The organism is Micromonospora sp. NPDC005254, assembly GCF_042872525.1.
GTDB lineage: Bacteria > Actinomycetota > Actinomycetes > Mycobacteriales > Micromonosporaceae > Micromonospora.
In genome coordinates this window covers 226,961-272,653 of record NZ_JBIAKM010000008.1, presented here as the reverse complement: position 1 = coordinate 272,653, position 45,693 = coordinate 226,961, and the positions used below count along the sequence as shown (strand labels likewise).

The following is a 45,693-nucleotide window of genomic DNA, read 5'->3' as shown; positions in this document are numbered from 1 at the left end:
TTCGCGTTCGATGTTGTTCGGGTAGAGCCACAGGGTGCCGTCGGTCTTGCGGGCCACCAGGTCGGTGTAACCGTCGCCGGTCACGTCCGCGCCGACCAGCGTGTCGAAGCCGCTCCAGCCCTGGCCGATCTGCCGCGCCGACGAGCTGCTGTACGGAGTGCCGTTGTCGCGTTCGATGTTGTTCGGGTAGAGCCACAGGGTGCCGTCGGTCTTGCGGGCCACCAGGTCGGTGTAACCGTCGCCGGTCACGTCCGCGCCGACGATCCGGTCGAACCCGCCCCAACCGCTGCCGATCTGCCGCGACGCGCCGCTGCTGTACGGGGCGCCGTCGTCACGAACGATGTTGTTGGAGTACAACAACATCGTTCCGTCTGACTTGACGGAGATCAGGTCGGTGAAGCCGTCACCGGTGACGTCGGCGTTGATGATCCGGTCCGCGCTGCTCCAGCCGCTGCCGATCTGCCGGGACGAGCCGCTGCTGTACGGGACGCCGTTGTCGCGCTCGATGTTGTTCGAGTACAGCCACAGAGTGCCGTCAGTCTTGCGGGCCACCAGATCGTGATAGCCGTCGCCGGTCACGTCGGCGACCCCTGGGTCCTTCACCGGAGCCTGGCCGCCGGTGGTGATGTTGTTGTAGCGGCGGGCGACGTAGTTGCTGGCCGGGTGCGAGTCGATGAGACCGTCCCCGCCGCCGCTGAGCGTCTCGGTGTCGATCTTCACCGGGGTCGATCCGAAGGCGTAGTACTCGAACGTGCCCGTCGACTGGTTGATCCAGCGCTTGAAGAGGATGACGTGCTGGCTCGCCGAGTTCAGGATGTCGCCCGGCTGGAGGTCGCTCTTACTGATCTGCTTCGACACCGTGTACATGTTGTAGGTCGTCTTCGACGTCGAGAGGTGCCAGGCCATCGAGACGAACCCGGAGCAGTCGGTGCGGTAGTTCTTGCCGTTCTCGTCGCGGTAGTAGCCGCCCTGGCTGTAGGGGATGCTGCCGCGATTGTCGTACCAGTACTTGGCGCGGCTGAGCACCTCGGTCGGACTGATCGACCCACCCACGCTGGAGTCGGCGAAGGCTGCCTCGGGACTGCTCGCCAGCACCGTGGCGACGCCCCCGGAGAGGCCGGCGCCGGCGGCGAGTGCCACGCCGAGCGCCATTGTGGTCAGGCGACGAATCGCATTTCGTTGCATGGTGTTCCTTTCTGATTAATTCCGATTTCAAGGCAGGTTTGTCCGTCCGCCGAACGGTATCCGTCGGCGGAGGCGGGAAAATTGAACAGGTGATGCCGTGGTCAGACGATTCGCCACGGGCCGAGCAGTGGGCTGCTGGCGATTGTGCGGTCGACGACGCGGCGCAACGTCACGGCGGCTGCCGTCGGATCGTCGGTGTCCACGAAGGCCAGGATGTCGGCGCTGTCCGGGCCGGCGCGGACTCGAAGGTGTTCGATACCGCTCCCGGCCGTGGCGTTCACGTGGATCAGATTTCGCAGCGTCGCCGGGTCGATGGCGGCCGTCGAGGTGAGCGGGGCGATACGGATGTGCGTCACGATCATCAGGACCACTCCGACGGGTCGACCGGGGGCGGCGAGCCCCAGCCAAATCCCTGGCCTCCGAACTGGCCGGTCGAGGCGTCCTGTGCGGGACCACCCCAGCCGAACCCCTCCGCGAGCGCCGCCATCGCACCCGGTTCCGAGTTCAGGATGATCGCGAGGGCGAGGGCGAGGCCGAGTGTGAGAATGGCGATCGAGGTACGGTAATTGGCATTGATAAAAGTGGTTATGCTCATTGACGTCTCTCCTGTGCTTGGAATGTCGATTCCGGAGGCTCCGTGGTCGTTGTCGCCGCCGTGAGAGAAGCATCGCGGGCCCACGGTGCCCTGTCACCAGGTTCGGCCTGGCGTGACCCCGCCCGGCGGGACCACGCCAGGTGCGGAACGGGTCCACGAGAACGCTCGATACGCGGCAGAATGTCGATTGGTTCTACCGGGGGAGGGGTCATGTTCGACCTGCTGGGACTGTCCGCGCAGCATGAGGCGGTCTATCGCGCCATGCTGCAGTGTCCCGACCTGAACGTCGCCGGCCTGTCCGATCACCTCGGCGTCTCGCCGGGGGAGGTGACGGCGGCACTGGACGTGTTGGCCGACCTCGCACTCGTTCGGCTCGACTCCCTGGGCGATCACGCCCGGCCGGTGCGACCGCAGGCCGGGTTGATGGCGCTCCTGACCAAGGTGGAGGCCGAGGTCGCGGTCCGGCAGCGGCAGGTCGAGGCGACCAAGGCCGCCATCGCCGCCATCGCGACCGCCCACGACGACTACCACCAGGTGGCGGAGGGGCGGTTGCTCGCAGGGGTCGACAGCGTCCGGGACCGGCTTGCCGAGTTGGCCGACACCGCCCGCGCCGAGTGTCTCTCCTTTAGCAGCGGCGGCGCACAGAGCCCGGACACGCTCGAGGCGGAGGCGCCGCTCGACCAGCAGGCTCTGCAGCGGGGTGTCCAGATCCGCAACGTCTATCAGGACAGCTTCCGCAACGACCCCGGCACCCTCGCGCACGCCCGCTGGCTGGCCGGCCTCGGTGGGCAGTCACGCACGACGCCGACGCTGCCGATGCGCATGGTCATCGTCGATCGGGAGGTCGCACTCGTGCCCATCGACCCGGCCAATCCCCGGCAGGGTGCACTGGAACTGCGCAGCCGCGGGATTGTTGCCGGGCTTATCGCGCTCTTCGAGCAGGTGTGGCACGCCGCGACTCCGTTCGGCGAACAGGCGGCGGCCGACGAGCAGGGTCTCACCCGGCAGGAACGCGAGCTGCTGCGGCTGCTCGCCGCGGGGCACACCGACGAGTCGGCGGCCCGCAAGCTCGCAATCTCCCTGCGCAGTGTGCAGCGCATGATGACGTCCCTGACCGAGCGGTTGGGCGCCGCCAGCCGATTCCAGGCCGGCGTGCAGGCGGCCAGCAACGGTTGGGTGTGAGGGGGCGGTACGGCACGGTCGTCGGCTCGGCCGGTAGCGAGATCGGTGACAAAAACCGCCACCGCCGGCGGTCGGTGAGGTGATACCTACCGGAAACGGCGTTGCGTGATCCGCGTAACAGGTCCTCTGCAGACTCACGTGAGTCGATCTTGTAGGGGAGGCGTTCATGAGCGATCAGACGCAGTCGACGGTGAGTCGGCGTGGGTTCCTGCGCGCGGTCGGGATCAGCGGCGGTGCCGGTGCGATGCTCGCCACGATGGGAGCCATGGGTCTCGCGCCCAGCGCCGACGCGTCGGTGACCCCGGCGTTCCGGGCGCCCGAGCCGTCCGACTTCACCCTGACCGGCCGGCCGGGGGCCAGTGTCGTCGTGCTCGGCGGTGGCATCGCGGGGCTCACCACCGCGTACGAGCTGGGCAAGGCGGGCTACCACTGCACGGTCCTGGAGGCGCGGCACCGCGTCGGCGGGCGGAACCTGACCATCCGTGGTGGCGACGTCGAGACCGACCTCGACGGGCACACCCAGCGGGCCGGCTTCTCCGACGGCGTCTACTTCAACGCCGGGCCGGGCCGGATCGCACAGTGGATGGTCACCATGGACTACTGCCGGGAACTCGGCGTACCCATCGAGGTGTTCACCAACCAGAACGCCGACGCCTGGATCTACAACGAGTCCGCCGGGATGACCGAGCCGATCCGGTATCGCACCGCCAAGGCCGACGTGTACGGCTACGTCTCGGAACTGCTCGCCAAGGCCACCGACCAGGGCGCGCTGGACGCGCGGCTCACCACCGAGGACCGGGACCGGCTGCTGTCGTTCCTGCAGGGCTTCGGTGCGATCGGTGGGCGTGCCAACGACTGGGCGTACGCCGGGACCAACCGCCGCGGCTTCTCCGCGTACCCCGGCGCCGGCAACGACGTGGGGACGCTGCTCGGCGCGCCGCCAGCGCTCTCCGGCGTCTTCGCCAGCAACGTGGGCCGGTACTTCTCCTTCGAATTCGGCTACGACCAGGCGATGCTGATGTTCCAGCCGGTGGGCGGCATGGACCAGATCCCGCGTGCCCTCGCCAAGGCAGTGGGCGGGCACCGGATCCGACTCAACGCCGAGGTGACCGGAGTGACCGACCGGGGCGGCCGGGTCGAGGTGACCTATCGGCAGGGCGGCCGGGAGTCGCAGATCGCCGCCGACTACTGCGTGGCGGCGCTGCCGCCGCACCTGATGGCCCGGGTGCCCCACAACCTCGGCGCCGGGGTGACCGCCGCCCTGGCCGACTTCCCGGTCACCGCCGCCGGCAAGATCGGCCTGGAGTACCGCAGCCGCTGGTGGGAGACCGACCAGCGGATCTACGGCGGCATCACGGAGACCGACCTGGACCTGTCGCACATCTGGTACCCGTCCTACGGCTTCCACGGCAAGCGTGGCCTGGTCGTCGGCTACTACAACACCGGGGCGAACGCCAGGGCGTACAGCGGGCTCACCCCCGAGCAGCGCCGGGAGCGCGCGGTCAGCCAGGGGGTGAAGATCCACGGCGACAAGTACCGCAGCGAGCTGGTCACCTCGTACTCCCACGCCTGGGACCGGACCCGCTACATCGAGGGCGCCTGGACCTCGCCCCGCTACGGCACCGCCGGATACAACCTGCTGCTCCAGCCGGCCGGGCGGGTCTACTTCGCCGGGGACTGGCTGAGCCACGAGGTGGCCTGGCAGCACGGGGCGTTCGTGGCGGCCCGTTCGGCGGTGTCGTCCCTGCACCAGCGGGTCATGGCCGGCTGACCGACGGGCCCTCGCGAAGATCCGCACCGCGAAGATCCGCGCGGGCGCGGCGAGGCGGCCCGGCGGGCGGGGCAGCCCGGCGGGGGCGTCGGGGTTCGGGGTGGGTGCGCGAGGATGGGGTCACCCCGTCCTCAAGGAGCGCCGATGGCCACCGACCTGACCGTGCCGCGTACCGGCGCCCGGCTCGACGTCGCGCCGATCCAGCGGCGCACCATGCGGCTGCTCTTCACCACCCAGATCATCGGCGGCGTCGGTGTGACCATCGGCATCTCCGTCGGCGCGCTGCTCGCCGCCCGCATCGCCGGCACCGCGGTGGCGGGCGTCGCGCAGAGCGCCGGGGTGGTCGGTGCGGCGCTGCTCGCCGTCCCGGTCACCCGGATCATGGCGCGGCACGGCCGTCGTCCCGGCCTGGTGCTGGCGTACACCGTGGGCGCCGTCGGCGGCGTCCTGGTGGTGGTGGCGGCGGCCACCCGTTCGGTGCCCCTGCTCTTCCTCGGCATGCTGCTCTTCGGCGGTGGCACCGCCGCGAACCTGCAGGCCCGCTACACGGCGGTGGACCTCGCCGAGCCGACCCGTCGAGGGCGTCAGCTCTCGCTGATCGTCTGGGCCACCACCATCGGGGCGGTGGCCGCGCCGAACTTCGCCGCCCTGGCCGACCGGGTCACCACCGGCTGGGGGCTGCCGCCGCTGGCCGGCCCGTTCGCGTTCAGCGCGACGGCATTCGTGCTGGCTTCCGTCGTACTCCTCGGGTTGCTCCGCCCCGACCCGTTGCTCACCGCGCGGCGGCTCGCGGCGGCCGACGCGCCACCGACCGCCGCCGGGCCGCCCGCCGACGCCACGCCGGCGGCCGGTGGGGCCGGGCCGGCCACCGCGCCGGTCCGTGCGCGCGCGCCGCGCACCGCCGGAATGCGGCTGGCCTGGTCGGTGGTACGCGGACAGCCAGCCGCCCGGCTCGGCATCACCGCCGTGGCGATCGGTCACCTGGTGATGGTGGCGGTGATGGCGATGACCCCGGTCCGGCTCGGTGAGTCGCACGCCGACGCCGACGTGCTGCGGCTGGTCGGGATCGTGTTGAGCCTGCACATCGCCGGCATGTACGCGTTCGCCCCGGTGGTCGGCTGGCTCACCGACCGGCTCGGCCGGCGGGCGGTGATCCTCGGCGGGGTCGGGCTGCTGCTGGCCGCCTGCGCGGTCGCCGGCACCGCCGGGCACCACACGCCCCGGCTCTCGATCGGTCTGGTCCTGCTCGGGCTGGGTTGGTCGGGGACGATGGTGGCCGGCTCGACGCTGCTCTCCGAGTCGGTGTCGGCCGGTGTGCGGCCCAGCGTCCAGGGGTTCTCCGACCTGATCATGGGGTTGGCGGGGGCCAGCGCCGCGGTGCTCAGCGGGTTTGTCATGCAGCTCGCCGGTTATCCGGTGCTCACCCTGCTCGCGGCGGTCGCGACCGTGCCCCTGGTGGCGCTAGCGTTGCGCCCGGTGCCGACGGGGGCACCGGGCGAGGAGGGTTGATCACGTGCGGCTGACCGACTTCTGGGCGCGGTTGGAGGAGGCGTTCGGGCCGGGCTACGCGGCCAGCATCGCCCGCGACCAGGTGCTGTCCCAGCTCGATGGGCGGACCATCGAGCAGGCGCTGTCGTCGGGGGAGCAGACGCACGTGGTGTGGCGGGCGGTCTGCGCCGCGTACCCCGACCGCGTACCCGCTCGACTACGCTGAGCAGCCTTTTCGCCGGTTCCGCGTGTCGCTTGTCGAGTCGTACACCTGTTCGGCTATTGTCCACAGCGGGGTGCTCGTCCACAGCTCGCGGCCCGTCGGCTGGTTTTCTGTCGGACCCAGCGCCTAGCGTGTCCGCGTGACGCGAAGCTCAGCAAAGACGCCGGCGAAGGCAGGGGTGGCAACCATGGCAGCAGGGCCTGACCGGGAGAAGGCACTCGACCTTGCTCTCGCTCAGATTGACAAGCAATTCGGCAAGGGCTCGGTGATGCGGCTGGGTGACCGGCCGGTCGTCCAGACCGCGATCATTCCGACCGGCTCCATCGCGCTCGACGTGGCCCTCGGCATTGGCGGCCTGCCCCGTGGCCGGGTGGTCGAGATCTACGGTCCCGAGTCCAGCGGTAAGACCACGGTGGCACTGCACGCGGTGGCCAACGCCCAGCGCAACGGCGGCATCGCCGCCTTCATCGACGCCGAGCACGCGCTCGACCCGGAGTACGCGAAGGCCCTCGGCGTCGACACCGACGCGATGCTGGTCTCCCAGCCGGACACCGGCGAGCAGGCGCTGGAAATCGCGGACATGCTGATCCGCTCTGGCGCTCTGGACATCATCGTGATCGACTCGGTGGCGGCCCTGGTGCCGCGCGCCGAGATCGAGGGCGAGATGGGCGACAGCCACGTGGGCCTCCAGGCCCGGCTGATGAGCCAGGCACTACGGAAGATCACCGGTGTGCTCAGCAACACCGGCACCACGGCGATCTTCATCAACCAGCTGCGCGAAAAGATCGGCGTGATGTTCGGCAGCCCGGAGACCACCACCGGTGGTCGGGCGCTGAAGTTCTACGCCTCGGTCCGGCTCGACGTGCGACGCATCGAGAGCCTCAAGGACGGCACCGACGTGGTCGGTAACCGCACCCGGGTCAAGGTCGTGAAGAACAAGGTGGCCGCGCCGTTCAAGCAGGCCGAGTTCGACATCATGTACGGCAAGGGCATCTCGCGTGAGGGCTCGCTGATCGACGTCGGCGTGGAGCAGGCGATCATCCGCAAGTCCGGCGCGTGGTACACGTACGACGGCGACCAGCTCGGCCAGGGCAAGGAGAAGGCCCGGGAGTTCCTGAAGGAAAACCCGGACGTGGCCGCCGAGATCGAGAAGAAGATCCTGGAGAAGCTCGGCGTCGGGGTTGGCGCGGGCGACGCCGCCGGTGGCCCCGAGTTGCCGCCGGTCGACTTCTGACCGGTCGCTGACCAGTGGCAGGACGACGCGCCCGTACGGGGCGGGGCTGGGATGCCAGCCCACCCCGTACGGGCGACGCCAGCGATCCGCCGCGTCCCCGTCGGGGGCGCCGGGCCGAGTCGTCGGCGGATGAACCGGCGCCTACGCCGCGCGACGAGTCGGAGGTGGCTCGCGAGATCTGCCTGCGCCAGCTCGCCGTCCGGCCCCGCACCCGGGCCGAGCTGGCCGACGCGTTGGCCAAGCGGGGCATCTCCGAGCAGGTCTCGGCCGAGGTGCTCGACCGCTACGACGAGGTCGGCATCATCGACGACGCGGCGTTCGCCCGCGCCTGGGTGTCCAGCCGGCACACCGGTCGTGGCCTGGCCCGCCGGGCGCTCGCCAACGAGCTGCGCCGCAAGGGCGTCGACGGCGAGGTGGCCACCGAGGCGCTGGGCGAGCTGGACGAGGAGACCGAGGCGGCAACCGCCCGCGCTCTGGTGGAGCGCAAACTGCGTACCGCCCGGGGCGAGCCCGACGCGGTCTTCCGCCGGCTGGTCGGGATGTTGGCCCGCAAGGGCTATCCGCCCGGCGTGGCCATCCGCGCGGTGAAGGACGCGCTCGCCGCGCAGAGCGCCGAGGCGGCCGAGTTCGCCGAGCAGATCGACGCCGACGCGCTCGCCGACGCCGAGGGCGATCTGGAGCGCGACAGCCGCCCGCTCGACTGAGTGGCGCGATGGGTGCGGTGGGGGTGACCCGATGTTGAAAGCGTGTCTGAACGGCCAGCGCAGTCGTGCCGCCCACCCGGCCGTGCCGGTGACCCCGACGGAGTTGGCGGCCGACGCGGCCCGCTGTGCCGCGCTGGGCGTCGCGGCCGTGCACATCCATCCCAGGGACGCGGCCGGCGTCGAGTCACTGCGCCCGGCGGTGATCGCCGACGCGCTGACCGCCATCCGTGCGGCCCGGCCGGGGCTGCCGGTGGGGGTGAGCACCGGAGCCTGGATCGAACCGGATCCGGCCGCCCGGGTGGCAGCCGTCCGATCCTGGCCGGTGCTGCCCGACTTCGCCTCGGTCAACGCGCACGAGCCCGGCGCCGAGGCGGTCGCCGCCGCGCTGCATGAGCGTGGCGTGCTCGTCGAGGTGGGGCTCTGGACACTCGACGCCGTGAAGGCGTACCGGTCCTGGCGGGTGCCGGTCGGACGGATCCTCGTCGAGTGCATGGCGCAGGAGCCGGCGGTCGCGTTGGCCGATGCGGCGCGGATCCTCGCCGCGCTGCCGCCGCCAGCGCGGATGCCCAGCGTGCCACCGCGGTCGACGGGGATGCCCGCCGTGCCACCGCCGTCAGCGGGGATGCCGGGCGGGTCGCCGCCGGAGGACGCGGTGGCTCCGCCCGTGTTGCTGCACGCCGAGGGTCCGGCCACCTGGGCGGTGCTCGCCGAGGCGGTCAGCCGTGGGCTGCACACCCGGATCGGGCTGGAGGACACGCTCCTGTTGCCCGATGGCGTACCGGCACCGGGCAACGCCGCGTTGGTCACCGCCGCGCTGGCGGCCGGCGCCGGCTGAGCCGCCGATCCGCCGAAGTCGGCCGAGCCCTTGGTGCCGGCTGACCGCCCTGGCGTCGGCTGAGCCGCTGCGGATGATCGTGCTCGATCCAGGATGTGGGGGCATCACCGCGCCGGTGAGGGCACTACATCCAGGATCGAGCACGATCTTGAGGCGCTTCGCGTCGAGACCGGGTCGGTCGGGCGAGATTCGCGACTCGGCAGGGTCACCGGTATCACTAAGTCGGCGTCGCGCAGGGTGCCGCCACCGCTGAACAGGCACGACATCCGAATCGAGGGCGTCGGCTCGCCGCCTTTGTCCTTCCGTGTCCGACACGACATCAGCTTTGGGTGACGCTACAACTTCGCTCCGTTCGGGGGGTTTGATCATGAGTCCTTGACCAGACCGCCCTTGGCGACCTAGCCTCGCCATACAGGCTCACATTGCCCGACCAGCGCAGGCTAAGCGCACAACATAGATCTCGTAACAGAACAGCATCACTTTGGCCGACTCCGCGGCCTTTGGCGGCAGTTCCGGACTGGCCGGTCCGGCACTCCGCGACAACTGCACCCGGTCGCCGACGATGCCCGAGGGCACCGCCGGCGGAGAGAGCTATCCACGGCCAGCCGCTCCGGTCGGGCGTCCACAGCCGCAGGAGTGTGCCTCGGGCACAGTCGCTGCGGTCTCGACGTTCAGGGGAGGCGGCCATGGCGGGGCGGCGGCACAGGTTCACCGGTAGACCCAGCGGGGTCCCGGCATGAACGCCCTCGACGTCGTGCTTCTCGCGGCCGTCCTGATCCTCGCGGTGGTCGTGGTCGGGGCGGTGTTGGTCGGCATCCGGACGCTGCGTCGGATGGGCACGGCGCCGGCCCCGGAGGATCCCGCCTTCATCGCGGAGAAGGACCGTCAGGAGCAGTCCCTGGCCGCCCTGCGCAACGCCGCCGACCAGGCGAACAGCACGATCGACGTGGCCAAGTCCGCGGCCTCCGCGGCTCGGGCCGAGGCGGCGGCGGCGAAGGCCGAGGCGAAGGCGGCCCGGGCCGAGGCCCGGCGGGTGCTCGACGACGCCCGCGCCGAGGCGGACACCGTGCTGGAACGGGCGCACAAGCAGGCCGAGGCGGACGCCGACCAGCTGCGCACGGCAGCCCGCCGCAGCGGCGAGCGGGAGGTCGCGGTGCTCGCCGCCACGACCCGGGAGCAGGCCGCGGAGGTGGAGCGCCGGGCGGCCCGGATGGACGAGCGGGAGCGGCTGCACACCGAGGAGGTGGAACGGTTCGCCGAGCGGGAGCGGCAGCTCACCGCGGCGAGCGCCGCCCTCGCGGCCCGGGAGTCCGCGCTCGCCCAGCGCGAGACCGAGCTGGCCGAGGCCGAGGAGCTGCGCCGCCGGGAACTGGAGCGGGTGGCCGGTCTCACCGCCGAGTCGGCCCGGCTGGAGCTGATCGACGCGATCGAGACGTCTGCCAAGCGCGAGGCGGCGCTGCTGGTGCGCGACATCGAGTCCGACGCGCGCAACACCGCCGAGCAGCGGGCCCGACACATCGTGGTGGACGCGATCCAGCGGGTGGCCAGCGAGCAGACCGCCGAGAGCGTGGTCAGCGTCCTGCATCTGCCGGGCGACGAGATGAAGGGCCGCATCATCGGCCGGGAGGGGCGCAACATCCGCGCCTTCGAGTCGGTGACCGGGGTCAACCTGATCATCGATGACACCCCGGAGGCGGTGCTGCTCTCCTGCTTCGACCCGGTCCGCCGGGAGGTCGGCCGGCTCACGCTGGAGAAGCTGGTGCTGGACGGGCGGATCCACCCACACCGGATCGAGGAGGTCTACGACCTGGCCCGGCAGGAGGTGGAGCAGCTCTGCCTCCGCGCCGCCGAGGACGCCCTGGTCGAGGTCGGCATCACCGAGATCCACCCGGAGCTGGTGACCCTGCTGGGCCGGCTGCGCTACCGCACCTCGTACGGGCAGAACGTGCTCAAGCACCTGGTCGAGACCGCGCACATCGCCGGCATCATGGCCGCCGAGCTGCGGCTGGACGTGCCCACCATCAAACGGTCGGCGTTCCTGCACGACATCGGCAAGGCGCTCACCCACGAGGTCGAGGGCAGCCACGCCATCATCGGCGCCGACCTGGCCCGCAAGTACGGCGAGCACGAGGACGTGGTGCACGCCATCGAGGCGCACCACAACGAGGTGCCGCCGCAGACCATCGAGGCCGTGCTCACCCAGGCCTCCGACGCCTGTTCCGGCGGTCGACCGGGCGCGCGTCGGGAGAGCCTGGAGGCGTACGTCAAGCGCCTGGAGCGGATCGAGGAGATCGCGGCCGGGAAGCTCGGCGTGGACAAGGTCTTCGCCATGCAGGCCGGCCGGGAGATCCGGGTGATGGTCAAGCCCGACGACGTGGACGACATCGGGGCGGCCGTGCTGGCCCGCGACGTGGCCAAGCAGATCGAGGAGGAGCTGACCTACCCGGGTCAGATCCGGGTCACCGTGGTCCGCGAGTCCCGGGTCACCGAGATCGCCCGCTAGTCCAAACAGCAGAAGGGCCAGCCCGGACGCCGGGCTGGCCCTTCTGCTTTCGAGCTGAGCGTCAGGAGCCTCCGCCGGCACCCTCGGCCTGAGACATGAGCGCCGCGGGAGGCGGGTTCTGCGCCGGGGTGCCCGCGGTCTTGCGGCCCCGGGAGAGCCGGCGTTGGACGTACTGGGCCACCTTCGACAGCGAGTAGTTCACCACGATGAAGAGCACGGCGATCACGACGTACACCTGGATCGGGTTGCCCAGCACGCCGATGATCTGCTTGCCGATGTTCAGGGTTTCCTCGTAACTGATGATGAACCCCAACGAGGTGTCCTTGAGTACCACAACCAGCTGGCTGATGAGTGCCGGCAGCATGATCCGGAAGGCCTGCGGCAGCAGGATCATCCGGGTGGTCTGCGTCGGGGACAGCCCGATGGCTGCGGCGGCCTCGGCCTGACCGCTCGGCAGCCCCTCCATGCCGGACCGGAGAATTTCGCCGATCACCACGGAGTTGTAGATCGTGAGGCCGATGACCAGGTACCAGAGGTTGTCAAGGTAGAGGCCGAACTCGGGGAAGCCGCGGGCCACGAAGAAGATGGTGAGCACGACGGGTAGGCCGCGGAAAACCTCGACGCAGACACGGGTTACCGCCGACAGCAGCGTGCTCAGCCCGCGCAGCAGGTACGCAATTGGAGTTGCCATGCCGGCGTAACGGAGCCGGGTCAGGCTCTTGAGCTGGATCCGGAGTACGGCGAGCAGAGTGCCCACTATCAGTGAGGTCACGATGGCCAGTGCCGCTGCGATCAGCGTGTTCTTGAAACCGAGGCCGATCCGATGCCACACCTGGGAGAAGTTCTCGTTGGAGGGGTCGACCAGCGGCCCCCACAACTCCATCGACAGCTGGCCCTTCTCGTCCAACGGCCGGTAGATCAGGAAGTAGGCCCCGACGAGCAGGACCAGGCCGGCGAAGATGCTGCTGACCAGCGTGATCCGCCGCTGCCGAGGCCCGGGGATGTCGTAGAGGACGCTGGTCTGCTGACTCATCGGGCCACCGCCTGTCGCTTCTCGATCCGGTCCAGCAGGGCGCCGAGTGGCACAGTCATGATCAGGTAGCCGACCGAGACGCCGATGGCGACCGGGATGAACGCGTAGCCCTCGGCCCCGGTGAGCTGGTCAGCCGTGGCGGAAAGGTCGCCGACCACTCCAAAGAAACCGGCCAGCGCGGAGTTTTTGATCATCGCGATGATCACCGAGCCGAGCGGCACCACCGACGCCTGCCAGGACTGCGGCAGTACCACGTGGCGCAGGTTCTGGCCGAAGGTCAGACCCAGCGACCGCGCGGCTTCTGCCTGGCCGGCGGGCACCGCGTTCACGCCGGACCGCAACGCCTCGCAGACGAACGCGGCGGTGTAGAGCACGAGGGCGATCAGCGCGAACCGGAAATACGGCAGGTCGGTGCCGAGCCGGCTGAACAGCGAGTCGAGCACCGGGATGCGGAGGAAGTCCGCGTTGGAGCCGAGCGCTGGCAGACCGAAGGCGGCGAAGAACATCACCACGGTCAGCGGCATGTTACGGAAGACGTTCACGTACGTGGTGCCGAGCGCGCGCAGCGGCGGCACCGGGGAGATGCGGAGCACCGCGAGGATCCCGCCCAGGATGAGGGCGCCAATCGCGGCGAGTACGCAGATCTGGAGGGTGAGCCAGAAACCACCCGCAAAGACGTCGAACTTGTCGATGAGCACGTTCACGGGTCGGTGTTCCTCCCCACCCTCCAGATCGAAGGATCAGATCAGTAGCGGTTGATGGTGGGCGCCGAGCCCAGTTCCGCGCCGAACTTGCCAGCGGTGTCGTCCCAGGCCTTCTTCCAGCTGCCGTCGGCGACCGCCTTGTCCAGGGTGTCGTTGATGAAGCTGCGGAAGTCGGCATCTTCCTTCTTCACCCCGATGCCGTACGGCTCCTTGGTGAAGTTGTCGCCGGCCAACTTGAAGGAGGCCTCGTCCTTGGCGATGTAGCCGAGCAGGATCACATTGTCCGTGGTCACGGCGTCGACCTGGCCGCCCTTGAGGGCGTCACGGCACTTGTCGTAGGTGTCGAAGAGCACCAGCTGGGTGCCCACGTCCTTGACGTACTTCTTGATCGTCTCGGCCGGGGTGGAGCCGGTCACCGAGCAGACCTTCTTGGTGCCGTCCTTGAACGAGTCCGGCCCGGTGATGGTGGTGTCGTCCTTCTTGACCAGGATGTTCTGGCCAGCCTCGTAGTACGGGCCTGCGAAGGCGATCCGCTCCTTGCGCTTGTCGTTGATCGTGTACGTCGCGGCGACGAAGTCGACGTTGCCGTTGACGATCACGTCCTCGCGGACCTTCGAGGGGGCCTCAACCCACTCGATCTTGTCCTCGGGGATGCCGAGCTCCTTGACGATGATCTTGGCGATCTCGACGTCGAAGCCCTCCGGCTTGCCGGACAGGCCCTTCAGACCGAAGCCGGGCTGGTCGAACTTGGTGCCAACCTTGATCTTCTGGGCCTTGTTCAGCTTCTCCATGGTGCTGCCGGCGGCGAAGGACTTGCTGCCAGCACCGGTGTCCCCGCCGTCGTCGCCACCACAAGCGGTGAGGCCGAGCGCCAGAGCGGCGACCGCGGCGACTGCCGCAACGCGCTTGATACGCATACTCTTCTCCTTCTTCAACGGAGCCCACCGAGTACGGCGCGCTCCACTACGGACGCCTAGTGCGTGAGGATCTTGGAGAGGAAGTCTCGGGCCCGCTCGCTGCGCGGGTTCGCGAAGAACTCCGCTGGCGGGGCATCCTCGACCAGTTGCCCGTCGGCCATGAAGATGACCCGGTTGGCGGCGTGCCGGGCGAAGCCCATCTCGTGGGTGACCACGACCATCGTCATGCCGTCACTGGCCAGCGAGGTCATCACGTCCAGCACCTCACCGACCATCTCCGGGTCCAGGGCGCTGGTCGGCTCGTCGAAGAGCATCGCCTTGGGCTGCATGGCCAGGGCGCGGGCGATCGCTGCCCGCTGCTGCTGACCGCCGGAGAGCTGGGCCGGGAACTTGTCCGCCTGGTTGGCGATGCCGACCCGGTCGAGCAGGGCCAGGCCGCGTTCGCGGGCAGCGGCCGGCTTCTCCTTGCGGACCTTGATCGGGCCGAGGGTGACGTTCTCCAGGATGGTCTTGTGGGCGAAGAGGTTGAAGGACTGGAAGACCATGCCCACCTCGCTGCGCAGCTTGGCGAGGGGCTTGCCCTCGGCCGGCAGCGGCTGGCCGTCGAAGGTGATGGTGCCGGAGTTGATCGGTTCCAGTCGGTTGATGGCGCGGCACAGCGTCGACTTGCCGGAGCCGGACGGGCCGATCACCACGACCACCTCGCCCCGACCCACCGACAGCGAGACGTCGTCCAGCACGTGCAGCGGCCCGAACCACTTGTTGACCGCGTCCAGCACGATGAGCGGTTCGCCCGTCGTCACGTCGTCCACCGTCCCTGTCGTCTCCCGGATCGGGGTCGGTTGACCCCCGGTTGGGCAACTGTAGGCGGCGTGATGTGGCGGAACGCAACTCAGTTGGTCACGGAGCGGTAACACCGGTCCCGATCGTTGTCGGGGGTCCGATTTTGGTCACCACCGGGCCGCAACGGTGGCGTCGAGACCGGCTTGTCGAGATCATGGGGGGATGACGGAACCGGTACGGCTGACCCGTTACGCGCGCGGCGGTGGCTGCGCCTGCAAGATTCCGCCGGGCGAGCTGGAGGTCATGGTGGCCGGTCTCGGCCCGGCCACCGGCACCGCCGAGCTGCTGGTCGGCCTGGACCACGGCGACGACGCCGCGGTGGTCCGCCTGGACGAGCGGACGGGCCTGGTCAGCACCGCGGACTTCTTCACCCCGGTCGTCGACGACGCGTACGACTGGGGGCGCATCGCCGCGGCCAACGCGTTGTCCGACGTGTACGCGATGGGTGGCATCCCGCTGGTGGCGCTCAACCTGCTCTGCTGGCCGCGCGACGTGCTGCCGCTCGAGTTGGCGCGCGAGGTGCTGCGCGGCGGTCAGGACGTGGCCCGGGAGGCGGGTTGTCACCTGGCCGGTGGGCACAGCGTGGACGACGACGGCCCGAAGTACGGCCTCGCGGTCACCGGCACCGTGCGCCCGGAGGAACTGATCACTCTGGACGCCGGCCGGGCCGGGGTGCCGCTGTCGCTGACCAAGCCGCTCGGGGTGGGCGTGCTCAACACCCGGCACAAGGCGACCGGTGAGAGCTTCCCGGAGGCGGTCGCCTCGATGAGCGCCCTCAACCGGGACGCTGCGCGGGCGGCGGTAGCCGCCGGTATCCGGTGCGGCACCGACGTGACCGGCTTCGGCCTGCTCGGGCACGCCTCGAAGCTGGCCCGTGCCAGCCGGCTCACGGTGGCCATCGACACCGCCCGGGTGCCGTACCTGGCCGGCGCGCGGGAGGCGCTGCGCGACGGGTACGTCAGCGGCGGCAGCCGTCGCAACCTGGAGTGGGTCACGCCCTGGACGGATTTCGGCGCGGCGGACGAGGGTGAGCGGTTGCTGCTGGCCGACGCGCAGACCTCCGGCGGTCTGCTGGTCGCCGGTGAGCTGCCGGGCGCGCCAGTGGTGGGCGAGCTGCTGCCCCGCGGGGCGCACCTGGTCGTCCTGCGCTGACGGACAGCGCGGCGAGGCCCGGACGCAGTGTCGGGACACGCGGTCCCGGTGGTGCGGATGGCGCACGATAGCCGATAAACTGTCACCTTCCCGCTACTCCGAGCAATGCCGCTCAGGGAAATTTTGCCCGGAATGGTCACAGACCGGTAACTTGCCCCCGGCTGGGGTCAAATGCCCCCCACCATCGTCAGTAAGGCCCGATCCGGAGGCCGGTGGGACGAACGCAGCGAGGAGGCGGAATGACCGAGCTGTGGAACTGGAGAATCGATCGGGTACGACCCGTGGAGGTCTACCCGGCGCTGGCCGAGGCGCTCGGTCGGGTGGTGATGCCGCTGGCAGTGGCGGACCCGGCCCGGTTGCCGGCGTACGCGGTGGTGTGTGACGTCTGGCAGGCGCCGGGCGAGTTCTCGACGGTGGTCGACTGCTACGGGGTGCCCGACCGGCTCTCCGAGCACGCCAGCATCGCCGCGCTGGCCCGACTGCTGGGCCGCAACTGCCTGCTGCGCGACGACACGCTCGACGCTGGCCGGCACCTGCTCGTCGCACCGGACGGGACGGTCCGCCCGGTGCACTTCGACGTCCGGGACACCGACGACGGCGAGGTGCTCAGCCGAAAGCGGCTGTGCACGCTGGGTGACCCGGGCTGCCGGGGCTGGTCGCAGTGTCACCGCTCGCGCTGGGCTCCCGACACCGTCGCGCCGGTGCTCGCCGCGGCCTGACCCGGTGCCCAGCCGGCCGGGCCGAGCCGGGGCCGGTGCCCGTGCCGGTGCGCCGAAGAGGCCGGTGCGCCGAAGAGGTCAGCCGCGCCCGGTGGCGGCGGTGGCCGGCCGGTCGGCGGCGCCCGACCCGCCACCCCGCACGACCAGCTGGTCGAGCAGGGTGCGGGTGGCCTCCGTCACGGCGGCCACCGCGGCCTCGAACGCGGCGGCGTTGTGCGCGGCGGGCGCCCGGAAGCCCGAGATCTTCCGGACGTACTGCAACGCCGCCGCCTCGATGTCCGCGTCGGTCACCTGCGGGGTGAACGGCTCCCGCAACGTCTTGATGCTTCGGCACATGTCGGGTGCTCCTCGGTTCGGGGTGATCCGGCCGACCCGGATACGCTGTCCTGGTCATGACTACCGCAGCGGCGGGCAGCCCGCGCACCTACCAGGTGCGCACCTATGGCTGCCAGATGAACGTGCACGACTCCGAGCGCATCTCCGGCCTGCTCGAACAGGCCGGCTACGTGCGCGCGCCCCAGGCCGACGACACCCCGGACATCGTCGTCTTCAACACCTGCGCGGTGCGGGAGAACGCGGACAACCGTCTCTACGGCAACCTCGGTCATCTGCGCCCCGTGAAGGACAAGCACCCGGGGATGCAGATCGCCGTCGGTGGTTGCCTGGCGCAGAAGGACCGCGGCGAGATCGTCCGCAGGGCGCCCTGGGTGGACGTGGTCTTCGGCACGCACAACATCGGTGCCCTGCCGGTGCTGCTGGAACGTGCCCGGCACAACGCCGCCGCCGAGGTGGAGATCCTGGAGTCGCTGGACGTCTTTCCGTCCACGCTGCCGACCCGCCGCGAGTCCACGTACGCCGGCTGGGTCTCGATCTCGGTGGGCTGCAACAACACCTGCACGTTCTGCATCGTGCCCGCTCTGCGCGGCAAGGAGAAGGACCGCCGTCCCGGCGACATCCTCTCCGAGGTGCGCGCCCTGGTCGACGAGGGCGTGCTGGAGGTGACCCTGCTCGGGCAGAACGTCAACTCCTACGGCGTCGAGTTCGGTGACCGGTACGCGTTCGGCAAGCTGCTGCGCGCCTGCGGCGAGATCGACGGGTTGGAGCGGGTCCGGTTCACGAGCCCACACCCGAAGGACTTCACCGACGACGTGATCGCCGCGATGGCCGAGACGCCGAACGTCTGCCACTCGCTGCACATGCCGTTGCAGTCCGGCTCCGACGACGTGCTGAAGGCGATGCGCCGCTCGTACCGCTCCGAGCGTTACCTGGGGATCATCGAGAAGGTCCGTGCGGCGATGCCGGACGCGGCGATCACCACCGACATCATCGTCGGCTTCCCCGGCGAGACGGAGGCCGACTTCCAGCGCACGCTGGACGTGGTGCGCGAGGCCCGGTTCTCCTCGGCCTTCACCTTCCAGTACTCGAAGCGCCCCGGCACTCCCGCCGCGACCATGGACGGCCAGTTGCCCAAGCAGGTCGTGCAGGAGCGCTACGAGCGGCTGGTCGCGGCCGTCGAGGAGATCTCCTGGGCGGAGAACAAGCGACTGGTGGGGGAGCCCGTCGAGGTGCTGGTCGCGGTCGGCGAGGGCCGCAAGGACGAGCGGACCGGGCGGCTCTCCGGCCGGGCCCGCGACGGCCGGCTCGTCCACTTCGACGCCGGCAGTTTCGCCGGGTCGATCCGGCCCGGCGACATCGTGCACACCACAGTCACGTACGCCGCGCCGCATCACCTCAACGCCGACGGAGCGCCGCTGTCGCACCGGCGCACGCGGGCCGGCGACGCCGCCGAGGCGGGGCGCTCCCCGCGTACCCCCGGGGTGTTGTTGGGCCTGCCCACGATCGGCGCACCGGCGGTCGCGCCCGCGCCCACCGGCGGCTGCGCCGCGCACTGACCCCGGCCGGGGCCCGCCGGCACGGCGGACCCCGACCGGCCCACGGTCAGACCGTGATCCGACCGGCGCCGGCGCCAGCCGTCACGATGGACTTGACGGTGCTCGCCGTGTCCAGTTGGTACGAGTACGGGATGCTGGCGACGCTGCCGCCGGTCTGCCCGGCCGGCGAGTTGACGAAGTAGTTGTTGCGGGCGACCAGGCGGCCCGGCCCGGAGTCGGCCTCGCCGAGGTGGTACGTGTCCGGGACGTTCTCGAAGTAGTTGCCCTCGACGAGCACCCCGGCGTTCTCGGTGGAGGCCACGCCGTAGCCGGTGTTGGCCCGGTAGTAGTTGTTGTAGACGTGCACCGGGTTGCCGAAGCGCACCCGCGGGTTGCGCTGCTTGCTGCCGTCGAACCAGTTGTGGTGGTAGGTCACCCGCAGGTGGCCGGTGTCCTGCGCGCCGTTGTCGTCGCTGTGGCCGAGCAGCATGGTCTTGTCGTGGTTGAAGACCCGGTTCCACGACACCGTGACGAAGTCCGACCCGCGCTTGATGTCGACAGCGCCGTCGTACCCGTTGCTGAAGGTGTTGTGGTCGATCCAGATGTTGGTGGCCGACTCCTGCACGTTGATCGCGTCGTCGTTCCAGTCCCGGAAGGTCAGGTTCCGGATGATGACGTTGCGGTCACCGCTGACGTTGAGTCCGCAGCCGACGATTGTCGCGCCGGAGTTGCCGAGGATGGTCTTGTTGGACCGGACGCGCAGCATCCCCGAGCAGGAGATGGTCCCGGAGACGCGGATCACGGCGGAGCCCGTGGCGTTCAGGGCGCTGGTCAGCGCCGAGGCGTTGGTGACGGTGGTGGCCGGTGCGCCGCCACCGCCGGTGGTGCCGCCGTTCTGGGTGGCCCAGCCGACCAGGCCCGTCTGCGGCGGGACGCTCGGTGGAGGATCGCTGGGGATCGGCGGGGTGGTCGGCGTGCCCGGTGTGGTCGGCGTGCCCGGAGTGGTCGGGGTGGTGGTGCTGCCGCCGGTGCAGGCGACGTTGTTCAGGGTGAAGCTGGTCGGGGCCGGGTTGCTGGAGTTGTTCCAGCTCGCGTTGAAGCCGAACGAGGCGCTGCCGTTGGTGGCCAGGTTGCCGTTGTAGTCGACGTTGGTGGCGGAAACCTGAGCGCCGCTCTGTGTGACGGTGGCGCCCCACGCCTGGCTGACCTGCTGGCCGGCCCCGTACGACCAGCGCAGCGTCCACCCGGAGACCGGGTCGCCGAGGTTGGTGACCGTGACGTTGCCGGTGAACCCGCCCGGCCACTGGCTGGCGACCGAGTAGGCGACCTGGCAGCCGGCGGCCGCCTGGGCCGAGACGGCGGTCAGGAGCCCGCCGGTGACCAGGGCCGCGGTGGCGGCGGCGGTGGTGGCGAGCAGCGTCATCCGACGCTGTGATGTGCGCATGCTGCTTCCTCTCGATGAGGCGGACGGACCGTCGCGACGCCCATGCCCGTGGGCGACGAGGTAGGCCGGGACCCATGGCTCCCGGGCCCGCCGGTGCAGTTCGGTGAAAGCGGCTCCCGCGCTCACGCCGGCCACTGCGGAGGCAAGCGCTTTCCCGATGAGAACATAGAAGCACCTGGATGTAAATGCCCGGGGTGGCCGGCGCCCACGACGTGGGCACCGGCCACCCCGGCGACTCAGCAGCCGGCGCCGTTGAGCTTCACGGTTGCCGGGGCGCTGGCCGCGCCGTTGGCGGTGAAGCCCACGGTGACCGAGGCCCCCGCCGCCAGGGACGGCGCGTGACTGGGCGCGGCGGCGGTGACCGTCGTGCCCGACTGGGTGACGGTGGCGTTCCAGCCACTGCCCAGCGTCACGCCGGACGGCCAACTCCAGGTCACCGACCACGGGTTGACCGCGGCCGTACCGGTGTTCTTCACGGTCAGCTCACCCTGGAAGCCGCCCTGCCAGGCGTTTACCTGCCGGTAGGTGGCCGTGCAGGCGCCCGGGGGCGGGGTCGTCGGCCCGCCGGTCGGTCCACCTGTCGGCCCGCCGGTGGGTCCGCCACCGGACGGCGCTATCAGGTACGGCTGGAGGATCGCCTGCTTGGTGGTGTTGATGTTCGTCCAGTCGTCCAGCGCGATGCCCCCGGTGTCACCCGAGTTGGGGTTCCACGACCAGTAGGTGAAGGACATCCCGGTCACCCCGGTGCCGGTGTACGCCATCAACTTCTCCAGCCACACCCGGTCCTTCGGGTCGGCGAGGGTGCTGCCGAACTCACCCATCATGATCGGGGCGATGTTCTGCTTGTAGAGGTAACCGAAGTACTTGTCCCAGATGGCCGGCATGTTCGCCGGATAGTCGGGGGCGTCGAACCAGGTCTGCCGGTAGACCGACGTGGCGTACTCGTGCGGCGAGTAGACCAGCCGGTTGGCCACGTTCAGCCGTACCGGGAACTGGCCGGCCTTCGACAGGTTGCCGCCCCACCAGCCGCAGTCCTCGTCGTTGCTCGGGTCGTTGTCCCACACGTTGGAGAGGCCACCACTGGGGCAGCTCACCCCCTCCACGAAGATCAACCAGTTGGGCTGGACACCGAGGATGGCGTTGCCGGCCCGCTCGGCGGCGAGCCGCCAGTCCCGCGCGGTGTCGCCGCAGCCCCAGCACGCGCCGGTGGCCGCCGGGTTGGTCCCCTCGGCGTGCGGCTCGTTGTGCAGGTCCGCGCCGATCACGGTGGGATTGCCCGCGTACCGCTGGGCGAGCATCTTCCAGTCGTTGATCCAGGTCGCCTCGGAGACCGTCGACGTGTACCAGAGCGGCGACTGCCCGGCCGACGTCGGCCGGTGCCGGTCCAGGATGATCCGCATCCCCTTGCTGCCGGCGTAGTTGATCACCTTGTCCAGGATCTGCAACGGCGAGAGCCCGATCAGGTCCGGGTTGACGAAGTCGTTGATCCCGGTGGCGGTCGCGCCCGGCTTCAGCGCGTCGTTCGAGTACGGCACCCGCAACGTGTTGTAGCCCAGCCGGGCCATCGTGTCGAGCTGCCCCCGCCACGGATTGCTCGACCAGAGCCCGTGGAAGGTCTTGTTGTCGGTCTCCATGCCGAACCAGTTGATGCCGGTCAACCGGACCGTGGCGCCGGTGCTGTCCACGATCTGGCTGCCGTTCGTGTGCAGATAGCCGGTGCCGGTGCCCGCGGCGGAGGCCGGGGCGGTGCTGACGGCGGTGGCGATGAACACGCCGGCCGCGACGGTGGCGAGCGCGGTCAGCGCACCGCCGAGAGCTTTGGGACGGACCATTCGAGCTCCACTTCAAAGGCCCGGCGTCGGCCATGGGCCGCGCGGGCGAGCTGCCGTCGGCACGTCACGGCCCCTTGGGGGTACGCGGACAGTGCGCGACGGTCCATGTCACGCGGACGGGGACACTCGCGGAAGCTCACCGGCCGATCCTCGACAGCGGAGCCCCGCCGTCGTCGCCCTCGTCCCGGTGGCCCTACCTGGCTCCGTCGCCCATTCTCATCAGCCCGCCTCAATGCGTCAACTGCACGGCCCCGCGGCCCCGCCCGTGCCGTGCGGCGTTCCCGGACACGCGAGAGCCCCCGGTCCCTTGCGGGGACCGGGGGCTTTCGGACAGCGTCAGCTCAGCCGGCCTGCTCGGCGAGCTGGAGGAACTGCCGCTTGGAGGCGAGGGCCTGCTCGGCCTCGGAGATCCGGCGGGCGTCCCCGGCGCTCTGCGCCCGGGCCAGCCGCTCCTCGGCCTCCGCCACCTGGGCCCGCATCTGGGCGAGCAGCGGATTGTCCTCCTTGGTGGTGCGGCGCCACGCCGAGTCCATCACGTCGCGGACCTTGTCGTCGATGACCCGCAACCGGCGCTCCAGCCCGGCGGCCGCCTCGCGGGGCACCCGGCCAGCCTCGTGCCACTGGGCCTGGATCTCCCGCAGCTTGGCCTGGGCGCCCTTCGGGTCAGCGTCGATGTCCAGGGCCTCGGCCTCGGCCAGCAGGGCCTGCTTACGCTCCAGGTTGCCGCGCTGCTCGTTGTCCCGTGCGGAGAAGACCTCGCTGCGCCGGCTGAAGAAGGCGTCCTGCGCGGCCCGGAACCGTTCCCAGAGCTTCTGCTCGGCCTCCTTGGAGGCACGCGGGGCGGCCTTCCACTGCGTCATCAGCTCCTTGAGCTGGTTGGCCGTGGCCGCCCACTCGGTGGAGTCCTTGATCTTCTCGGCCTCGGCGACCAGCTCTTCCTTGACGGTCTGCGCCTGCTTGCGCGTCGCGTCCAGCGAGGCGAAGTGGGCGCCCCGACGCCGGGTGAACCCGTCCCGTGCGGCGGCGAACCGCTTCCACAGCTCACCGTCGGCCTTCTTGTCGACCCCGCGAATGGTCTTCCACTCGTCGAGGATGTCCTTGAGCCGGTCACCGGCCGTCTTCCAGCCGGTGGACTCGGCGGCGAGCTTCTCGGCCTCCTCGACCAGCGCGGTCTTGCGGGCCAGGGCTTCGACGCGTGCGGCGTCCCGGGCGGCCCGGGCCTCCCCGGCCTTCTCCTCGGCAAGGGTCGCCAGCTTGTCCAGCCGAGCGGCCAGGGCGTCGATGTCGCCGACCACGTGGGCCTCGGGCAGCGTGGTGCGGATCCGCCGAATCGTGCTCAACGAATGCCCGGCGTCCGCCGCGCCCGAGTTGAGCCGCGCTTCGGTCAGGTCCACCTCGGTGACCAGGTCGGCGAAGCGGCGTGCGAAGTGCGCGAGACCCTCCTCCGGTGCTCCCGCCTGCCAGGATCCGACCACCCGCTCGCCCTCGGAGGTCTTGACGTAAACGGTGCCGTCCGCGTCCACCCGTCCGAAGGCAGTCCAGTCGCTCATGTGCCCATCCTCGTTCTCCCGGCGTCGAGGGAGCCGTCCCCCGTCGCCGCCACGGCGCAGCCAAGTTACTTCCGGCATTGTCACAGGTCCGACCCGGTCCCCGTCGAGCGCCTATCGCCGACCGTGACCATACGGTGTCCTAGAGCCTGATTGACCGGATCGGCGCGGAGACGCACCGGGCATTCCCGCTACGGTGAACGGGTGCCACTGGTCGCCGCCGCTGTCTGCCCGCATCCGCCCCTGCTCGTGCCCGAGGTTGCCGGTGCCGCCGCCAGCGAACTGGACGACCTGCGGGCGGCCTGTGACCTCGCCGTACGCCGACTGCTGGCCGCCGATCCGGACGCGGTGGTGCTGCTCGGCGTCGGCCCGTCGACCGGCCCGATCCGGCCCCCGGCCACCGGTTCCCTGCAGCCCTGGGGCGTCGACCTGGACGTGCCCCTGATCCCCGGTCAGCCGGACCGGGGCGCGGTGCTGCCGTTGAGCCTGACGGTCGGCGCGTGGCTGCTGGCCCGGCACGCCGTGCGTCCCGCCGTGGCCGCCGCGGCGGTGACCGCCGTGCAGGTGACCGCCGACGCCGGGCCGGTGGAGGTGGCCGCGCTCGCCGAGCAGGTCGCCGCGGCGGGCGAGCGGGTGGCACTGCTGGTGCTCGGCGACGGGTCGGCCTGCCGGGGGGAGAAGGCCCCCGGGTACGACGACCAGCGCGCCCTGCCGTACGACAAGCGGGTCGCCGCGGCCCTGTCCGAGGCGGACCTGGACGCCCTGCGCGACCTGGATGCGGGTCTGTCGGGGCAGTTGAAGGTCGCCGGCCGGGCGTCGTGGCAGGTGCTCGCCGAGGCGGCCCGGTCGAGCGGCGCGGGGTGGCGCGGCGAGCTGCTGCACGACTCGGCCCCCTACGGCGTGGCCTACTTCGTGGCGTCCTGGGAGCGGGCGTGACCGGCGGCGCAGCGGTCCCGGTCGGCACGGTCGTGGCGGTGGTCGGCCCGACGGCGGCGGGCAAGTCGGCGTTGAGCATCGCGCTCGCGCACGCGCTGGACGGGGAGGTGGTCAACGCCGACTCGATGCAGCTCTACCGGGGCATGGACATCGGCACCGCCAAGTTGACCCCCGCCGAGCGGGAAGGGGTGCCGCACCACCTGCTCGACATCTGGGAGGTCACCGAGCCGGCCAGCGTCGCGGAGTACCAGCGGCTGGCCCGCGCGGCCGTGGACGACATCCTGTCCCGGGGACGGGTGCCGCTGCTGGTGGGTGGCTCGGGGCTGTACGTGCGGGCGGTGCTGGAGCGCTTCGAGTTCCCCGGCACCGACGCGGCGCTGCGCGAGCGGCTGGAACGGGAGTTGGCCGAGGTCGGCCCGGCTCCGCTGTACGCGCGGCTGCGCGCCGCCGACCCGGTGGCCGCCGAGGGCATCCTGCCCGGCAACGGCCGGCGGATCGTGCGGGCCCTCGAGGTGATCGAGCTGACCGGCGCGCCGTTCGCCGCGTCACTGCCGCAGCCGACCCCGTACTACCCGTCGGTGCAGCTCGGCGTCGACCTGGACACCGGGCTGCTGGACGAGCGGATCGCGCTGCGGGTGGACCGGATGTGGGCCGACGGTCTGGTGCCCGAGACCCGTGAGCTGGTGGGTCGAGGGCTGGCAGAGGGACGAACGGCCAGCCGGGCGCTCGGCTACCAGCAGGTCCTGCGCCTGCTCGACGGTGAGCTGACCGAGGCGCAGGCGCACGACGAGACCGTCCGGGCCACCCGGCGCTTCGTCCGGCGGCAGCGGTCCTGGTTCCGGCGCGACCCGCGGATCCAGTGGCTGGACTCGGCGACGCCGGACCTGATCGGGGCCGCGCTGCGTCTGGTGCCGGCCGCTGCGCGATGATGGGGGCGTGGAGTTCACCAAGGGCCACGGCACCGGCAACGACTTCGTCCTCCTGCCCGACCCGGACGGTCAGCTCGACCTGACCCCGGAGCTGGTCGCGGCGCTCTGCGACCGGCGGCGGGGCATCGGCGCGGACGGCGTGCTGCGGGTCGTCCGGGCGGCCAAGCATCCGGACGGCGCCGGGCTGGCCGGCGAGGCCGAGTGGTTCATGGACTACTGGAACGCCGACGGTTCGTTCGCCGAGATGTGCGGCAACGGCGCGCGGGTCTTCGTGCGCTACCTGCTCGACAACGATCTGGCCACGCCGGCCGGCGCGGCGTTGCCGGTGGCCACCCGGGCCGGCGTCGTGCGCGCGCTGGTCGAGGGCGACGCCGTGTCCGTCGAGATGCGCCGCCCCCAGGTGTACGGCTCCTCGACCGCCACCCTGGGCGGGCTGACCCTGCCCGGCACGGCTGTGGACATCGGCAACCCGCACCTGGTCTGTGTCCTGCCGGCGGGCGTGGAGTTGGCCGCGCTGGATCTCACCGTCGCGCCCGGGTTCGACCCTGAGGTCTTCCCGGCCGGCGTCAACGTGGAGTTCATCGTGGCGGGCGACCCGGTCGACGGCACCGACGGGCACTCCCTGATGCGGGTGTACGAGCGTGGCAGCGCCGAGACCCTGTCCTGCGGCACCGGTGCCTGCGCGGTGGGCGCGGTGGCCCTGCGCGACGCCGGCCGCGACACCGGTGTGGTCGCCGTCGACGTCCCCGGCGGCCGCCTGACGGTGACGGTCACCGAGAACTCCTGCTGGCTGTCCGGCCCCGCCGTCCTGGTGGCAACGGGCGAGATCAGCCTTTCCGCGCTGACCAACCCAACCCACCCCCTCCTCTGACCCACCGCGCCCACATCGCGGGCGCGCCGCGTCGATCATGAAGTTATTGCCAGCCTGCTCGGCGTGTCATGGCAATAACTTCATGATCGACGGAGGGGCGGGGTCGGGTGCCCGGCGGTTCGTGCGTTACGGGGTGGCGCTGGCGTTGGCCGCGATCTCGGGGAGGTCGGTGGGGCCCGGGTCGGCTGCCGGGAGAGGGCTGGGGTTGTTCGCGGCGGCCCGGACGGCGGCCGCGACCGCCGGGGCGACCCGCGAGTCGAAGACGCTCGGCACGATCACCGTCGGGTTGATCTTCTCCTCACCGACGACGTCGGCGATGGCCCGGGCGGCCGCGATCGCCATCTCCTCGGTGAACTCCTCGGCGTGCGCGTCAAGCATCCCGCGGAACACGCCGGGGAAGGCGAGCACGTTGTTGATCTGGTTGGGCTGGTCCGAGCGGCCGGTGGCGACCACCGCGGCGTACTTGCGCGCCTCCCGGGGGTCGACCTCCGGGTCCGGGTTGGCCAGCGCGAAGACGATGGCGTCCTTCGCCATGCCGGCGATGTCGTCGCCGGTGAGCAGGTTCGGCGCGCTGACCCCGATGAACACGTCGGCGCCCCGGATCGCGCCGGGCAGGTCGCCCGCGTAGTTCTCCTTGTTGGTGTTCTCCGCCAGCCACTGCCAGGCCGGGTTGAGGTCGGTCAGCCCGCGGTGCAGGGCGCCCTGGCGGTCGTACGCGATGATGTCGCCGACGCCCTGGCGCAGCAGCAGCTTCATGATCGCGGTGCCCGCCGCGCCGGCGCCGGAGACGACGACCCGGACGTCCGCGAGCTGCTTGCCCACGACGCGCAGCGCGTTGGTCAGCGCGGCCAGCACGCAGATCGCGGTGCCGTGCTGATCGTCGTGAAAGACCGGGATGTCCAGCGCCTCGCGCAGCCGGGCCTCGATCTCGAAGCAGCGCGGCGCGGCGATGTCCTCCAGGTTGATCCCGCCGTACGCGGGCGCGATCGCCTTGACGATCTGCACGATCTCGTCGGTGTCCTGCGTGTCCAGCACGACCGGCCAGGCGTCCACCCCGCCGAAGCGCTTGAACAGCGCGGCCTTGCCCTCCATCACCGGCAGCGACGCGGCCGGGCCCAGGTTGCCCAGCCCGAGCACCGCGGAGCCGTCGCTGACCACCGCCACCGTGTTGCGCTTGATCGTCAGCCGTCGGGCGTCCGCCGGGTTCTCGGCGATCGCCATGCAGACCCGGGCCACCCCCGGGGTGTACGCCCGGGACAGCTCGTCACGGTTGCGCAGCGCGACCTTGGAGGTCACCTCGATCTTGCCGCCGAGGTGCAGGAGGAAGGTGCGGTCCGACACCTTGCGCACGTCCACGCCGTCGAGCGCGGTCAGCGCCTCGACCACCTGGTCGGCGTGACCGGCGTCGGCGGTGTCGCAGGTCAGGTCGACGATCACGTTGGTCGGGTCCGAGTCCACCACGTCCAGCGCCGTGACGATCGCTCCGGCCTCGCCGACGGAGGTGGTGAGCCGGCCGATCGAGGACGCGTCCGCGGTCACGGCGATCCGGATGGTGATCGAGAATCCGGCGCTCGGCAGTCGGGTGATGGCCACGGGGTCCCTCCGTCACGGCTGTGCGGCCGGTCGGCCGCCGCCCCCGCATTTCTACCGGGTTGTCGAGGTCGACCGGTATTCGCCCCCACTTTTGGCGACCTCCAGCACGGGCATATAGCAGGTGCGTTCGGCGTTGTGCCATGTCAGGATTACGTTCTACTCATCATTTCGGACAGGAGAACCGCTTGCGAGACCAGGAGAGCTTCGTCCCCGTCGAGGACGAGTTCGACGACGTCACCACTGGCGAGATGGAGCTGTCGGAGCGACAGTCCCTGCGACGCGTTCCGGGCCTGTCAACCGAGCTCACCGACGTCACCGAGGTGGAATACCGCCAGCTGCGACTGGAGCGGGTCGTCCTGGTGGGCGTCTGGACCGAGGGCACGGTCACCGACGCGGAGAATTCCCTGACCGAGCTGGCCGCGCTGGCCGAGACCGCCGGCTCGCAGGTGCTCGAAGGGCTGATCCAGCGTCGTACCCGACCCGACCCGGCCACGTACATCGGTCGCGGCAAGGTCGACGATCTTGGCGCGGTGGTGCTGTCCACCGGCGCCGACACGGTCATCTGTGACGGTGAGCTGTCGCCGTCGCAGCTGCGCAACCTGGAGCAGCGCACCAAGGTCAAGGTTGTCGACCGGACGGCGCTGATCCTCGACATCTTCGCCCAGCACGCCAAGAGCAAGGAAGGTAAGGCGCAGGTCGAGCTGGCCCAGCTGCAATACCTGCTGCCCCGACTGCGCGGTTGGGGTGAGACGCTCTCCCGCCAGACCGGTGGTAGCGGTCGCGGCGGCGGCGCGGGCGGCGGTGTGGGTGTGCGTGGTCCCGGTGAGACCAAGCTGGAGACCGACCGTCGGCGCATCCGTCACCGCATCTCCCGGCTGCGTCGCGAGATCAAGAGCATGCGCACGGTACGCGTCACCAAGCGCGCCCGTCGCACCCGCAACTCCGTGCCCGCCGTGGCCATCGCCGGCTACACCAACGCCGGCAAGTCCAGCCTGCTCAACCGACTGACCGGCGCGGGCGTGCTGGTGGAGAACGCGCTCTTCGCGACGCTCGACCCGACCACCCGCAAGGCCACCACCTCGGACGGGCGGCTCTACACGCTCTCCGACACGGTGGGCTTCGTCCGGCACCTGCCGCACCAGATCGTCGAGGCGTTCCGCTCGACGCTGGAGGAGGTCGCGGAGGCGGACCTGGTGGTGCACGTCGTCGACGGCACCCACCCGGATCCGGAGGAGCAGGTCCGGGCGGTGCACGAGGTGCTCGCCGAGGTGGGCGCGGACCGGCTGCCCGAGCTGCTGGTGGTCAACAAGACCGACGCGGCCGACGAGGACGCGCTGCTGCGGCTCAAGCGACTCTGGCCCGAGGCGATCTTCGTCTCGGCGTACTCGGGGCGGGGGATCGACGCCCTGCGGGCGGCGATCGAGGAGCGGCTGCCGCAACCCGCCGTGGAGGTCCGGGCCGTGCTGCCGTACGACCGGGGTGACCTGGTGTCCCGGGTGCACCGCACGGGCGAGGTGCTCAGTACGTCGCACCTACCGGAGGGCACCCTGCTGCACGTTCGGGTCAGCGCGGCGCTCGCCGCCGAGCTGGCGCCGTTCGACGTGCAGCGCGAGGGCCAGGCGGTCGGCAGCCGGCCCTGAGCGGCCCCGGCGTCATCCACCGGAAACGCGCGGCATGCGACACTGGCCGAATGCGCCGCGTTGTTTCCTCGGTCACGGTTGCCCTCGGCCTGCTCGGGGCAACCGTGGCGCTGGCCGGAGTCGCCGTAGCCGCTCCCGCTCCCGGATCATCCCAGCCGCCCGGCGCCACCCCTGGCAAGAAGCGCTGCTCGGTCACCGACGAGCGGCTGCGGGAGCTGTCCGGGCTGGTAGCGACCAAGACCGGCTACATCGTCATCAACGACGGCACCGAGGTTGAGGCGCGCAAACGGATCTTCTTCCTCGACAGCAAGTGCAAGGTCGTCAAGGAGCCGGTCCGCTACTCGGGTCAGGGGCCGTTCGACACCGAGGACCTCGCCGTGTCGCCGAAGGGCGACACCCTGTGGATCGGTGACATCGGCGACAACACCACCAACAAGGAGCGGCGGTCGCGGATCGCGGTCTGGACCATGCCGATCACCGGTACGAAGCAGCCCGTGCTGCACCGGCTCTCCTACCCCGAGAACAAGCCGCACGACGCCGAGGCGTTGCTGGTGGGGGCCGACGGCCTTCCGCTGATCATCACCAAGGTGTCGAGCGGCAACGCGGAGATCTACACCCCGACGGCGAAGCTGAAGAACGGCGACACCGCGCCGGTGCCGATGAAGAAGGTCGGCGAGATCAAGCTGCCGAAGACCACCACGGAGAACCCGCTCAGCGTCTACGGGCGGCTCGCGGTCACCGGGGCCGCCCGATCGCCGGACGGCAGCCGCGTCGTCGTCCGGACGTACGCGGACGCCTTCGAGTACGACGTGACCGACGGCAACATCGTCGGGGCGCTCACCACCGGCAAGCCGCGGGTGACGCCACTGGCCGACCCGTTCGGTGAGGCGATCTCCTACACCCCGGACGGGAAGACCTTCGTCACCGTCTCCGACGGCGGGCAGCTCACCGCGGACGAGCCCGTCGACATTCTGAGCTACACGCCGTCCAACAGCGTGGCCGCGCCCGTTGCCGCTCCCGGGGGTGCCAACCCGGCCGCCGAGAAGTCCTGGATCGACGGGCTCAGTCTCGATGACATCACCTACCTCGTGGGCGCGGTCGGCGTGCTCGGTCTGCTGCTCGTCGGCGCCGGCATCGTCGGCATCCTGCGGGCCCGCCGCCGGCCACCGGCGGCCGACGATTCGGACTCGACGGATGACCGGGACGACCGGCGCGGCGCAGGGCGGGACGAGGGCGCCCCGCCCGGCGGTGGCCGTCCCGGCACCGGCGTGTACGGCGGGGCGGCGGCCGATGGCGGCGTCTACGGCGGTGGTTCCGGCCGGGGCGGTCCCGCTCCTGCTGGCGGTGCCGTGTACGGCGGCGGCGGTGCGCGCCCAGCCGGTGAGGGGGGTGGCGGCGGTTACGGCCCCGCCCGCCCCGGCGGTGGTGGCGGCGGTGCTCCGGTCGGGGGCGGTGTCTACGGTGGCGGCCGTGCCGGCGGCCCCGGAGGTCCACCCGGCGGTGCCGGTGGCCGACCGGGCGGCGGGGTGTACGGCGGCGGTGGTGGTCAGCCCGGCGGCGGTCGGGCGGAGCCGCCACGGCGCGGTGGGCAGGAGCCGGACTACCGGGGCCAGCGGCCCGGCCGTCGGCGGGACGGCGACGTGCCCGGCGACCCGTACGGGCAGTATCCCGGGGGCGGCCGTGGCCAGCGGGGCGACCGCTACTGACACGGTCAGCGCATCGGTCCGGCCGCGCGGGTGAGCGCGGTGGGGCCACTCACCCGCGCGCCGGCCGGTCAGATCCGGCGGAGCACCGCCACAACCCGGCCCATGATGGTGGCGTCGTCGCCGGGGATCGGGTCGAAGGCGGGGTTCTGCGGCATCAGCCAGACGTGCCCGTCGCGTCGCCGGTAGGTCTTGACGGTGGCCTCGCCGTCGAGCATGGCGGCCACGATCTCGCCCGAGTCGGCCGTCGGCTGCTGCCGGACGACCACCCAGTCGCCGTCGCAGATCGCCGCGTCGAGCATCGAGTCACCCTTGACCTGGAGCATGAACACCTCGCCCTCGCCGACCAGCTCGCGGGGCAGGGGGAAGATGTCCTCCACTGCCTGCTCGGCGAGGATCGGCCCACCGGCGGCGATGCGGCCGAGCATCGGCACGTACGCCGGGGTGGGCCGTTGGGCGCGGGACAACTCGTCGTCGATGGCCTCGCTGGGGGCACGGACGTCCACCGCTCGGGGCCGGTTGGGGTCGCGGCGGAGGAAGCCCTTCTTCTCCAGCTCCTTGAGCTGGTAGGCGACGCTCGACGGGGACACCAGGCCGACCGCCTCGCCGATCTCCCGGACGCTCGGCGGGTAGCCGTGCCGCTCGACCCAGGTGCGGATGAACTCCAGGATGCGGCGCTGGCGGGCGGTCAGGTCGACCGTCGCGGGGTCGGGGAAGGCGCTGACCACCGGGGTGACCGGGCGCACGGCGGGCTGACCCGTCCGGCTGCGCGCGGCGCTGCGGCGTCGGGTGGCCGGCGGGCCCGCCTCGGTGATCTGCTGCGGGCTCTTCGGCCGGCTGGCCCGGTCTTCGGTCACGTCCGTCCTCCCTGGTCGGCGCTGGGTGCCTCGTCGGCTCGTGGTGCGTGCGGTGGTGCCATGTTGTTCATGACCGTATAGGTGAGATCGGTCATTTTCAAACATCTGTACGACCTCTCACCGGCGTGTCGGGGTGAAAAACCGCTCCGGTCGTACGGATGTTCTGATAAATGGTACGTCGAGTAGCACGGATGTTCGATCGGTGGCTGTTTTCCGGGGCGTTCCGGCCGTGCGGCCGGTAACCAGGGCGGGTTCCCGGCGTTGGTTCTGCGGTGAGGTGGCAGATGCGGATGACCGGATGGTCCGTGACGCGCCGGACACGCCGGTCGACTTGACCCGGGTTCACCAGCGACATACGGTCAACCCCTAGATGTAGTAGTGACACGGGCGTAAGTTGCCTACAGGTTGGGTTCGACTACCGACCGCACTCCCGTAACGTTGATCACGGCGGGCGTCACCCGAGGGTGGTGCCGCCGTGGCGAGCCGTGTCCGGGAGTGCCCGGAGTGTCCGCGGTTGATCATGATTTTGGAGGTTGGGCGATGCGGTGTCCGTACTGCCGGCACGCCGACTCCCGCGTGGTCGACTCGCGGGAGGCCGACGACGGCCAGCTCATCCGGCGGCGGCGCTCCTGCCCGGAGTGCGGCAAGCGGTTCACCACCGTCGAGGAGGCGGTCCTCGCGGTGGTCAAGCGCAGCGGGGTGACCGAGCCGTTCAGTCGTACGAAGATCATCGGCGGGGTGCGCAAGGCGTGCCAGGGCCGGCCGGTGGACGACGACTCACTCGCGCTGCTGGCGCAGCGCGTGGAGGAGACCGTCCGGGCCAAGGGGGCCGCCGAGATCCCCAGTCACGAGGTGGGCCTGGCGATCCTGGGCCCGCTGCGCGACCTGGACGAGATCGCCTACCTGCGGTTCGCCAGCGTCTACCGCTCCTTCGACTCGCTCGCCGACTTTGAGCGCGAGATCGAGACGTTGCGGGCCGTGGCGCGAGCCCGGGAGCAGGGCCGGGCCGACGCGGTTGAGGCCGCCGGCCGTACCAGTTGACTTCACTGTTTTTCGAAAGATCAGGACGCGCGGTGGGTGACCGCGCAGACGAGGGGGGCGACGGCGTGACAACGAGCCGTTCACGGAACAAGGCAGGCGCGGGGCTGAAGATCGAGCGGGTGTGGACGACGGAGGGGGTCCACCCGTACGACGAGGTGTCCTGGGAGCGCCGCGACGTCGTGATGACGAACTGGCGGGACGGCTCGATCAACTTCGAGCAGCGTGGGGTTGAGTTCCCGGAGTCGTGGAGCGTCAACGCGGCGAACATCGTGACCACCAAGTACTTCCGGGGCGCGGTGGGGACCCCGGAGCGGGAGTGGTCGCTCAAGCAGCTGATCGACCGGGTGGTCACCACCTACCGCACCGCCGGCGAGGAGTACGGCTACTTCGCCAGCCCGGCGGACGCCGAGGTCTTCGCCCACGAGCTGACCTGGATGCTGCTGAACCAGGTGTTCAGCTTCAACTCGCCGGTCTGGTTCAACGTCGGCACGCCGTCGCCGCAGCAGGTCAGCGCCTGCTTCATCCTCTCCGTCGACGACTCGATGGACTCCATCCTCGACTGGTACAAGGAGGAGGGGCGGATCTTCCAGGGCGGCTCGGGGGCCGGGGTCAACCTCTCCCGGATCCGTTCCTCCAAGGAACTGCTCTCCTCCGGCGGCACCGCCTCCGGCCCGGTCAGCTTCATGCGCGGCGCGGACGCCTCCGCCGGCACCATCAAGTCCGGTGGCGCCACCCGGCGCGCGGCCAAGATGGTCATCCTCGACGTGGACCACCCGGACATCGAGGAGTTCGTGGCGACCAAGGCGCGCGAGGAGGACAAGATCCGCGCGCTGCGCGACGCCGGGTTCGACATGGACCTCGGCGGCTCCGACATCGTCAGCGTGCAGTACCAGAACGCCAACAACTCGGTCCGCGTCTCGGACGAGTTCATGACCGCCGTGCAGAACGGCGGCGGCTTTGACCTGCGCGGTCGCCTGGACGGCTCGGTGATCGACACCGTGGACGCCAAGAAGTTGTTCCGCACCATCTCCCAGGCCGCCTGGGAGTGCGCCGACCCCGGCCTGCAGTACGACGACACGATCAACGACTGGCACACCTGCCCGGAGACCGGGCGGATCACCGCGTCGAACCCGTGCTCGGAGTACCTGCACCTGGACAACTCCTCGTGCAACCTCGCCTCGCTCAACCTCATGAAGTTCCTCCGGGCCGACGGCGGCTTCGAGGTGGAGAAGTTCGTCAAGTCCGTCGAGTTCGTCATCACCGCGATGGACATCTCGATCTGCTTCGCCGACTTCCCGACCGAGAAGATCGGTGAGACCACCCGCGCCTACCGGCAGCTCGGCATCGGCTACGCCAACCTGGGCGCCCTGTTGATGGCCACCGGCCTGCCGTACGACTCGGACCAGGGCCGCTCGGTCGCCGCGTCGATCACGTCGCTGATGACCGGCACCGCCTACCGCCGCTCCGCCGAGCTGGCCGGCGTCGTCGGCCCGTACGACGGCTACGCCCGCAACGCCGAGCCGCACAAGCGGGTCATGCGCAAGCACGCCGCGGCCAACGACGAGATCAAGCCGACCAGCCCGGTGGCCACCGCGATCGTCCGTGAGGCGACCAAGCAGTGGACCCAGGGCAACAAGATCGGTGACAAGTTCGGCTGGCGCAACGCGCAGGCCAGCGTCCTCGCCCCGACCGGCACGATCGGCTTCATGATGGACTGCGACACGACCGGCGTGGAGCCGGACCTGGCGCTGGTCAAGTTCAAGAAGCTGGTCGGCGGCGGCTCGATGCAGATCGTCAACCAGACGGTGCCGCGCGCCCTGCGCAGCCTCGGCTACCCCGAGGAGCAGGTCGAGGCGATCATCGAGCACATCGCCGACCACGGCCACGTGGTGGACGCCCCGGGCCTCAAGCCGGAGCACTACGCGGTGTTCGACTGCGCGATGGGCGAGCGGTCGATCGCCCCGATGGGCCACGTGCGGATGATGGCGGCGATCCAGCCGTTCGTCTCCGGCGCCATCTCCAAGACGGTCAACATGCCGGAGGCGGCCACCGTCGAGGACGTCGAGAAGATCTACTTCGAGGGCTGGAAGCTCGGCCTCAAGGCGCTGGCGATCTACCGGGACAACTGCAAGGTCGGCCAGCCGCTCTCGGTGGCCAAGTCCAAGAAGGCCACCACGCCGGCCGCCGTCGAGACCGCAGCCGCCGCGCCGGCCGCGGTGGAGAAGGTCATCGAGTACCGGCCGGTGCGTAAGCGCCTGCCGAAGAAGCGCACGTCCGAGACGGTCAGCTTCTCCGTCGGTGGCGCCGAGGGCTACCTCACCGCGTCGTCCTACCCGGACGACGGCCTCGGCGAGGTCTTCCTCAAGATGTCCAAGCAGGGCTCCACCCTGGCCGGCGTGATGGACGCCTTCTCGGTGGCCATCAGCATCGGCCTGCAGTACGGCGTGCCGCTGGAGACGTTCGTCAGCAAGTTCACCAACATGCGCTTCGAGCCGGCCGGCATGACCGACGACCCGGACGTGCGGATGGCGGCCTCGGTGATGGACTACATCTTCCGTCGCCTGGCACTGGACTTCCTGCCCTACGAGCGCCGCGCCGAGCTGGGCATCTTCACCGCCAGCGAGCGGGCCGCCCAGCTGCGGGCCGAGGCCGACGCGGAGGCCGCCGCCGTCACCGGCGCGGAACTCACCGCGATGGCGTCGTCGGCACCGGTCGAGGCCCCGGCCAGGACCGAGGCCGTCGCTCAGCCGGCCCAGGAGATGGCCGACGTGGCCGTCGCCAAGCCGGCCCCGAGCGTGGGTTCCAGCACCGAACTGCTGGAGGCCGTGATCGGCAAGGCCGCCGACGCGCCGCTCTGCTTCACCTGCGGTACGAAGATGCGCCCCGCCGGTAGCTGCTACGTCTGCGAGGGCTGCGGCTCCACCAGCGGCTGCAGCTGACGTACGCGTAACGCGGCGCTGCCCCGACTTCCTCACCGGAGGTCGGGGCAGCGCCGTTTCTAGGTACTCCCAGGCAGGTGCACTCACTAAATCTCGTCAACCACCGGCTATCTTGCGTCAGATCAGGCGAACGCAAAGGCCGGAGTTAGGTCCAGGTGGTAGTCCGAGAAATGTATCCATTCCGACGTTGCGTCGTAAGTCCGCAAGCAGCTCGGTCGGGTCGACAACACTCCCGATCTTGGCTTCGGATTCGCGTCGATGGTTCATGACGGACTTTGCGCGATACACTCGAACCTTCGTTCCTGCACTTAATGCTTGGATGCAAACAGCTCTCATGTAAAACCGAACAAACTCCCCTTGCGCCAAGGTTTCAGCAGCATTGACGGGGACTTTCTTCTCGTACGGTTTGCCGTTTCGGTGAGAGATTTCTAGATCGACAAGCAAACCCTCGCCGCGTATGCAGAACGCCAGTGACTCTGGATCGCCAGTCCTTGCGGCGTCAATCAAAATCAGAGGCCACCGGCTCATGCCAGTGCCGTTTAGGCGTCGACTCACGAAGAGGCTGCCGCTCTCGATGTCCGCTTCGATCTCGATGATCATTGCTGCGCGTGTAGCGTCGTTCAAATCATGAAGATCCATGCCGCTTCCTTGGTTGCGTCCTGAGGGTCGTCCAAGAACTTACTGAGGCCCCCACTGTCAAGCAATTCAATATTAGGGGCGATGGTCGGCGTGGTCCTGGGTAGAGAAAGCGAGATTATTTCGATTGCTGCCATTTGTCGCCAACCACCGCAAAAGTTGCAACCATATGACACTGCCTTCGGCGGGTTGGAGGACGTGGGTTCGCTTGGGTTGCAGTACCGGGAGTCGGTGGGCCTACAACGTCTAGGGGCTGGCCTGGTATAGGCTGTCTACTCGCGTTGCGTTCATTATGTGCTGCTCGCTCGGGCGCTTTCGCCTATGGCTGAGGCGAGACGGAAACGGGGAGGACGTCCATGGAGCTCGTTTCGATTTCCGTGCGGGGGTTCCGTAGCTTGCAGGACGTCGGTCCCATCCCAGTCCACCGCCCTACGATCTTGACGGGCCCTAACGACAGTGGGAAGTCCGCCACGATCGACGCGCTCGCATTCCTGCTTGGGACCCACCCGCTCACCGAAGAGGATCGGACCTTCGCGACGGACCCTGGTGCGGACCGCACCGTGTCCGAGGTCGAGAACCAAGATCTCGTCGAGCGGGTCGAGACCACCTGGGTCGAGGGCGAATTTCGACTCTCTAAGAGGGAGGAATCGGCCCTTGGGCTGCCCAGCACGATCCGGATGCGCCGCATTCGAAACCAGGAGTCAGAAGTTCGCCTGGAACTGCTCGTCGACGCACCCGAGGACGAAGACCTCCGTGATCTTGAGGCTAGATCGCTCGCCGACCTGAAACGCATCGCAGGCAGACATGGGGTCGCTGCTGCTGCTGACGCCAGGTCCAGAAGTAGCTGGATGATCGCATTGGACCAGTTCGCCGCCACTCGGCCACGAACGCAGGCCTGGATCGCGGCCAGTAAGGAAATCAGGGCATCGCTGCCGAAGTTTCTACTCTTCGGCGATGCTGAATCAGCCGAAGCCGCGATTAAGGCGGCGTTGAACAGTCGCTATAGGTCCCACCTTGAGGACGAGGATCTCAAGCAGCGAGTGCGAGATTTGGAGGCGGAACTCGGCCGTCGAGTTCGTGAGGACGCGCAGGGGCTCGTCGAACACATTCAACAACGGTGCCCCGACCTGGTCCGCGTCGCCGTCGAGCCGAATGTGTCCTTCACCTCTGGCCTACGATCTACCAGGCTGCTGCTGGCTCGCACCAGCGGTGAAACGGTTAGTCTCAGCACTGTGGGGGCAGGAAGAAACCGCCGTATCAGCCTTGCCGTCTGGGAGTGGGCGAGCGAGCTCCTTAAACGCGATGCTGAGAATAATCCTTTCCCTGACGACCAGCAGCACGTCGTCTTGGCGTACGACGAACCTGACACCCACCTTGACTACCTTCAGCAGCGGCGTGTAATGGCACTCATACGCGAGCAGTGCTCGGTGCCTGGTGTCTCGATGGTGATAGCTACACATTCCATGAATCTGATCGATGGTGCAGCCATCGAGGACATTGTTCATCTAAAGCTTGAGGGTGAGCGCACCCGAATAAATCGGCTGCTGTCCGATTTGGATAACGACGCGAACGGGCGATACCTCGCCGATATTGCCATCGCCCTGGGGTTGCGCAACACGGTATTGCTTCACGAGCGATGCTTCGTAGGCGTAGAAGGCGTAACGGAGCAGTTGTCTTTCCCGTTGCTTTTCCGCCTCACTACAGGCCGGCCAGTACACGCGGCAGGGATAGTGATCGTCGGTTGCCATAATAACGAAGGCGCCTTAAAGTTCGTCGGGTATCTGGCCCGGTCGAAGCGGCAGGTGATGCTAATCATTGATGCTGACAGTCGAAGGAACAGCAGAGTCTTCAGTGATGCGAACCTGGCGAAGGAGGGTATCGACATCGTCAATCACGTTCGCTTGATGGGGACGCCGGATAAAGAGTTGGAGTGCATCTTTACGAACGAGCAGTGGTGCAATGTGGCGAACCTGGTGTGGCCCCGGAACGACGGGAAGCCTTGGGATCCGGAATCGATCGAATCGCTGCGGGCTGGCAAGTTCAGCACATTGCTGTTGAACTTGTTCAAGGAGGGGAGCGATAGCGGGCCCAACTCGAAGGCGTCAATGATGTACGAGATGGCGCGAAGTCTCAAGACGCCCGCAGAGGTTCCGGCAGAACTTCGCGACACCTTTCTGCAGTTGGAGAAGTTAGCTGCCCTTGATTCCTAATGTTCGCCGCGCAAGCATCCGCGCCCGCCGTTGAGCGGCAGTCGGGACCTCCCACCTGTGCCATCCCTTCGAAGGGGTCCACCGTTGGGCATGCTCGCGTTCAGGAGTCCCGCACCAGCGGCAGGAGTTGGGTTGGGGCGGGACGGTATGGCGCACGCGGTGCGCGGAAGACGACATCATGCCCCTCCCTCCGCAGCTGCTCATACCATCGCACGGTTGTACGACAGTTTCTAGCCGGCCCCTGGAAAACGGCCTGGTCAAGGCCACTCTCGACTCAACGGTCGCGATCCGCGCAAACGGACTATCGTCACAATCTCCCATAATGGTCCCTGCGCTACGGATAGACGTACTGAACGGCAGACCCGCCCAACTTTGCTCCATCGTCGTTGGCTGTGGCGGGCAGGGATGAACGGCGTCGCTCCGACCTTGGCTGCCCCGAGCCGAAGGCAGAGGAGATCGATTGCGCCTCATGGATTGATGAAGTGCGCTCTCGTTCCCGCGAAGGCGCGATCAACAAGAGGTGAGCTCATAGGTGCGGCCGCGTTTGCCGCGCTCATCCAGGGGCGGCTTGTCTCCACCGCCAGCGAGGGAGTGGACGGAGTTCCGGGCCTGCCGGGCGTGCCCAGGCCCTCCTGTCATTGAGACCCTGAGATATCTATATCGTCCGTACCCAAAACGTCGTCGCGAGCGGGCGGGCGATCAGATCGGGCAAGCTGGTTCGGCGAATGTTCTTGCGCCAATGCGCTCGCCTGCCCGGGCGTTCGGCTGGCGGCAGGTGTTTCGAACCTTGGATCTTGGGCTATCGAATGCTCCGTAGGAACCTCGTCCACGCGCCTCTCGTGAAGCAAAGGTTCGATCCGCTGGGATTCTTGCTGTCGCGCACCAGGATGCTTGTACCCAGTTCGGCGACCTCGACGCACGCGCCGCCGTTGTTGTCGCTGTAGCTCGACTTGCGCCAGACCAGGCGATCCGAAGTCTCCATGATCACTCTCTCAGGTCTGTTGGCGCTCCACGTCGTCCGCCATCCTCAGGATGAGCTTGCGCGACTCTACCGGCCCGAGAGCGGCAGCCCGGAGTCGGTCCCAAAGTCGAGTGTAGGCGCGTACGGCGTCCGGCCGGTCAAGGTAATCGGCGTCGGTGAAGGTCTCGACGTAGATCACGTCCGATGCCGCGTCGTCCCCGAAACGCAGGATGATGAAGCTGAACGATGCGGTCTCGTAGGTCTGTGCGTTGAACGGGAACACCTGAAGGGTGACGTTGGGCTGCTCGCTGACCTCTGCCAGGTGCAGGAGTTGCTTGCGCATCGTCGTCGCGTCACCGATGCTTCGGCGCAGCGCCGACTCGCTGAGGATGAAGCTCAGGTCGGGCCCGTCGTCCTGCTGCAGAATCGACTGCCGTTCCATGCGCACGGCAACCTGCCGGTCGACCTCATCGGTGGGCGGGCGTGGGTGGGCGATCGCGTTCATGGCGCGGATGTAAGGCTCGATTTGAAGGACTCCGGGGATGACCTCTGGCTGGTACCAGCGGATCTCTGACGCGTCGCCTTCGAGGTCTAGGTACTGGCGGAACCAGTCCGGCACGGCGTTTCGGTAGGTGCTCCAGCGCCCGCGTTGTCGCCCTGCTCGTGCAAGGTCGCGTAGCGGATCGGCGTCATCGCCTCGGACCCCGTAGAGATCGAGTAGCAGGTTCAGGTCGGTGAGCTTGATGCCCGACTGTCCAAGCTCGACCCTGCTGATCTTGCTCGCTGCTGCGTCGATGACAGCAGCCGCTTCGTCCTGCGTCTTGCCTGCACCTTCACGAGCCCGTTTGAGGGCAAGACCGAGACGCCGCCGCTGGATCGTCGGGTTCACCACCGGCTGATTATCGCGCGGCCGTAGCCGGTCACCGCGACACGCCGCGAAGAGGTTCCCAATTTAGGAGTCCAAATCTAGCCTGGTTGTACTTCCAAAATAGGAGTCCAACTTTGGAGCCGTATGGGATCGCGTGTGCCGTACGACGACTACGTGCTGGCGGTGGCGATGACTCTGGCGCGGCGGCATAGGCCGGTCTGGTCGTGGCGGCGGTGGCGTCGGATCTGTCGCTGCGGCGCGGATCTGCCCTGTCGTGCCCGGCATCGCATCCCGATCCGACGAGGCCATTGGCCAGGGGAGGAGCGGGAGTGACCGACGATCAGGCCGGGCAGATCATGGCGGTGCGCCTGCCTGGTGTTGCCGGCCGTCGCTGGTGGTGGGCGCGGCTGTCCCCGTACCCCTGTTATCAGGCGGAATGGGCCGCTTGCTGGCACGCCCGCGTCGCCACCTGGCGTTTCCTGGACGGCCTGCGGTGACCACGCACGGCCCGGTCCTTCCGGTGTGGACCTGCGGCGGATGTGACGCGCCCTGGCCCTGCCGGACCCGGCGCACCGAGCTGCATGCCGAGTTCGACGGCGCGCCGTTGTCGTTGGCCCTCTACATGGGGTCCTACCTGGTCTGGGCGGCTGAGGATCTGACTTGGGTGCCCGCCGGGCTGCTGCACCGGCGTTTCTTGGGCTGGGTCCGGTGAGTCTGATCCGGCGGGGCGATGAACGGTTCCACTACAGCGACAACTCGCACAAGTGGATCCCGCCGGACCCGGACTACGACCAGGAGGTATGGGACGAGATGGTTCGGCAGCACCAACTCCAGCACCTGGAGGAGATCTCCAAACGCAGGAAGCCGGCTCGATCACTCGATGCTGAATAGTTGTGGCCGAGCCGCTCTGACTACTCAGCATCAAGTGATCTCGGCGACCGGGCTACTGGGTCGCGCGTTCGGCGGCGCGCACGGCGTTGCGGAACAGCATCGCGACCGTGGTCGGACCGACCCCTCCGACCCGTGGCGTGATGGCGCCAGCGACCTCGGCGCACGCTTCGTCCACGTCCGGCAGGAGGCGCCGCCCGTCGTAGCGGACGCCGGCGCCGATGACGACGGCGCCGGGCTTGACGTGCTCGGGCTGCACGATGCCGGGTACGCCGGCGGCGGCGACGAGGATGTCGGCGCGGCGGGTGTAGCGCGCCCAGTCGGGCACACCGGTGTGGACGACGGTGACGGCGGCGTTGGCGGTTGGGCGCTTCTGGGCGAGCAGCATCGCCAGGGGACGACCGAGGGTGGCGCCGCGGCCGAGGATGACGACCTCACGACCGGCGACCGGGATCTCGTAGTACGCCAGGAGGGCTTCGATGCCCGCGGGTGTGCACGGCAGCGGGCCGGGCAGGCCGACGGCGAGACGCCCCATGTTGAGCGGATGCATGCCGTCGACGTCCTTGTCAGGGTCGATCGTCTGCAGTGCCGCGTCGTAGTCCAGATGCCCCGGAACGGGGTACTGCACGAGCAGTCCGTGCACGGCCGGATCGCTGTTGAATCGGGCGATGGCCCGGTGCAGATCGATCTGGGCGACGGTCGCAGGCAGATGCACGTGCGGGGAGGCGAACCCGAGCGCGGCGGCCTGACGCTGCTTGATGGCGATGTAGCCGGCGCTGGCGTCGTCGTCCCCGACGAGGATGGTGGCGAGACTCGGTGTGATCCCGCGGCTGCGCAGGCGGGTTGCTGCGGCGGCGGTCTCGGCCAGGACGGCTTCGGCCACGGGTGCGCCCGGCAGGAGCCGAGCCGTGCCCGATGGGGTGTGGTGTTCTGCGGATTCGCTGGTCGTGGTCATGACGGTCCCTCGGCGCAGGCGCCCAGGCGGTCGACGCCCGCGAGAGGCTCCCCGATGGTTTGACCATCCCCGTGCCGCCAGTCGCCGGTGGTCCGATGATGCCGCATCACCAGGGCGGCCGCCTAGTCGGACCAGCGGCGTCGCCGTCAGCGCCGGGCAGACTCGCCCCCGGGGCATGCCGCCGATCGCCGACATACCTCAGAGTCATATTCATGACTCTGAGGTATACCGCTCGCCGGGGTTGGTGCCGCCGATGGCGTCGGTCAGGCCAGCACGAGGGCTCAATCGGGGTTCGTAACACAGGTGTTCCGCCGAACGAAGAAGAGGTGTGAACGCGCGAGAGAGGACGGCCCGCGTGAATGAGACCAGCCGATCCGATGACGACATCTCCGGCATCGGGGCCGATCCGGTGGCCTTCGCGGCCTTCTACCGGCGGCACCTGGAGGCGGTGGGTCGGTTCGTGGCGCGGCGGGTCGACGACCCACACCTCGCTGCCGATCTGACCGCCGACGTGTTCCTGGCGGTGATCGAATCGGCGGCCGGCTACCGGCCGGACCGGGGCAGCCAGATCGGCTGGCTGTTCGGGGTGGCCCGCAACGTCATCGGCGACGAGCGACGTCGGGCGGCCCAACGGCTGCGGGTGACGGGCCGACTGGCGGGACGACGGGACCTGGGCCCCGATGACATTGCCCGCATCGAGGAGCGGATCGACGCCGAGTCGGCGGCCCGCCGCACCTATCGAGCATTGAGCGAGCTACCCGAGGGCACCCGCACGCTTGTCGAACTCGTCGCCGTGGACGGCCTCACCGTCGCCGAGGCGGCGACCGTGCTCGGGATGTCGCCGGTCGCCGCTCGGGTCCGCCTGCATCGTGCCCGTCGCGTCGTCCGTGCCGTGCTCGCCCACCCGGCCGCCACCCTCGCCTGAGATGAGACGGAGCTGACGATGAACACGACTGAACGGTCGCCGCAGGGTTTCGAGGAGCAGCTTCTCAGGGACCTGAGCGCACACGTTGCCCAACGGGCCGAGCTGGCGTCGGCGGGCCGTCCGGCCGGGCGCCGTACCCCGTTCCTGCGCGGTTGGCGTCTCGCCGGAGCGGTCGGGATGGCGGTGACGCTGACCGCCGGTGCGCTGGCGGTCCAGACCATGAAGATGGGCGATCAGTCGCCGCCCACGGCCACCGCGTCGGAGGTCTTCCACCTGGCGGCCGACGTCGCCCGGCAGCAGCCGGAGCTCACCGCCCGCCCCGACCAGTACGTCTTCACGGAGTCCCTGGCGACGATACGGGAGCTGCCGAACAGCGGTCCGTACCGGACGATTCGGAACCAACTGTGGCAGTCGGCCGGTGGCGTCGCCTATACGCAGGCACGGTATCGACCGGAGACCGATCCGAACGGGTGGAGCCAACTGAAGGTGCTCCGCATCGATGATCCCGCCGATCCCGACAAGGAGCTCGACGCGTTCCAGCCGCCCGCGTACCACGGCGACCTACCCACCGATCCGGACGAGCTGCTGCGCTACCTTCGGGCGCACCCGGTCGACCTGCATCTACCCGAAGGCGCCGATGAGGAGGCCGTCTACGGGGACGAGAGCATGGCGTACACCACCGCGTGGTCGATGCTCGACGGATACGTGCCACCCCGAGCGCTCGCGGCGCTGTTCGAACTGCTGGCACGGCAACCCGGAGCGGTCGTCATCTCGGGTGACGTGGTGGACGCCGCCGGCCGCCATGGGGTGGCGATTCGGATGCCCGGGGTGATCGGTGGAAACCTGGACCTCATCTTCGATCGGGACTCCCACGTCTACCTCGGCACCCGCAACTCCGTGGTGCGTGACGGCAAGGAATCCCTGTACAACGCTGTCGCGCTACTGCGCATCGCCATCGTCGACCGACCGGGCCAGCTGCCCTGAGCGGTGCCGGGCTCGAGAAGGCCGGTGGGTCAGCGCACAGGCACGGGGGCTGACCCACCGAGGAATGGGCTGCGACGATGAGGGCATGACAACCGCCGAGGCGTACGTCGATTTTGCTCGCCGCGAGGCACACGGCGTGTCGCCCACGTACGAGCGGCTGTCGTACGCGGTGGCCGCCGACCCCGATCTACTCGCTCTCCTCGACGCGCTTCCGCCGGCCAAGCGACAGCCCAACCTGCTGTTCGGCGTCGTCCGCTGGCTCGGTGGCCCGGTCGACGACCCGGCCGCGTTTCACGACTACGCGGTGACGCACTGGCCGGTCATCGAGACGGAGTTACGACGAAGGGCCACCCAGACGAACGAGGCCGGCCGTTGCGCCGTCCTGCTGCCGGTGCTCGCCGCGCTGCCGCAGCCCCTGGCCCTGCTGGAGGTCGGCGCGTCCGCCGGGCTCTGCCTCTACCCCGACCGGTACGCCTACCGCTACGGGGAGCACCGGATCGGGTCCGGCGAGCCGGTCCTGGAGTGCGCGGCCAGCGGATTCGTGCCGCCTGAGCGCGTACCCCAGGTGGTGTGGCGGGCCGGCCTGGACCTGAACCCGCTCGACGTGACCGACGCGGACGCGGTGTCGTGGTTGGACGCCCTGATCTGGCCGGAGCACGCGCACCGGCGGGCCCGTCTGCGCGCCGCCGCGGCGGTCGCTGCGGCCGATCCGCCATTGCTGATCCGCGGCGACCTGGTGGACGACCTGCCGGCGCTGGCCGCGCGGGCCCCGGCCGGCGCGACGCTTGTCATCTTCCACACCTCGGTGCTCTACCAGGTGCCCGTCGCCCGTCGGGAGGCGTTCGTCCGGCTCGTCCGTGAGCTGCCGGGGCACTGGATCGCCAACGAGGCCCCGGAGGTGTTGCCCTACGACGGGCTGCCCGACTCGCCGGACGCGGCGCTGCACAACGTCCTCGCGCTGGACGGCAAGCCGCT

The 45,693-nt window shown here is 69.6% G+C and carries 42 protein-coding genes (1 of these 42 running past the window's edge); 25 read left to right on the top strand and 17 right to left on the bottom strand.

Annotation, left to right across the window (positions count from 1 at the left end; translation table 11 throughout):
* The 3 genes from ACFYPR_RS24580 to ACFYPR_RS24570 form a co-directional block, all read right to left on the bottom strand.
* A partial coding sequence (locus ACFYPR_RS24580; RefSeq protein ID WP_387262659.1) for an FG-GAP-like repeat-containing protein occupies window positions 1–1,185 on the bottom strand: 1,185 nt, incomplete at its 3' end.
* Between the two features lie 101 nt (window positions 1,186–1,286).
* A complete protein-coding gene (locus ACFYPR_RS24575; protein WP_354859945.1) occupies window positions 1,287–1,547 on the bottom strand; it encodes a hypothetical protein in 261 nt (86 codons plus the stop codon).
* Complete coding sequence (locus ACFYPR_RS24570; protein WP_363940265.1) at window positions 1,547–1,780, bottom strand: hypothetical protein; 234 nt, start codon at window positions 1,778–1,780, stop codon at window positions 1,547–1,549. The genes ACFYPR_RS24575 and ACFYPR_RS24570 overlap by 1 nt, the downstream gene beginning before the upstream one ends.
* A 210-nt stretch (window positions 1,781–1,990) precedes the next feature.
* On the opposite strand from ACFYPR_RS24570, the gene ACFYPR_RS24565 reads away from it, so the two are divergent.
* The 8 genes from ACFYPR_RS24565 to rny all read left to right on the top strand — a co-directional run bounded on the left by ACFYPR_RS24565 (window position 1,991) and on the right by rny (window position 11,720).
* Window positions 1,991–2,962, top strand: a complete 972-nt coding sequence (locus ACFYPR_RS24565; protein WP_354859949.1) for a LuxR C-terminal-related transcriptional regulator — start codon at window positions 1,991–1,993, stop codon at window positions 2,960–2,962.
* A gap of 166 nt (window positions 2,963–3,128) precedes the next feature.
* Window positions 3,129–4,733: an FAD-dependent oxidoreductase gene (locus ACFYPR_RS24560; RefSeq protein ID WP_387262656.1), complete on the top strand. Its 1,605-nt coding sequence runs from the start codon at window positions 3,129–3,131 to the stop codon at window positions 4,731–4,733.
* A 144-nt stretch (window positions 4,734–4,877) separates the two neighbouring features.
* On the top strand, window positions 4,878–6,242 hold the full coding sequence (locus tag ACFYPR_RS24555) for an MFS transporter (protein WP_387262653.1): 1,365 nt from the start codon (window positions 4,878–4,880) through the stop codon (window positions 6,240–6,242).
* Window positions 6,243–6,246: 4 nt separating this feature from the next.
* Complete coding sequence (locus tag ACFYPR_RS24550; RefSeq protein ID WP_354859956.1) at window positions 6,247–6,447, top strand: DUF3046 domain-containing protein; 201 nt, start codon at window positions 6,247–6,249, stop codon at window positions 6,445–6,447.
* A gap of 184 nt (window positions 6,448–6,631) precedes the next feature.
* Window positions 6,632–7,678: a recombinase RecA gene (gene recA / locus ACFYPR_RS24545; RefSeq protein WP_007456801.1), complete on the top strand. Its 1,047-nt coding sequence runs from the start codon at window positions 6,632–6,634 to the stop codon at window positions 7,676–7,678.
* 14 nt (window positions 7,679–7,692) lie between these two features.
* Window positions 7,693–8,382 (top strand): regulatory protein RecX, encoded by a 690-nt coding sequence (locus ACFYPR_RS24540; protein ID WP_387262652.1) that lies wholly within the window; start codon window positions 7,693–7,695, stop codon window positions 8,380–8,382.
* A gap of 31 nt (window positions 8,383–8,413) precedes the next feature.
* Window positions 8,414–9,217 (top strand): 3-keto-5-aminohexanoate cleavage protein, encoded by an 804-nt coding sequence (locus tag ACFYPR_RS24535; protein ID WP_387262649.1) that lies wholly within the window; start codon window positions 8,414–8,416, stop codon window positions 9,215–9,217.
* Window positions 9,218–9,953: 736 nt separating this feature from the next.
* Complete coding sequence (gene rny, locus ACFYPR_RS24530) at window positions 9,954–11,720, top strand: ribonuclease Y (protein ID WP_354859966.1); 1,767 nt, start codon at window positions 9,954–9,956, stop codon at window positions 11,718–11,720.
* 61 nt (window positions 11,721–11,781) lie between these two features.
* On the opposite strand, the gene ACFYPR_RS24525 is transcribed toward rny, so the two are convergent.
* The 4 genes from ACFYPR_RS24525 to ACFYPR_RS24510 are packed head-to-tail and all read right to left on the bottom strand — an operon-like array spanning window position 11,782 to window position 15,186.
* Window positions 11,782–12,753 (bottom strand): amino acid ABC transporter permease, encoded by a 972-nt coding sequence (locus tag ACFYPR_RS24525; RefSeq protein WP_354862866.1) that lies wholly within the window; start codon window positions 12,751–12,753, stop codon window positions 11,782–11,784.
* Window positions 12,750–13,457 (bottom strand): amino acid ABC transporter permease, encoded by a 708-nt coding sequence (locus ACFYPR_RS24520; RefSeq protein WP_354862864.1) that lies wholly within the window; start codon window positions 13,455–13,457, stop codon window positions 12,750–12,752. Before ACFYPR_RS24520 ends, ACFYPR_RS24525 begins: the two co-directional genes overlap by 4 nt.
* Window positions 13,458–13,498: 41 nt before the next feature.
* Window positions 13,499–14,374, bottom strand: coding sequence for a glutamate ABC transporter substrate-binding protein (locus ACFYPR_RS24515; protein ID WP_354862863.1), 876 nt, complete (start codon window positions 14,372–14,374; stop codon window positions 13,499–13,501).
* A 56-nt stretch (window positions 14,375–14,430) separates the two neighbouring features.
* Window positions 14,431–15,186: an amino acid ABC transporter ATP-binding protein gene (locus tag ACFYPR_RS24510; RefSeq protein ID WP_354862861.1), complete on the bottom strand. Its 756-nt coding sequence runs from the start codon at window positions 15,184–15,186 to the stop codon at window positions 14,431–14,433.
* A gap of 193 nt (window positions 15,187–15,379) precedes the next feature.
* Here ACFYPR_RS24510 and selD point away from each other — a divergent pair, with 193 nt between their 5' ends.
* Both selD and ACFYPR_RS24500 read left to right on the top strand, forming a co-directional pair.
* On the top strand, window positions 15,380–16,369 hold the full coding sequence (selD, locus tag ACFYPR_RS24505) for a selenide, water dikinase SelD (RefSeq protein WP_387262647.1): 990 nt from the start codon (window positions 15,380–15,382) through the stop codon (window positions 16,367–16,369).
* Window positions 16,370–16,608: 239 nt separating this feature from the next.
* The gene (locus tag ACFYPR_RS24500) at window positions 16,609–17,088 is read left to right on the top strand and encodes a hypothetical protein (RefSeq protein ID WP_354862858.1); all 480 of its coding nucleotides are present in this window, start codon (window positions 16,609–16,611) and stop codon (window positions 17,086–17,088) included.
* A gap of 78 nt (window positions 17,089–17,166) precedes the next feature.
* Here the strand turns inward: ACFYPR_RS24500 and ACFYPR_RS24495 are convergent, their stop codons facing one another.
* Window positions 17,167–17,424 carry a DUF2277 family protein gene (locus tag ACFYPR_RS24495; RefSeq protein ID WP_355133538.1) on the bottom strand — a complete coding sequence of 86 codons (258 nt, stop codon included), beginning with the start codon at window positions 17,422–17,424 and terminating at the stop codon, window positions 17,167–17,169.
* A gap of 56 nt (window positions 17,425–17,480) precedes the next feature.
* Here ACFYPR_RS24495 and miaB point away from each other — a divergent pair, with 56 nt between their 5' ends.
* Window positions 17,481–18,980 carry a tRNA (N6-isopentenyl adenosine(37)-C2)-methylthiotransferase MiaB gene (gene miaB / locus ACFYPR_RS24490; RefSeq protein ID WP_355064030.1) on the top strand — a complete coding sequence of 500 codons (1,500 nt, stop codon included), beginning with the start codon at window positions 17,481–17,483 and terminating at the stop codon, window positions 18,978–18,980.
* A gap of 46 nt (window positions 18,981–19,026) precedes the next feature.
* Here the strand turns inward: miaB and ACFYPR_RS24485 are convergent, their stop codons facing one another.
* The 3 genes from ACFYPR_RS24485 to ACFYPR_RS24475 all read right to left on the bottom strand — a co-directional run bounded on the left by ACFYPR_RS24485 (window position 19,027) and on the right by ACFYPR_RS24475 (window position 23,785).
* A complete protein-coding gene (locus tag ACFYPR_RS24485; protein ID WP_354862853.1) occupies window positions 19,027–20,403 on the bottom strand; it encodes a cellulose binding domain-containing protein in 1,377 nt (458 codons plus the stop codon).
* 236 nt (window positions 20,404–20,639) lie between these two features.
* Window positions 20,640–22,235, bottom strand: coding sequence for a cellulase family glycosylhydrolase (locus ACFYPR_RS24480; RefSeq protein ID WP_354863187.1), 1,596 nt, complete (start codon window positions 22,233–22,235; stop codon window positions 20,640–20,642).
* Between the two features lie 341 nt (window positions 22,236–22,576).
* A complete protein-coding gene (locus ACFYPR_RS24475) occupies window positions 22,577–23,785 on the bottom strand; it encodes a DUF349 domain-containing protein (protein WP_354863188.1) in 1,209 nt (402 codons plus the stop codon).
* Between the two features lie 201 nt (window positions 23,786–23,986).
* Here ACFYPR_RS24475 and ACFYPR_RS24470 point away from each other — a divergent pair, with 201 nt between their 5' ends.
* The 3 genes from ACFYPR_RS24470 to dapF are packed head-to-tail and all read left to right on the top strand — an operon-like array spanning window position 23,987 to window position 26,518.
* Window positions 23,987–24,718 carry a class III extradiol dioxygenase subunit B-like domain-containing protein gene (locus ACFYPR_RS24470; protein WP_354863189.1) on the top strand — a complete coding sequence of 244 codons (732 nt, stop codon included), beginning with the start codon at window positions 23,987–23,989 and terminating at the stop codon, window positions 24,716–24,718.
* The gene (gene miaA, locus ACFYPR_RS24465) at window positions 24,715–25,647 is read left to right on the top strand and encodes a tRNA (adenosine(37)-N6)-dimethylallyltransferase MiaA (RefSeq protein ID WP_355064028.1); all 933 of its coding nucleotides are present in this window, start codon (window positions 24,715–24,717) and stop codon (window positions 25,645–25,647) included. The genes ACFYPR_RS24470 and miaA overlap by 4 nt, the downstream gene beginning before the upstream one ends.
* Before the next feature lie 7 nt (window positions 25,648–25,654).
* On the top strand, window positions 25,655–26,518 hold the full coding sequence (gene dapF, locus ACFYPR_RS24460) for a diaminopimelate epimerase (protein WP_355064026.1): 864 nt from the start codon (window positions 25,655–25,657) through the stop codon (window positions 26,516–26,518).
* A 126-nt stretch (window positions 26,519–26,644) separates the two neighbouring features.
* Here dapF and ACFYPR_RS24455 read toward each other — a convergent pair whose 3' ends face one another.
* Complete coding sequence (locus tag ACFYPR_RS24455) at window positions 26,645–28,111, bottom strand: NAD-dependent malic enzyme (protein WP_354862368.1); 1,467 nt, start codon at window positions 28,109–28,111, stop codon at window positions 26,645–26,647.
* Between the two features lie 185 nt (window positions 28,112–28,296).
* Between ACFYPR_RS24455 and hflX the strand changes: the two genes are divergently transcribed.
* Together hflX and ACFYPR_RS24445 are read left to right on the top strand one after the other, a co-directional pair.
* Window positions 28,297–29,751, top strand: a complete 1,455-nt coding sequence (gene hflX / locus ACFYPR_RS24450; protein ID WP_354862366.1) for a GTPase HflX — start codon at window positions 28,297–28,299, stop codon at window positions 29,749–29,751.
* A 50-nt stretch (window positions 29,752–29,801) separates the two neighbouring features.
* Window positions 29,802–31,457 carry a hypothetical protein gene (locus tag ACFYPR_RS24445; RefSeq protein ID WP_355064025.1) on the top strand — a complete coding sequence of 552 codons (1,656 nt, stop codon included), beginning with the start codon at window positions 29,802–29,804 and terminating at the stop codon, window positions 31,455–31,457.
* A 68-nt stretch (window positions 31,458–31,525) separates the two neighbouring features.
* Here the strand turns inward: ACFYPR_RS24445 and lexA are convergent, their stop codons facing one another.
* Complete coding sequence (lexA, locus tag ACFYPR_RS24440; protein ID WP_091400540.1) at window positions 31,526–32,311, bottom strand: transcriptional repressor LexA; 786 nt, start codon at window positions 32,309–32,311, stop codon at window positions 31,526–31,528.
* Between the two features lie 540 nt (window positions 32,312–32,851).
* Between lexA and nrdR the strand changes: the two genes are divergently transcribed.
* Complete coding sequence (nrdR, locus tag ACFYPR_RS24435; RefSeq protein WP_234587987.1) at window positions 32,852–33,352, top strand: transcriptional regulator NrdR; 501 nt, start codon at window positions 32,852–32,854, stop codon at window positions 33,350–33,352.
* Between the two features lie 32 nt (window positions 33,353–33,384).
* Window positions 33,385–36,291, top strand: a complete 2,907-nt coding sequence (locus ACFYPR_RS24430; RefSeq protein ID WP_354862362.1) for a vitamin B12-dependent ribonucleotide reductase — start codon at window positions 33,385–33,387, stop codon at window positions 36,289–36,291.
* Between the two features lie 117 nt (window positions 36,292–36,408).
* Here the strand turns inward: ACFYPR_RS24430 and ACFYPR_RS24425 are convergent, their stop codons facing one another.
* A complete protein-coding gene (locus ACFYPR_RS24425; RefSeq protein ID WP_355064021.1) occupies window positions 36,409–36,930 on the bottom strand; it encodes a hypothetical protein in 522 nt (173 codons plus the stop codon).
* A 557-nt stretch (window positions 36,931–37,487) separates the two neighbouring features.
* Between ACFYPR_RS24425 and ACFYPR_RS24420 the strand changes: the two genes are divergently transcribed.
* Window positions 37,488–39,137: a TOPRIM nucleotidyl transferase/hydrolase domain-containing protein gene (locus ACFYPR_RS24420; protein ID WP_355064019.1), complete on the top strand. Its 1,650-nt coding sequence runs from the start codon at window positions 37,488–37,490 to the stop codon at window positions 39,135–39,137.
* 799 nt (window positions 39,138–39,936) lie between these two features.
* Here the strand turns inward: ACFYPR_RS24420 and ACFYPR_RS24415 are convergent.
* Together ACFYPR_RS24415 and ACFYPR_RS24410 are read right to left on the bottom strand one after the other, a co-directional pair.
* A complete protein-coding gene (locus ACFYPR_RS24415) occupies window positions 39,937–40,119 on the bottom strand; it encodes a DUF397 domain-containing protein (protein WP_355064017.1) in 183 nt (60 codons plus the stop codon).
* A gap of 10 nt (window positions 40,120–40,129) precedes the next feature.
* Window positions 40,130–40,990, bottom strand: a complete 861-nt coding sequence (locus ACFYPR_RS24410; RefSeq protein WP_355064015.1) for a DUF5753 domain-containing protein — start codon at window positions 40,988–40,990, stop codon at window positions 40,130–40,132.
* 305 nt (window positions 40,991–41,295) lie between these two features.
* On the opposite strand from ACFYPR_RS24410, the gene ACFYPR_RS24405 reads away from it, so the two are divergent.
* The 3 genes from ACFYPR_RS24405 to ACFYPR_RS24395 are packed head-to-tail and all read left to right on the top strand — an operon-like array spanning window position 41,296 to window position 41,857.
* A complete protein-coding gene (locus ACFYPR_RS24405; protein WP_355064013.1) occupies window positions 41,296–41,463 on the top strand; it encodes a hypothetical protein in 168 nt (55 codons plus the stop codon).
* The gene (locus ACFYPR_RS24400) at window positions 41,460–41,678 is read left to right on the top strand and encodes a hypothetical protein (protein ID WP_355064011.1); all 219 of its coding nucleotides are present in this window, start codon (window positions 41,460–41,462) and stop codon (window positions 41,676–41,678) included. The genes ACFYPR_RS24405 and ACFYPR_RS24400 overlap by 4 nt, the downstream gene beginning before the upstream one ends.
* Window positions 41,675–41,857 carry a hypothetical protein gene (locus ACFYPR_RS24395; RefSeq protein ID WP_203123069.1) on the top strand — a complete coding sequence of 61 codons (183 nt, stop codon included), beginning with the start codon at window positions 41,675–41,677 and terminating at the stop codon, window positions 41,855–41,857. The genes ACFYPR_RS24400 and ACFYPR_RS24395 overlap by 4 nt, the downstream gene beginning before the upstream one ends.
* Window positions 41,858–41,909: 52 nt before the next feature.
* Here the strand turns inward: ACFYPR_RS24395 and ACFYPR_RS24390 are convergent, their stop codons facing one another.
* A complete protein-coding gene (locus ACFYPR_RS24390; RefSeq protein ID WP_355064010.1) occupies window positions 41,910–42,809 on the bottom strand; it encodes a bifunctional 5,10-methylenetetrahydrofolate dehydrogenase/5,10-methenyltetrahydrofolate cyclohydrolase in 900 nt (299 codons plus the stop codon).
* Between the two features lie 355 nt (window positions 42,810–43,164).
* Here ACFYPR_RS24390 and ACFYPR_RS24385 point away from each other — a divergent pair, with 355 nt between their 5' ends.
* From ACFYPR_RS24385 to ACFYPR_RS24375, 3 genes are all read left to right on the top strand, one after another.
* Window positions 43,165–43,734 carry a sigma-70 family RNA polymerase sigma factor gene (locus tag ACFYPR_RS24385; RefSeq protein ID WP_355064008.1) on the top strand — a complete coding sequence of 190 codons (570 nt, stop codon included), beginning with the start codon at window positions 43,165–43,167 and terminating at the stop codon, window positions 43,732–43,734.
* 18 nt (window positions 43,735–43,752) lie between these two features.
* Window positions 43,753–44,718: a CU044_5270 family protein gene (locus ACFYPR_RS24380; protein ID WP_355064006.1), complete on the top strand. Its 966-nt coding sequence runs from the start codon at window positions 43,753–43,755 to the stop codon at window positions 44,716–44,718.
* 85 nt (window positions 44,719–44,803) lie between these two features.
* Window positions 44,804–45,693, top strand: the 5' portion of a protein-coding gene (locus ACFYPR_RS24375) for a DUF2332 domain-containing protein (RefSeq protein WP_355064004.1). The gene runs 46 nt beyond the window's last position; the window shows 890 of its 936 coding nt (coding positions 1–890); the start codon lies at window positions 44,804–44,806; its stop codon lies off the right edge, out of view.

What these genes read in the sequence shown, in the direction of transcription:
- ACFYPR_RS24575 (WP_354859945.1), bottom strand. Translation starts at nt 1,547, where the DNA reads ATGATCGTGACGCACATCCGTATCGCCCCGCTCACCTCGACGGCCGCC.
- ACFYPR_RS24570 (WP_363940265.1), bottom strand. Translation starts at nt 1,780, where the DNA reads ATGAGCATAACCACTTTTATCAATGCCAATTACCGTACCTCGATCGCC.
- ACFYPR_RS24565 (WP_354859949.1), top strand. Translation starts at nt 1,991, where the DNA reads ATGTTCGACCTGCTGGGACTGTCCGCGCAGCATGAGGCGGTCTATCGC.
- ACFYPR_RS24560 (WP_387262656.1), top strand. Translation starts at nt 3,129, where the DNA reads ATGAGCGATCAGACGCAGTCGACGGTGAGTCGGCGTGGGTTCCTGCGC.
- ACFYPR_RS24555 (WP_387262653.1), top strand. Translation starts at nt 4,878, where the DNA reads ATGGCCACCGACCTGACCGTGCCGCGTACCGGCGCCCGGCTCGACGTC.
- recA (WP_007456801.1), top strand. Translation starts at nt 6,632, where the DNA reads ATGGCAGCAGGGCCTGACCGGGAGAAGGCACTCGACCTTGCTCTCGCT.
- ACFYPR_RS24535 (WP_387262649.1), top strand. Translation starts at nt 8,414, where the DNA reads ATGTTGAAAGCGTGTCTGAACGGCCAGCGCAGTCGTGCCGCCCACCCG.
- rny (WP_354859966.1), top strand. Translation starts at nt 9,954, where the DNA reads ATGAACGCCCTCGACGTCGTGCTTCTCGCGGCCGTCCTGATCCTCGCG.
- ACFYPR_RS24525 (WP_354862866.1), bottom strand. Translation starts at nt 12,753, where the DNA reads ATGAGTCAGCAGACCAGCGTCCTCTACGACATCCCCGGGCCTCGGCAG.
- ACFYPR_RS24515 (WP_354862863.1), bottom strand. Translation starts at nt 14,374, where the DNA reads ATGCGTATCAAGCGCGTTGCGGCAGTCGCCGCGGTCGCCGCTCTGGCG.
- selD (WP_387262647.1), top strand. Translation starts at nt 15,380, where the DNA reads ATGACGGAACCGGTACGGCTGACCCGTTACGCGCGCGGCGGTGGCTGC.
- ACFYPR_RS24500 (WP_354862858.1), top strand. Translation starts at nt 16,609, where the DNA reads ATGACCGAGCTGTGGAACTGGAGAATCGATCGGGTACGACCCGTGGAG.
- ACFYPR_RS24495 (WP_355133538.1), bottom strand. Translation starts at nt 17,424, where the DNA reads ATGTGCCGAAGCATCAAGACGTTGCGGGAGCCGTTCACCCCGCAGGTG.
- miaB (WP_355064030.1), top strand. Translation starts at nt 17,481, where the DNA reads ATGACTACCGCAGCGGCGGGCAGCCCGCGCACCTACCAGGTGCGCACC.
- ACFYPR_RS24485 (WP_354862853.1), bottom strand. Translation starts at nt 20,403, where the DNA reads ATGCGCACATCACAGCGTCGGATGACGCTGCTCGCCACCACCGCCGCC.
- ACFYPR_RS24480 (WP_354863187.1), bottom strand. Translation starts at nt 22,235, where the DNA reads ATGGTCCGTCCCAAAGCTCTCGGCGGTGCGCTGACCGCGCTCGCCACC.
- ACFYPR_RS24475 (WP_354863188.1), bottom strand. Translation starts at nt 23,785, where the DNA reads ATGAGCGACTGGACTGCCTTCGGACGGGTGGACGCGGACGGCACCGTT.
- ACFYPR_RS24445 (WP_355064025.1), top strand. Translation starts at nt 29,802, where the DNA reads ATGCGCCGCGTTGTTTCCTCGGTCACGGTTGCCCTCGGCCTGCTCGGG.
- nrdR (WP_234587987.1), top strand. Translation starts at nt 32,852, where the DNA reads ATGCGGTGTCCGTACTGCCGGCACGCCGACTCCCGCGTGGTCGACTCG.
- ACFYPR_RS24425 (WP_355064021.1), bottom strand. Translation starts at nt 36,930, where the DNA reads ATGGATCTTCATGATTTGAACGACGCTACACGCGCAGCAATGATCATC.
- ACFYPR_RS24415 (WP_355064017.1), bottom strand. Translation starts at nt 40,119, where the DNA reads ATGGAGACTTCGGATCGCCTGGTCTGGCGCAAGTCGAGCTACAGCGAC.
- ACFYPR_RS24390 (WP_355064010.1), bottom strand. Translation starts at nt 42,809, where the DNA reads ATGACCACGACCAGCGAATCCGCAGAACACCACACCCCATCGGGCACG.
- ACFYPR_RS24380 (WP_355064006.1), top strand. Translation starts at nt 43,753, where the DNA reads ATGAACACGACTGAACGGTCGCCGCAGGGTTTCGAGGAGCAGCTTCTC.